Annotated in this window: 60 protein-coding genes and 1 pseudogene (2 of these 61 only partly in view); 47 read left to right on the forward strand and 14 right to left on the reverse strand. The window is 36.5% G+C overall.

All coding sequences use genetic code 11. The annotated features are described in order from the left end of the window. Positions 1-1,357, forward strand: partial view of a vWA domain-containing protein gene (locus CLNEO_RS05060; RefSeq protein ID WP_066085492.1) — the 3' portion only. The gene continues 590 nt to the left of window position 1, outside the view; the window shows 1,357 of its 1,947 coding nt (coding positions 591-1,947); its start codon lies beyond the left edge, outside the window; the stop codon is at positions 1,355-1,357. Between the two features lie 216 nt (positions 1,358-1,573). Here CLNEO_RS05060 and CLNEO_RS05065 read toward each other — a convergent pair whose 3' ends face one another. Next, entirely contained in the window at positions 1,574-2,095 is a 522-nt protein-coding gene (locus CLNEO_RS05065) for a TetR/AcrR family transcriptional regulator (RefSeq protein ID WP_066085494.1), read from the reverse strand. A gap of 219 nt (positions 2,096-2,314) precedes the next feature. Between CLNEO_RS05065 and CLNEO_RS05070 the strand changes: the two genes are divergently transcribed. The 23 genes from CLNEO_RS05070 to CLNEO_RS05170 all read left to right on the forward strand — a co-directional run bounded on the left by CLNEO_RS05070 (position 2,315) and on the right by CLNEO_RS05170 (position 24,943). Continuing rightward, a complete protein-coding gene (locus CLNEO_RS05070) occupies positions 2,315-3,202 on the forward strand; it encodes a DegV family protein (RefSeq protein WP_066085497.1) in 888 nt (295 codons plus the stop codon). A gap of 31 nt (positions 3,203-3,233) precedes the next feature. After that, positions 3,234-3,818 carry a hypothetical protein gene (locus CLNEO_RS05075; protein ID WP_066085499.1) on the forward strand — a complete coding sequence of 195 codons (585 nt, stop codon included), beginning with the start codon at positions 3,234-3,236 and terminating at the stop codon, positions 3,816-3,818. Positions 3,819-4,142: 324 nt separating this feature from the next. Beyond that, complete coding sequence (locus CLNEO_RS05080; RefSeq protein WP_330382566.1) at positions 4,143-5,555, forward strand: ABC transporter ATP-binding protein; 1,413 nt, start codon at positions 4,143-4,145, stop codon at positions 5,553-5,555. Between the two features lie 818 nt (positions 5,556-6,373). Beyond that, positions 6,374-7,423: a PIN domain-containing protein gene (locus CLNEO_RS05085; RefSeq protein WP_066085503.1), complete on the forward strand. Its 1,050-nt coding sequence runs from the start codon at positions 6,374-6,376 to the stop codon at positions 7,421-7,423. A 111-nt stretch (positions 7,424-7,534) separates the two neighbouring features. After that, complete coding sequence (locus tag CLNEO_RS05090) at positions 7,535-8,485, forward strand: hypothetical protein (RefSeq protein ID WP_066085506.1); 951 nt, start codon at positions 7,535-7,537, stop codon at positions 8,483-8,485. A 128-nt stretch (positions 8,486-8,613) separates the two neighbouring features. After that, complete coding sequence (locus CLNEO_RS15325) at positions 8,614-8,832, forward strand: hypothetical protein (protein WP_083531851.1); 219 nt, start codon at positions 8,614-8,616, stop codon at positions 8,830-8,832. Further along, the gene (locus tag CLNEO_RS15330; RefSeq protein WP_083531852.1) at positions 8,817-9,338 is read left to right on the forward strand and encodes a hypothetical protein; all 522 of its coding nucleotides are present in this window, start codon (positions 8,817-8,819) and stop codon (positions 9,336-9,338) included. The genes CLNEO_RS15325 and CLNEO_RS15330 overlap by 16 nt, the downstream gene beginning before the upstream one ends. Then, a complete protein-coding gene (locus CLNEO_RS15335; protein WP_083531853.1) occupies positions 9,332-9,757 on the forward strand; it encodes a hypothetical protein in 426 nt (141 codons plus the stop codon). The genes CLNEO_RS15330 and CLNEO_RS15335 overlap by 7 nt, the downstream gene beginning before the upstream one ends. 192 nt (positions 9,758-9,949) lie before the next feature. Next, the gene (locus tag CLNEO_RS05100; RefSeq protein WP_066085508.1) at positions 9,950-10,549 is read left to right on the forward strand and encodes a DUF1643 domain-containing protein; all 600 of its coding nucleotides are present in this window, start codon (positions 9,950-9,952) and stop codon (positions 10,547-10,549) included. Positions 10,550-10,663: 114 nt separating this feature from the next. Further along, positions 10,664-10,954 (forward strand): hypothetical protein, encoded by a 291-nt coding sequence (locus CLNEO_RS05105; RefSeq protein WP_066085511.1) that lies wholly within the window; start codon positions 10,664-10,666, stop codon positions 10,952-10,954. Positions 10,955-11,093: 139 nt separating this feature from the next. Next, positions 11,094-11,423 carry a hypothetical protein gene (locus CLNEO_RS05110; protein ID WP_066085512.1) on the forward strand — a complete coding sequence of 110 codons (330 nt, stop codon included), beginning with the start codon at positions 11,094-11,096 and terminating at the stop codon, positions 11,421-11,423. A gap of 202 nt (positions 11,424-11,625) precedes the next feature. Further along, positions 11,626-12,948, forward strand: coding sequence for a TIR domain-containing protein (locus CLNEO_RS05115; RefSeq protein WP_066085515.1), 1,323 nt, complete (start codon positions 11,626-11,628; stop codon positions 12,946-12,948). Between the two features lie 479 nt (positions 12,949-13,427). After that, on the forward strand, positions 13,428-16,622 hold the full coding sequence (locus CLNEO_RS16165) for a sacsin N-terminal ATP-binding-like domain-containing protein (protein ID WP_066085518.1): 3,195 nt from the start codon (positions 13,428-13,430) through the stop codon (positions 16,620-16,622). A 21-nt stretch (positions 16,623-16,643) separates the two neighbouring features. Further along, entirely contained in the window at positions 16,644-17,606 is a 963-nt protein-coding gene (locus CLNEO_RS05125; protein WP_066085520.1) for a TIR domain-containing protein, read from the forward strand. Positions 17,607-17,954: 348 nt separating this feature from the next. Then, positions 17,955-18,920, forward strand: a complete 966-nt coding sequence (locus tag CLNEO_RS05130) for a DUF4365 domain-containing protein (RefSeq protein ID WP_066085523.1) — start codon at positions 17,955-17,957, stop codon at positions 18,918-18,920. Positions 18,921-19,082: 162 nt separating this feature from the next. Beyond that, positions 19,083-19,526 carry a hypothetical protein gene (locus CLNEO_RS05135; protein ID WP_066085527.1) on the forward strand — a complete coding sequence of 148 codons (444 nt, stop codon included), beginning with the start codon at positions 19,083-19,085 and terminating at the stop codon, positions 19,524-19,526. Between the two features lie 154 nt (positions 19,527-19,680). Further along, positions 19,681-20,469, forward strand: a complete 789-nt coding sequence (locus tag CLNEO_RS05140; RefSeq protein WP_162266458.1) for an EFR1 family ferrodoxin — start codon at positions 19,681-19,683, stop codon at positions 20,467-20,469. A gap of 239 nt (positions 20,470-20,708) precedes the next feature. Continuing rightward, positions 20,709-20,963 (forward strand): hypothetical protein, encoded by a 255-nt coding sequence (locus CLNEO_RS05145; RefSeq protein WP_066085531.1) that lies wholly within the window; start codon positions 20,709-20,711, stop codon positions 20,961-20,963. A 114-nt stretch (positions 20,964-21,077) separates the two neighbouring features. Further along, positions 21,078-21,446: a 4Fe-4S binding protein gene (locus CLNEO_RS05150; protein WP_242864167.1), complete on the forward strand. Its 369-nt coding sequence runs from the start codon at positions 21,078-21,080 to the stop codon at positions 21,444-21,446. Positions 21,447-21,687: 241 nt separating this feature from the next. Continuing rightward, positions 21,688-22,341, forward strand: coding sequence for a pentapeptide repeat-containing protein (locus CLNEO_RS05155; RefSeq protein ID WP_066085534.1), 654 nt, complete (start codon positions 21,688-21,690; stop codon positions 22,339-22,341). Between the two features lie 200 nt (positions 22,342-22,541). Continuing rightward, positions 22,542-22,898 carry a hypothetical protein gene (locus CLNEO_RS05160; RefSeq protein ID WP_066085536.1) on the forward strand — a complete coding sequence of 119 codons (357 nt, stop codon included), beginning with the start codon at positions 22,542-22,544 and terminating at the stop codon, positions 22,896-22,898. A gap of 138 nt (positions 22,899-23,036) precedes the next feature. After that, positions 23,037-24,032 (forward strand): hypothetical protein, encoded by a 996-nt coding sequence (locus tag CLNEO_RS05165; RefSeq protein WP_066085538.1) that lies wholly within the window; start codon positions 23,037-23,039, stop codon positions 24,030-24,032. Between the two features lie 218 nt (positions 24,033-24,250). Continuing rightward, entirely contained in the window at positions 24,251-24,943 is a 693-nt protein-coding gene (locus CLNEO_RS05170; RefSeq protein WP_157723480.1) for a hypothetical protein, read from the forward strand. A gap of 35 nt (positions 24,944-24,978) precedes the next feature. Here CLNEO_RS05170 and CLNEO_RS05175 read toward each other — a convergent pair whose 3' ends face one another. Beyond that, the gene (locus CLNEO_RS05175) at positions 24,979-25,218 is read right to left on the reverse strand and encodes a helix-turn-helix domain-containing protein (protein WP_242864158.1); all 240 of its coding nucleotides are present in this window, start codon (positions 25,216-25,218) and stop codon (positions 24,979-24,981) included. A gap of 103 nt (positions 25,219-25,321) precedes the next feature. On the opposite strand from CLNEO_RS05175, the gene CLNEO_RS05180 reads away from it, so the two are divergent. Genes CLNEO_RS05180 through CLNEO_RS05190 form a run of 3 tightly spaced genes read left to right on the forward strand, consistent with a single transcriptional unit; the run spans position 25,322 to position 28,008 of the window. Next, positions 25,322-25,828, forward strand: a complete 507-nt coding sequence (locus tag CLNEO_RS05180) for an SLOG family protein (RefSeq protein ID WP_066085542.1) — start codon at positions 25,322-25,324, stop codon at positions 25,826-25,828. Between the two features lie 58 nt (positions 25,829-25,886). Then, positions 25,887-27,545, forward strand: a complete 1,659-nt coding sequence (locus tag CLNEO_RS05185) for an antirestriction protein ArdA (protein ID WP_066085544.1) — start codon at positions 25,887-25,889, stop codon at positions 27,543-27,545. A gap of 1 nt (position 27,546) precedes the next feature. After that, positions 27,547-28,008, forward strand: coding sequence for a hypothetical protein (locus CLNEO_RS05190; protein ID WP_066085546.1), 462 nt, complete (start codon positions 27,547-27,549; stop codon positions 28,006-28,008). A 174-nt stretch (positions 28,009-28,182) separates the two neighbouring features. On the opposite strand, the gene CLNEO_RS05195 is transcribed toward CLNEO_RS05190, so the two are convergent. Further along, entirely contained in the window at positions 28,183-29,397 is a 1,215-nt protein-coding gene (locus tag CLNEO_RS05195; RefSeq protein ID WP_066085550.1) for an ATP-binding protein, read from the reverse strand. A 294-nt stretch (positions 29,398-29,691) separates the two neighbouring features. Here CLNEO_RS05195 and CLNEO_RS05200 point away from each other — a divergent pair, with 294 nt between their 5' ends. The 20 genes from CLNEO_RS05200 to CLNEO_RS05295 all read left to right on the forward strand — a co-directional run bounded on the left by CLNEO_RS05200 (position 29,692) and on the right by CLNEO_RS05295 (position 48,546). Beyond that, a complete protein-coding gene (locus CLNEO_RS05200) occupies positions 29,692-30,432 on the forward strand; it encodes a BRO family protein (RefSeq protein ID WP_066085553.1) in 741 nt (246 codons plus the stop codon). Between the two features lie 73 nt (positions 30,433-30,505). Continuing rightward, complete coding sequence (locus CLNEO_RS05205; protein WP_066085556.1) at positions 30,506-31,468, forward strand: DNA adenine methylase; 963 nt, start codon at positions 30,506-30,508, stop codon at positions 31,466-31,468. Between the two features lie 13 nt (positions 31,469-31,481). Further along, positions 31,482-31,961, forward strand: a complete 480-nt coding sequence (locus tag CLNEO_RS05210; RefSeq protein ID WP_066085557.1) for a hypothetical protein — start codon at positions 31,482-31,484, stop codon at positions 31,959-31,961. Beyond that, on the forward strand, positions 31,954-32,691 hold the full coding sequence (locus tag CLNEO_RS05215) for a DUF3849 domain-containing protein (protein ID WP_066085558.1): 738 nt from the start codon (positions 31,954-31,956) through the stop codon (positions 32,689-32,691). The genes CLNEO_RS05210 and CLNEO_RS05215 overlap by 8 nt, the downstream gene beginning before the upstream one ends. A 12-nt stretch (positions 32,692-32,703) precedes the next feature. Then, positions 32,704-33,255, forward strand: coding sequence for a YodL domain-containing protein (locus tag CLNEO_RS05220; protein ID WP_066085559.1), 552 nt, complete (start codon positions 32,704-32,706; stop codon positions 33,253-33,255). Positions 33,256-33,265: 10 nt separating this feature from the next. Continuing rightward, positions 33,266-33,604 carry a SpoVG family protein gene (locus tag CLNEO_RS05225; RefSeq protein ID WP_066085560.1) on the forward strand — a complete coding sequence of 113 codons (339 nt, stop codon included), beginning with the start codon at positions 33,266-33,268 and terminating at the stop codon, positions 33,602-33,604. A gap of 17 nt (positions 33,605-33,621) precedes the next feature. Further along, positions 33,622-33,873, forward strand: coding sequence for a DUF6133 family protein (locus tag CLNEO_RS05230; RefSeq protein WP_066085561.1), 252 nt, complete (start codon positions 33,622-33,624; stop codon positions 33,871-33,873). A gap of 12 nt (positions 33,874-33,885) precedes the next feature. Further along, positions 33,886-38,040, forward strand: coding sequence for an S-layer homology domain-containing protein (locus tag CLNEO_RS05235; protein WP_066085563.1), 4,155 nt, complete (start codon positions 33,886-33,888; stop codon positions 38,038-38,040). Between the two features lie 843 nt (positions 38,041-38,883). Further along, positions 38,884-39,078, forward strand: a complete 195-nt coding sequence (locus tag CLNEO_RS05240; RefSeq protein WP_408605440.1) for a DUF6133 family protein — start codon at positions 38,884-38,886, stop codon at positions 39,076-39,078. Beyond that, positions 39,068-39,514, forward strand: coding sequence for a prepilin peptidase (locus tag CLNEO_RS05245; protein ID WP_066085565.1), 447 nt, complete (start codon positions 39,068-39,070; stop codon positions 39,512-39,514). Before CLNEO_RS05240 ends, CLNEO_RS05245 begins: the two co-directional genes overlap by 11 nt. Before the next feature lie 138 nt (positions 39,515-39,652). Then, on the forward strand, positions 39,653-40,483 hold the full coding sequence (gene cpaB / locus CLNEO_RS05250) for a Flp pilus assembly protein CpaB (RefSeq protein ID WP_066085566.1): 831 nt from the start codon (positions 39,653-39,655) through the stop codon (positions 40,481-40,483). Further along, a complete protein-coding gene (locus CLNEO_RS05255; RefSeq protein WP_066085568.1) occupies positions 40,480-41,289 on the forward strand; it encodes an AAA family ATPase in 810 nt (269 codons plus the stop codon). Before cpaB ends, CLNEO_RS05255 begins: the two co-directional genes overlap by 4 nt. Further along, complete coding sequence (locus CLNEO_RS05260; RefSeq protein WP_066085569.1) at positions 41,283-42,866, forward strand: CpaF/VirB11 family protein; 1,584 nt, start codon at positions 41,283-41,285, stop codon at positions 42,864-42,866. Before CLNEO_RS05255 ends, CLNEO_RS05260 begins: the two co-directional genes overlap by 7 nt. Further along, positions 42,863-43,792 (forward strand): type II secretion system F family protein, encoded by a 930-nt coding sequence (locus CLNEO_RS05265; RefSeq protein ID WP_096348793.1) that lies wholly within the window; start codon positions 42,863-42,865, stop codon positions 43,790-43,792. Before CLNEO_RS05260 ends, CLNEO_RS05265 begins: the two co-directional genes overlap by 4 nt. Before the next feature lie 39 nt (positions 43,793-43,831). After that, positions 43,832-44,704, forward strand: coding sequence for a secretion protein F (locus tag CLNEO_RS05270; protein ID WP_066085806.1), 873 nt, complete (start codon positions 43,832-43,834; stop codon positions 44,702-44,704). Positions 44,705-44,722: 18 nt separating this feature from the next. Next, positions 44,723-45,127: a DUF4320 family protein gene (locus CLNEO_RS05275; protein ID WP_330382554.1), complete on the forward strand. Its 405-nt coding sequence runs from the start codon at positions 44,723-44,725 to the stop codon at positions 45,125-45,127. A 90-nt stretch (positions 45,128-45,217) separates the two neighbouring features. Beyond that, positions 45,218-45,766, forward strand: a complete 549-nt coding sequence (locus CLNEO_RS05280; protein WP_201032870.1) for a hypothetical protein — start codon at positions 45,218-45,220, stop codon at positions 45,764-45,766. A gap of 99 nt (positions 45,767-45,865) precedes the next feature. Continuing rightward, complete coding sequence (locus CLNEO_RS05285) at positions 45,866-46,432, forward strand: DUF6550 family protein (RefSeq protein ID WP_083531856.1); 567 nt, start codon at positions 45,866-45,868, stop codon at positions 46,430-46,432. 64 nt (positions 46,433-46,496) lie between these two features. Further along, positions 46,497-48,188 carry a hypothetical protein gene (locus CLNEO_RS05290; protein ID WP_066085570.1) on the forward strand — a complete coding sequence of 564 codons (1,692 nt, stop codon included), beginning with the start codon at positions 46,497-46,499 and terminating at the stop codon, positions 48,186-48,188. Between the two features lie 16 nt (positions 48,189-48,204). Further along, complete coding sequence (locus tag CLNEO_RS05295) at positions 48,205-48,546, forward strand: DUF3852 domain-containing protein (RefSeq protein ID WP_066085571.1); 342 nt, start codon at positions 48,205-48,207, stop codon at positions 48,544-48,546. 178 nt (positions 48,547-48,724) lie between these two features. Here the strand turns inward: CLNEO_RS05295 and CLNEO_RS05300 are convergent, their stop codons facing one another. The 11 genes and pseudogenes from CLNEO_RS05300 to abc-f form a co-directional block, all read right to left on the reverse strand. Further along, positions 48,725-49,468 (reverse strand): ABC transporter permease, encoded by a 744-nt coding sequence (locus CLNEO_RS05300; protein ID WP_066085573.1) that lies wholly within the window; start codon positions 49,466-49,468, stop codon positions 48,725-48,727. After that, positions 49,455-50,189, reverse strand: coding sequence for an ABC transporter ATP-binding protein (locus CLNEO_RS05305; RefSeq protein ID WP_066085574.1), 735 nt, complete (start codon positions 50,187-50,189; stop codon positions 49,455-49,457). The genes CLNEO_RS05300 and CLNEO_RS05305 overlap by 14 nt, the downstream gene beginning before the upstream one ends. 56 nt (positions 50,190-50,245) lie before the next feature. Beyond that, complete coding sequence (locus tag CLNEO_RS05310) at positions 50,246-51,022, reverse strand: MerR family transcriptional regulator (RefSeq protein ID WP_242864159.1); 777 nt, start codon at positions 51,020-51,022, stop codon at positions 50,246-50,248. Positions 51,023-51,336: 314 nt separating this feature from the next. Then, positions 51,337-52,059, reverse strand: a complete 723-nt coding sequence (locus CLNEO_RS05315; RefSeq protein ID WP_066085576.1) for a DUF5131 family protein — start codon at positions 52,057-52,059, stop codon at positions 51,337-51,339. Positions 52,060-52,114: 55 nt separating this feature from the next. Then, the gene (locus CLNEO_RS05320) at positions 52,115-52,318 is read right to left on the reverse strand and encodes a hypothetical protein (RefSeq protein WP_066085577.1); all 204 of its coding nucleotides are present in this window, start codon (positions 52,316-52,318) and stop codon (positions 52,115-52,117) included. Between the two features lie 65 nt (positions 52,319-52,383). Next, entirely contained in the window at positions 52,384-52,854 is a 471-nt protein-coding gene (locus tag CLNEO_RS05325; protein ID WP_066085579.1) for a VOC family protein, read from the reverse strand. Positions 52,855-52,857: 3 nt separating this feature from the next. Beyond that, positions 52,858-53,679: a helix-turn-helix domain-containing protein gene (locus CLNEO_RS05330; RefSeq protein ID WP_066085580.1), complete on the reverse strand. Its 822-nt coding sequence runs from the start codon at positions 53,677-53,679 to the stop codon at positions 52,858-52,860. A gap of 338 nt (positions 53,680-54,017) precedes the next feature. Continuing rightward, positions 54,018-55,355, reverse strand: coding sequence for an MATE family efflux transporter (locus CLNEO_RS05335; RefSeq protein ID WP_066085582.1), 1,338 nt, complete (start codon positions 55,353-55,355; stop codon positions 54,018-54,020). Positions 55,356-55,430: 75 nt separating this feature from the next. Next, entirely contained in the window at positions 55,431-55,919 is a 489-nt protein-coding gene (locus tag CLNEO_RS16485) for an AraC family transcriptional regulator (RefSeq protein WP_330382556.1), read from the reverse strand. Between the two features lie 42 nt (positions 55,920-55,961). Continuing rightward, a pseudogene (locus CLNEO_RS16635) lies at positions 55,962-56,264 on the reverse strand (AraC family transcriptional regulator); the annotation flags it as partial. Positions 56,265-56,572: 308 nt separating this feature from the next. After that, on the reverse strand, positions 56,573-57,671 hold the 3' portion of the coding sequence (gene abc-f / locus CLNEO_RS05345; RefSeq protein WP_066085585.1) for a ribosomal protection-like ABC-F family protein. It continues 368 nt past the right edge of the window; the window shows 1,099 of its 1,467 coding nt (coding positions 369-1,467); the start codon falls outside the window, past its right edge — the gene reads right to left on this strand; its stop codon occupies positions 56,573-56,575.

The following is a 57,671-nucleotide window of genomic DNA, read 5'->3' on the forward strand; positions in this document are numbered from 1 at the left end:
AAACAGTTTATTAATAATTGAATTATATAAAAGAGTGCCTACGATCGAAGGATGTGATGAAAATCCCTTTAATAGAAAGGTTTTCAATCAGTCTTTTTTTAACTTTATTCATTATCAATTAGTTAGACAGATTAATAATGAGCAAGGAATAATAGAAAGAGATCCATTCATTCGTTCTTTTATCTTTCCAATCTTTGAGCAATTGTGGAAAGAAGAAATTGATGAAATGGTGTTTTATAAATCAGAAGGACAGAAAAAAGAGCAAGTAGGGGGAAGTGAAAATCCTTTTGAACAATCTAAAGCAGACGAGATATCAGATTCACTAGAATCTACGCAGGAAGAAGAGAAAAAGATTTTACAAGAAATGTTAGATAAACAGGAACAAATAAGCTGGAACGTACAAAATACAATACAAGGTAAGGTGGATTTAGTGCCTTATGGGATTAGCGAAACAGATCAACAATTGTTTCAATTTTATTCAAATAAAATGAAAATGGAAAGAGAACAAATGCGTCAATTTTGGAAAAAGTTGATAGGGGATGCAAAGAAGGAAGTAAGTGTAAAAAGAGGTGATCAAATAAAGGGAAAACTTAATGTCGGTAGCTTTATTAACTCTTATCCAGATTTTGTAGAAGCTGAAAAAAAGGGAAACTACAAAAATATCCCGATTTTTAATAGATGTTTACTAGAGCCTCAAACAGATAGATTGCCTGAAAGAATAGAGATTTCTTTTGTGATAGACAATTCAGGATCGATGAATGCGTCAAAAATTGAAGTGGCGAGAAAAGCTTTGGCTGTGACTTTGCTGTCAATAGATGATTTTAATCAATATTTAAAAAGCAATGCAGAACAATTGAATCAAAAAGTAGAAATTTTAAGTGAGACGTGGTTTTTCGGCAGTAAGTATTATAATGTTAAAGAATTTAACGATAAAAATGTGAAAGAAAAAGAAAAAAGCGACATAATTCGCTCAATCGTAAAGCTAGATGCAACAGATGGAGCAACTGACGATGCAAGTTGTCTTAGAGAAATATATGATAGAATTACATCCATACAGGATAGTGAACTCAAAAAAGGAAAACAAAAAAAGATAATCTTTGAGATTACAGACGGTGCATCAAGTTGTCCGGGATCAGCAAAAGAAGCGGTACAAGAATTATTATCTAAGAATGTCGAAATCTATGCATTTCAAATGGGAAAAAGCAACAATACAAATGAAAAGATCTTTAATTTCATATGGAATGAAGGCTACAAAGAGCCCCATGGAATAATGATCGGCGAACAGATAGAAAGACTGCCAAAAGAACTGCTAAAAGCAGTAGGGAAAAATATGCAGTCTGTTTTTGATAATTACTGAAAATCGAGTCCACATAAGAGCTACCCCCGGGAGAACTGGTAAAAAATCCGGCAAGTGCCAAGTGCGTGGTTTTGATTACATCTGTAACTTCTAAATTAGGGTCTTTAGATGCAGTCACAAGATTCATATAGCCGATTAAGGTGCAATAGGCACCTTGGCCGGCATCTTTTTCAGTCGTTTAATGAATAAGGTAAAATGTATGCCTGGAAAAAAACGTTAAAAATTAATTGACTCAAAGCACACTTGGGCTAATTTTTCAGAACTAATTGGCATATCGTTTTCAATCCATTCAACAAACATATTAAAGAACAAGCCAACCCAGCCGTAAATGCGATAACGGTCTGAGAGAGAAAGTGTTTTTATGCTGCTAATGTAAAAGTTATTTAAATAATCCAGGATGAATACCTTATAATTACAGTCAAATAATAGCCTGATACTTTCTACATGCTCAGCAAAAAAATCAAATAGAACTTTCCAATAATCATACCACTGTTTTGTTTGCATATAAGGGAGAGATATTTCAGTGAGCTTTGTCATAAAATTATCAAAAATATCCGTTAGTATATCATCTTTAGACTTGTAATTACGGTAATAAGCCATACGTGAGACGCCGGCTTTTTCTACAATATTATTGATTGTAATGTCATCCCATTTTTTTTCTTTTAGAAGTAGTATTAATGCGGTTTGAATACTTTCTTTTGTTATTTTTTTGGTTTCTAGGTTTGAAGCAAGTGACATAAGAACTCCTTTTGTAACATCCCTTTGGATTTGTATTGAAAAACAACATATACGGCGTTACAATTATAACACCCTTATTAGTATAGTAAATATTATACTAAAAATCAACTTCTTTAAATTATAAAAGTAAACTATTTTTGGCTTCATTTCTTTATGAAGGTGTAAGATGTTCAGCCCTTACACCTTAGATTCAAATTAATTGTACAAGGAGGATTCAATATGTTTAATTATGTTTTAACTTGTTGTTCTACAGCAGATATGCCCTATGACTACTTTAAAAAAAGGAATATTCCGTTTGTATGTTTTCATTGTATTTTGGATGGGGAAGACTATCTGGATGATTTAGGGCAAACCATCTCTTTTGAAGAATTTTATGGTAGAATCGCGGCGGGATCAATGCCTACAACCTCACAGGTGAATGTGGGGCAGTATATGGATTTCTTTGAACCATTTTTAAAAGCGGGAAAAGATATTCTTCACATTTCTTTTTCTTCTGGTTTATCAGGATCTTATAATTCTGCAACTATTGCAAAGGAGGAACTTTTATCAAGATACCCGGATAGGAAAATATTAATTGTAGATTCCCTGGGCGCATCCTCAGGCTATGGATTGTTAACGGACATGGCGGCGGATATGCGGGATAATGGAGTAGTATTTGAAGAAGTATATGACTGGCTTCAGGAAAACAAGCTTAATGTGCATCATTGGTTTTTCTCTACGGACCTTTCCCATTATAAACGAGGAGGCCGTATATCAGCTGCATCCGCAGCTGTAGGGACTTTGCTTGGCATTTGTCCGCTATTAAATATGAGTTATGATGGAAAACTTACTCCTTGCAAAAAGATTCGCAGTAAAAAGCATGTAATAAAGGAGATTGTGAATATTATGGAGATACATGCAAAGGATGGCATAGATTACACCGGGAAGTGCTTTATCTCTAATTCAGCGTGTTATGAAGATGCACGCAAGGTGGCTGATTTAGTTGAAGAAAGATTCCCTTTGCTCAATGGGCATGTGATGATAAATAGTGTTGGTACCGTAATTGGTTCTCATACCGGTCCTGGAACTGTGGCACTTTTCTTTCTAGGTGGAAGGAGAGAAGATTAATTGAATTTAAATTGTATTGCAGGTGAAATTAATGAATAAGGCAAGTAGGTTTGCAAAAATAATTCGGGTGGTTACGGTAGTGCCGGTTATGGCACTAACCACGCTGAGTATTCTTTATGGGTTACGCCCAAGTATTTTTCAGGGAACCTTCCAATATATTCTATCAATTATATTTCTTACAGTATTACCGATATCGGCTTATCCATTACAACTGATTTTACCAAAATACCGTAATAAAGGCAGAGAGGGGCAGCGCAACCTTGCTCTTATGATGGGAGTTTCGGGATACTTGTTTGGCATTGTTTTCACACTGTGTTCTCATGCTACTAAAGAATTACTAGTGATATATTTAATTTATTTTTTATCTGGCATTGGAATTCTGATTTTTAATAAAATATTTAAAATCCGTGCAAGCGGGCATGCTTGTGGAGTGGCAGGTCCAATTTCAATTTTAGTATATTTTATAGGTATAAAAGCCCTTGTCAGTGTAGTTGTCCTAATGATGGTGTATTGGGCATCAATAAAAACGAAACGTCATACTACATCACAATTGCTTTGGGGTACTATAATTCCATTGTTTGCGCTAATTATTTCAAAATTTTGGTTAAGCTTATAAAACATAGATTACAGAACAATTCAACTATGAGACTTATGATATACAATTATATAATGAATAAAAGCACTTTTGAGCTGGATAATGAAAATATGGGAAACCTCATGACAAGAGTTAGATTTTAAAATGTATAATTGGCCATAACCTTGTAACAAAAAGCTCCGACAGATTACTTGTTCTAGCAATTGCTTATTGGGGTGTTATTGTTAATTGGAGTATTTGATTTTGTCAAAGAAGCTGTTATTACAGTTTTAGGGCAAAAGATTACGAAGGAAATAAGAATTGAAATGATGGAAAAGCTTGAAAGGATAAATGTAATGTTTTTTCATCAATGGTTCAGGAACAGTAGTTTCAAGGTTTACAAATGATGTTGATGCAATCAATTCACTGTTTACAAATGGTATTATCGGAATGATGGTTGACTGCTTTAAGCTTATAGGTATCGTAATTTCAATTTGGATGTTTAGTAGCAAACTTGGATTTGTAACTTTATTACTGATGCCAGTTATTTATGTTATTACACAATTTTTTCAAAAAAGAATGCTTAAGGCGCAGATTGAAAATAGAATACTCATCAGCAGGGTAAATAATCATATTTCAGAAAGCTTAAAAAATATACAGATGATCAAATCTTTCAGTAAGGAAAGCTACATGGAGGAGAACTATAAAAAATATTTATTTGATAGCTACAAAACAGTAGAGAAGGTAAATTTCTATGATTCTATATATTCTCCATTTATTCAGCTTACTCGTGCAGCTTCAATAGCTTTCATTGTAGTATTATCTTCCAAACAGTTGAACTATTTGGGTATATCATTAGGAATGGTTGCAGCATCAATTGAATTGATATCTAATTTGTTTGCGCCAATTGAAAATTTGGGAATGGAGCTGCAAAATATTCAGCAGGCCATATCAGGTATCAAAAGAGTAAATGATTTTTACAGTGAAACTGAAGATGACCTTAAGAAGAATGAGCTAAGATTAGAAGACATCATTCCAAACTGTGAGGAAGTGAGATTATCATTTAATAATATTTCCTTTCAATATGAAGAAGGTGCAGATGTCCTTCAAAACATTAATCTTAATTTAAAACCAAATGAAAAGGTAACATTTGTGGGTAGAACAGGGGTTGGAAAAACTACATTATTTAAGCTTATTATGGGATTGCTTAAACCAACCAAGGGCAGTATCACAATAAATGGGATTGATGTCTATGATATACCGAACTCTGAAAAACGCAGAATATTTGGGTACGTTGATCAGAACTTTCATATGATAAAGGGAACAGTAGCTGATCAAATAAGTTTGCAAGATGAAAATATTACGAAGGAGCAAATAGAGAAGGCTATAGATTTTGTAGGACTAACAGAATATGTAGTAACCTTGGAAAACGGATTGGATACTAAAGTAACCAGCGATACTCTTTTTTCACAAGGGCAAAAACAACTTTTGGCCATAGCCAGAGCTATTGTAACAAAGCCTCCTGTACTTCTGCTGGATGAAATTACAGCTAACCTTGATTCTATAACGGAAGAGAAAATAGTTTCTGTACTTCAAAAGGCAAGTAAGGACCATACAATATTGTCCATATCTCACCGTTTATCATCTATGGTTTCCAGCAATACTGTGGTTATAATAGAAAATGGAAGGGTTAAAAATGCTGGTTCTCCTGAAATGCTTCTAGAAAATGATGATTGGTATCGCAATCATATTGCACTTGAAAAATTGACATGGAGTTAATTAATAAGTATCAATCAAAGATTTATTATTGTTAAGATAACACCTTTAAATTGTGATGAACAAAGCCTTCAAATTAAGAATCATTTGAGGGTTATGTTGCTTACAATTTTGATACGAAAAGTATTGAATATATTAGCAATAATCAAGTATCAAATTATCAAGATAATTATTGTCTAGATGCAGCAAGCAGTATAGTAAGAAAATTTGAAAAATCAATGGAAGAAGTGGTAGAAATTCAGAAACATACCTTTTCACCAAGGGGGTACTAGATACTTACGACATCATTATTGTACTCTCAAGGCACGTTGAAGCGATAATAATGATGACGTATTGTGGTTACAAGGCTGGAAATGAGGTTTAAACCACAACATGTTGTGGTTTTGGGGCGATTTTTAGGCTTAAAAATGGGCAAAAAAGTGCCGTTTTTGAGCCTTGAAAAATGATGAAAATATAGATGACATAGGGTGTTTTTACAAAATAGAGTGATATAAGGGGTTAAGTCGGGGTCATAAAGTGACACTTAGGCTTAACCTTTTTTAATATATATGGAAATATTATGCAGATGCATGTATAATAAAGGAAAAAAGTATAAGGAACAATGGACACAATTTTTTGCACTTTTAAAACCCATATTGCTGATATAAGTTTAACTTAAGCAGTCTGGATTTACAAACTGTTTTATGATTTTTTTATAATAAAGATTCCAGTTTTAGCAATACTGGGAAGCTCGTTCTGTTCAGGTGATAGCAATACTAAAGAATAAAATGTAAACAATATGGATTTTTATTTAGAAATGATAAATTAAATTGGAGGATAAAATGGCCAATAATAAAGCATTTATATTTGATACAAATTTTATAATACAAAATAAAAACTTGAATATTGTTGTTTCGAAACTTAAAGATGATTTCATAGTTTATGTTACACAGGTATCTATTGAAGAACGAATAGCACAGACATGCCGTGAATTAAAAGATAAGTATAATAAGCTTCCAGTATTGCAAAAAGATTATAATAAAATAGCAAAAATTGAAGTAATGAAAAGCTATGAGGAGCTTGCGGAAAAATATCGATTTGCTATTCAAGCTAAATATGATAAACTTTTTGACACTCATGTTATTCCTTTTCCTAAAACTGTAGAATTATTCTCAGAGGTATTAGAACGTGCTTATAAAAAATTGCCTCCATTTTCCAATGCAGATAATGCTAGTGATAAAGGCTTTAAGGACTCTCTAATTTGGCTTTCTATGCTTTCATATTTTAAAGACAACGGAGAGAATACAGTGCTTTTTGTTACTGGCGATAATGGATTCAAAGGCAATGCTGATGCGCTGTGTATTGAATTCAAAGAGGCTACGGGAAAAACACTAGAAATAAAAGATAATTCGTACTTTAAAAATGTAATAGACGCCGTTTCGGTTGAAAAGGAACAACCTAAGCAGGAAAAGATTCCGGATATTGGCCTGCTCAGAGAGCGAATAAGAACTACTATTGAAGAACTGTGTGTCAATCAAGACGTAGACATGTGGGGTAATCCCTACTGGGAAAAAACTTTTACAATAAGTGAAAAAGTTGATGCTGATTATATAAAAATGATTTTCAATGGTTTAAAAAGTGATATTTCAAATCACATTTTTGATGAAAGCATCCCTGCATATGAAATTTTGGCGTTGGATGATAGAATTATAAATGGAAGTGTAGACATACCAATTGTTGCACTTGAAAATGCCTTGAAATTATATGATGACATAAAGAAGAAATATCCAGATTTCATAAATCAATTCTTTTCTACATCGGCCAACATATTTAATCAAAATTATGCTGAACCATTAGTTTTTGTTAGTGAAGATGACGAACTTCCTTTCTAAATAATGAGTAATCTGGCTGTTTACAGTTGTACCATAATATGAATTTAAACGGTATAAGATTAGTACCAAAGTTAAATTTATATATTTTATGATATTAGGAGGAGACTTGGGATGGCAACAATAGAAGAGAGTGCTGTATTTGAATACTGCGAAGAAATGTTTAGAAAATTTCAAGAGCGTGATGGAGGTTATTATCCATCTAAACATGATAAACCAGCATTTGTGCAAACGGCTGAACACTTTTCAATAAGCATAGATGAAGTTAATCGCATATTTCACGAATATAGTAAGCTGGCAGCGGATGTGGAAATGGAAAAAATAAATAAACTTCCACCACCACTGAGAAAACGCTTTATGGAGCAAAGAGCAAAAGATCTTTTCTGTAATAATCGTGATTTGCCGTATTATAAAATTGAAGGATCTCCGAGTTCAGATTTGACAGAAGCTCTTGATGTTCTTAGTGAGGAATATAGATCATTAGTTGAGTATATTGCACAAGTGGGCTGGACAATTCCATTGAATATTGATATACAACGTTTTCAAAAGATTAAACAACTTATAGGAAATGATGTTGAATTAGAACAATATTTTATTAATTATTATTCTGGTGGGGAATTTAGATTGATGTGTCGTAAGATAGAGAAAACGATTGAAAATGATGCTCAAAGAGTATTATTTAACGAGTGTGTAGACGCATTCGAAAATGGTAAGTTTTCTATTTGCATTACAACACTTCTTACGGTTCTTGAGGGACAGATTTCATTTTTTGGAGATGATCCAACAGATGTACGTATGATGCGTATTTGTTGTTTTCGTGCAACTGATGAAATGAATAAAAAACATAACATAAAGAGCCTTTGTTGGCTTTCAATGAATAAATTTATAAAAAATCTTTATCAGAAAAGCGACTTTTCACAACCAGAACCCTGTATGATTAATAGACACTGGATTCAGCATGGACGTACAGGTAGACTAGTTGAAAAAGCTGACTGTATTCGTGTGTTTAACGCATTATCCACGATTGCAAGCATAAAACAATTTCAGCCAAAACAAAATTACTAGAATTTTAACAAAATCTTGCGAACTTCGTCTAATGTTAAGATAGACATGCCAATACATAGATGACTAGAGTAGCAATGTGAAGTTGTATAAATTATAAAATTATAAACACTTGCAAGTGGGGTGAACTTTTGAGACATAAAATTTTTTTATCTTGGCAATCTGATTTGCCAAATAGCAGCAATAGAAACTTCATAGAAAACTCCATAAATAAAGCATTAAAAGAAGTGAAAAAAGAGAAAAACTACATATTAGATTTAAGCATTGACAGAGATACATTAAATAATGGTGGAGCACCTGACATTACTGAAAGTATTTTCAGGAATATTGATATGTGCACTTTTTTGTAGCTGATATTAGCTTAATAAATGGTAATGTACATGGGTGTAAAAAAACGCCTAATCCCAATGTTTTATTGGAATTAGGGTACGCTGTAAATAAAATAGGATGGGAAAGAGTGATTTGTGTGTTTAATAAAATTTTTGGCACAATCAATGATCTCCCCTTTGATTTACGCAACAGACGGGTGCTAACATATGAAACTATCAATGATAAAGAAAACGAAAAAAAGAAGTTGATTTCGACGTTTAGATTAATTTTAGAGGAAAATTACAACAGAGCTCTGTTTTCTAATGAATTAATGGATTACTATAATGGAGATATTTATTTATCAATGTTTCGACTTATAATGGATAATTCTAAAGTTTTACAAGGTTATAACAAACATACATCAACGCTTTCCACTGTTAGTTTAATATTGAATTATTCATATGACAATATTAGAGAAAAACTATCCTCGAAAAAGGTTTTGGGATTCCAGATTTTTAAAATACTCAAGAATTATGTAAATTGTTAGAAAAAATTGTACCTATCAAAAACTTTAATGATGATTATTATGTTCCAATTGTTAGGTTAATAAATACTCTTCGATCATACAACCAAGCTTTAAACAGACAAAATGATTGGGATAAACTACAAAAAACAAGCAACAAATCTGATGAGTATATAATCCATGGTGATACATTGAAAACTGGTGAAAATAGATTAATTCTTATGAGAAAAATAGATTCTACAACTGGTGCTGTTGTAGATTTTGGAGATTTTCAACGTAAAGACCATATAGAAGCATTACTTGATGAATTTACATTCAAAAAAATTACATTAAATTTTTATAGTGGATTTTTTTTCAACTTAATAAAAGATATTAATTCATGGATTGATAACAATGGCGGTGAATTTATTATCGATCAGACACAAGTCGAAATATGGAATTAATGAAATAATAAATATAGTGTTTGATAAAATTCCCATTATGTTTATTTTAAAAATTAAGTACAAATTAATTCAATAGAACATCCAATTTAGATGCGCTGTATTGTTCAATCCAAAACTAAACGAAAAGCAAGTACTGCTATAGCAATATATTATAGAAGGAAAAATATGATTTAAATTTGAAAGGAATTTAGAATGGGTAGAAATGTTTCATATCCGCAATTTGTGGATGTTAATTCAATACAATCAAAAGACATGGGAAATTATAGATATTGGCTAAGGGTTCCCTTTAAAGATACATTGAGCACAAAGATGTTATGCGTCATTTTAAAAAATCCCAGTGTTGCAACTAAAATTATTTGTGATAATACTGTTAGCAAAGTTTGTAATGTTGCTAAGAACAATGGATATTCAGAGGTAATAATACTTAATTTATTTCCGTATAGATCAACTCAGGCAAAAGTAATTCTTAATTTTTATAATAAACCGGATTTTAAAAATATTATGAATCATAATCTTTGTATAGTACAGAAGCTATGTAAGGAAAATGATGTGGTTTTTGGATGGGGAACAAATACAATATCATCTTCAAAGCAATCTAAAGCTATATATGATAAAGCGATTAAGAATGTTCTTTTATCGATAAAAAGTAAAACATATTATGTTAGAAGTTGTAGTTGTGAGGGTAAAAGTTGTAGTTGTGAGAATAAAAGTTGTAACTGTCAACTTCCAAATGTTAGGTATCCTTTACACGGGTTGCGTTGGTGTAATAAATCATCATTAATACCATATTAGCAAAAATTTGAGCTTATCAAAGGACTAACAAATTCCAAATTTGTTAGGTAGTTCTAGTGTATATTAATGAGTTGTGGATTATTTATTATTTATATTTTCCGTAGGAGGATTTATATGAGAAAGTATGCATTATCCCATTTTAGCTTTGATAATTTTAAAGAAATGATTTTACAAGGTGACAATTCAAAAGATGCACAAATACGTGCAGATAAAGAAGGATATATTTATCTATCCCAAAAATTTGTTGGAAATCAAAGTCTTAATGATATAAAATTTAGACTACCAACTTTGAGTGGAGATTTGGTAGGATCACTGTGTGCAGATAGTAATCATATGAAGTCCATATATGATCTAATTATTAGAAATAAAGACAACACAGGGTACATCGATCCAGAAATAGATTAGGTGGGTTTTATATAGTGCCTTTTTTAGTTTGTACAAACCCTATTAGTATAGAATCAAAATGTAAAATTCCTATTATGTTTACACACTGAAAACACTTATTGTGCTAATACCATAAGAATTGCGATATTAAGGAGGTATTATGAGAAGGTATTTGTGGTTTGTTGGATTGATATTAGCCTTGACATTCTTAGGTGGATGCAGGGATGAAACTGCTAAAAGTGAAATGGTATTGAAATTGAATGATACTTTGTATTATGGAACGGATGAGGTAGGCCCGATGGGAGACTCAGGGTGTGTCGAAGGAAAAATCACTTCTTCGGTTGAGTTGAATTCTATTCCAACTGAAAATGGTTCTTCTAACTTTGGGTGCATTGGAAGTAGTTATACGTATGATTATGGCGATGGGTTTATAATGGTTCATTTAAATGATGAAGAGTGGCATTGCTTCTATGCAGAAAATAAAGAGTAACACAGTAAGTCGTAACCATTAAATGACCATAAATTGGAATAAGCTAAAAGAGCTAACATTATGGTTTTGTCGAAAAAAGATGGGTGCCCTCTGATATTCCCATTATGCTTACACAGCATAACCAGTCTGAAGGATACACAGTAGTACCATAACGGGAAGTTTATTTTATTATTAATTACAGGAAACTAATTTGGAGAATATTATGAAAATTTTTATAAGTCACTCATTAAAAGATAAGAATATGGTTGAAATGTTAACTCTAGCACTTCTGCAGACAGGACATTCGGTTTGGGTAGATTCAAATAATATATCTATGGGAGATAATATCGCTGAAGTAATAAGTAAAGCATTACACGAAGCGGATGTAATGATTGCATTAATCACAGATAATTACTTAAGTTCATCTTTGGCTCAGGCAGAGTTAAGTGCTGCTATTTTCGGAGTAAATAGAACAAGAACAATACCTATTATAATTGGCAACATTCAAATACCTCCATATTTATCAGGGATAGTTTATCTTCGATTAGATGATTTTACAGATGCTAGCATTAAAGTAATTATAGAGGCATTAGCTGAAAAAGAGCTTCAAAAAGATTATATTGATCCTACAAAGCATAAAAAAGTAGATAGAATTGAGAAAAATAATGAAGTGATTTATTTGCAGAATTTAAAAAAAGCTTTAAATGAAAATAGGTTAACACTTGTTTGCGGCGCAGGTATTTCTATTGATGCTGGAATACCTGATTGGAATGAGTTAATGATTAGAGCATTAGAATTTGGTCTTGATAAAAATAATAATCCTGATGTTTTGAGTGATTTTAAAAGAGTATTTCCGTTATCAAATCTTATTCTTGGTAAATACCTCAAAATTCTTCTAGGAAAAGATTTTGAAAAAATAGTAAGCAGATGCTTGTATGCTGATGAAGAAACTTTAGGTGAATATGCTTTTCAAGAAACTAGATTATTAAAAGCAATTATTGAGTTAATTCGTCCAAAAAGAAACAAAGGAAGCGTTGAATCAATTATTACATTTAACTTCGACTCTTTAATTGAGGATTTACTGACAAAAAATAAGATCCAATATAAGTCTGTTTTTGCTGAAGGTCTGTTTTATCATACAGATGAAATACCGATTTTTCATGTTCATGGCTACCTTCCTCGATATGGAAGGTTAGATAACCCTAATATTGTTTTTAGTGAAGATACATATCATACGCAATTTATTGATCCTTTTAGTTGGTCTAATTTAATTCAGCTATATAAACTTATGAATAATGCGTGCTTATTTGTTGGGTTGAGTTTGACCGACCCAAATTTAAGAAGGTTACTTGATATATCAAAAAGAAAAAGCATTGATGATATGCGTAAGCATTATATAATAAAAAAATTGCCAAGTAATAATTCTAAAATAAATGAAATTCAAATAATGCTTGAGGAACAAGACGCTAATATGTTGGGACTTAATATTATTTGGGTTAATGAATATAATGATATTTCAAAAATACTTGAGAAAATTAATTCCTAGTCAGCAATTAAAAGATATACACATTATCTTTAACGACGCCATGGGTATTCAAGTTTTACAAACAATATTTAAATGGTGATTGATTTGACACAATAGTTAGTTTTACTATCTTCCCCTTTAATGATTACACAGCGGAAATAGCTTGAGGGGTACACAGTAGTACCATCATGAGAAGCTAAGTTACAAAGCTAATTGCACCCACTATAGTCGTAATGTTCAAAATGGCGGGAAGTATTGTCTCAACTATTTTGACAATTAGGAGGGGATTATGGAATCCATTTTTAGTATAATTGCGGCGGTTTTATAAAATCCCTTATAAACACTATTGCTTTTTCACTTATTACAACAGTTTTTTCTAAAAAAATATGCAACTAATATACATCGATCGGAATTAAGAATAAATTACTATGAACGAGTAAGGCTTTTAATAGTTATTTGTAATAGTCCAAATAACAGATTATATAAAAGGGAGTTACTGTATGAGTTTTAAAGATAAAGTTGATGAATTGCGTAGTCAGGCACAAACAACACAAGCTGCAAACAAAATTATTGACCAACTAAAAAAGTTGGAAAATAGCAATAATGAAGATACTTCCTATCGTTGGATTTGGGAGCTAATTCAAAATGCAAAAGATGTAGTTAACTCCACAGGAAAAGTAGATATTCTTGTTAATTTTAATGAAAACAGAAGAATAATAGAATTTAAGCATAATGGAAAGCTGTTTTTAACCAAAAACATAGTTTTCCTTATTGAACAAGTTTCCACAAAAGAGCGAAATGAACTTGATAGAAAAGAAAAGAAGATAACCGGAAAGTTTGGAACTGGTTTTCTAACTACGCATTTACTTTCAAAAAAAGTAAATGTAACTGGGTATTTATGCGACGAAGATGAACCATTACACCAGTTTAATATTGATATTGACCGTTCGAGCGATAATCAGATAGAAATCATCAAGTCTATTGAAGAAAGTTGCGAGCAACTTAATAAAAGCGCAAAAGAAGTTACAACACCAATAGATGAAAATGATTTTAATACTTGTTTTACATATGAGTTAAACGCTTTAGGAATTCAAACCGCTAAGGATGGTTTGAATAATCTTGTTGCTTCTATTGCGTATGTTTTTGCTTTTGTTCCGGAGATAAGATCTATAACTATTCACGCAAACACAACGAAAGGCAACTATAATCAGGTGCTTTCTCGTGGAGATGATGTAGGCATTGCACTGAAAAATGCACAGATTATAACAGTGTGTGATTCAAAAAAAAAGAATCCAAGATATATTTTTGCTCTAAAAGACGAAGTATTAACACACTTATCAATTTCAGTCGAACTTTTAGATGTTGGTGAAAAAACAGCTATTCAACTAATGAATGGAAATTTACCCAAACTATTTTGTGATTTTCCATTACTTGGCACAAGTGATTTTGCTTTTCCGGTAGTTATCAATAACCCATATTTTGAACCTACAGAACCCCGTGATGGAATTGAATTGGAGAGCAGAGCTGAAGAAAAGCAATTTATTAAAGACAATAAAGCAGCATTAGAAGCCGCTGTTGAACTTTATAAAACTGCATTGAATTTCTTTGCAGAACATAATTATGCAGGTATATATAATATTGTAAAAATGACCGAGCAACCACATAAAACATGGCTGAATGCAAATTGGTTTGAGAATAAAATACTTGAACCTATAAAAGAAGAAATAAAATATTTAAACCTAATAACTACAAATGCTGGAGATAAAAAACCGTTGTTTGAATTTTGGGAAGAGCCGGTTGTTTTAATTCCTAAAAATCAAGAAAGTAGAGAAGAAATGCTTAAACTTTGTTCTTTGTCAAATGCTTTGTTTCCTGAGCGCATTCCCAAGCAAGATGAGTTAGAAGCTTGGTGCTGTTCACTTTGGGACGAATGTAAAAACTTGAGTATTAATAACATAGTAAAAGCAATTGAAAGTTCTGAAAACCTATCTTCTTTAGCTAATGAATTAAACGGGCAAGATGTATTTATATGGTTGAATGAGTTTTATAAATTACTTTTAACAAGTGAAGAAAAAGCATGTAGAGAAACTATGGAACACTCAGCAGTATTTCTCAATCAAAATGGCGAATTCTGTTGCTTAAATAAAGTTTTCTTTGATAAGGAAATTGATGATATATACAAAGAAATTTCATTACTGTTAGATATAGATATTAAAGCGAAATTACTTCATAAAAGGGTGGCAACAGAGATTTCAAAGCATATTGAAGTACCGCAATACGCATATTCGGAGTTGTTTTCAGAAATTACACGATGTTTGCAAACGGAACATCATAATCGTGAAGAATTCTTTCAGAGAATAATATGCATACAGATAAATGAAAAACAAAAACAAGATGATTTTTTGAAAATAGCTAAACAGTTTTACTGTGAAACTACATGGGAAATTGTACGTTCTAACAAGTCCTTAAAATCAATTTTTGAACAAGCGTTAGATTATTGGGTTGCAAAGTTGTGTGTTGATATACATCAAAGTAAAACATTAGGTGTTTTTTCTGAAAAGTATTTTTGGGGAAACGAAGATGATACTATTTTGTTTATAAACCAATTTGTTATTTTTTTAGATAATAACGATTACAACCAATTAGCAGATAAGTATTCCATTCTTCCGAATCAGAATGGAGTGTTTAAAAAAAGTTCTGAGCTACAACTTGATAATGGAGAAGTAGACGAAATAGTTAAGGATGCCTATTGCTTTACCGGTGACAATATACGTTCGAAATTGCTTTCAATCAGCGTGTATTTTAAATTACCAGAAAACACGACAATAAATCTTCATACGCTGTCAGAAAAAATAACTAATTATGTTGAAATTCGAAAGAATCGGCTTGGAGAAGACAATAATGATGAGAGGATTGTTTTTCAAAACTTCTATGCGTATTTAAATAAAAATGAACACTCTAAAGGGATCAAAAGTACTTTTAAAACACTTTGTGAAAATAAACATTGGTTTTATAACGATGCTATTATTTCAGATAACATGGAGAAAGCTGAAGAGCTAGACAAATTGTTATCAAGTTTTGGTGTTTCAAATACTCAAGAATTAGAAAAAATGTTGAAGCAAGCCGAAAGCAATGTGAAATTAACAGATACAATTAATGTTTCAAAAGAACAACTTTCACAGCTTGGGATTAATTGCGAAGATGATTTGTTGCAAATTTTAAGTGTATTAATGGGAAATGGAGAATTTACAGATTCTCAGTTAAGCGAATTACCAAGTGGCATATCAATAGAGGAAGTTTCTAAAAAGTTCTTGCATAGATCAACAAATAATAGATTTGCACGTGAATATTATGAAAAAATAATGAATAATGCTATAGAAAAAGTTTTTTACTATTTGAAAGACACTGGCAGATATGTAATATCTGAAAAATTAGAAGAGTGGAAAAAAACAAGCTATTCAAAAACCGTTTTTTGGGCAAAGAAAAATGATACTGATATTCGCATTGTTGTAAGGCCGAGCGATGACGATAAAATTATTTTCTTTTATGAGCAAGAAGTTGCTGCAATGGACGATACCAATTACGAACTTTGGACTTCCAATGATGATGGGAATACGCGTATGATTACATTAGGTGATATTATTAAAACAACGGGAATCTCAGTCATTCCATTAAAAAATCTCAATCCCAAATAACAGAAAGCGAGGGCTACCATCTTGACACCAAATGAAGTATTAAAATTAATAGCAAACAATAACCGTGAAAATATTTATTGCATTTATCCTGTTACGCCTGATGAAACTATTGGGAAATTAATCTCTGCACTTTCAAATTGTAGTGGAGGATTAATTGTTTTTGGTGTGCAAGATGATGGAAAAAAACTAAGGGTTAAAGGATACAAATTTAACGTAGATATTGATTCGATAAAAGCGAAACTTAGTGATAACGTTAATTTAACATTTTTTGATTTACCACACGAAACGGCGGCGCTTAAATGTATTAATGTCGAAAAATGTGAAAATGTGGTCGTTTTTAGTGACGCACCTTACATACTTGACCACAATAGAAACGTTGCAGAGCTTCATATAAAAAAAGTGTTTCTATCGTATTCGCACAATGATACTTGCATTGCTGATTTAGTCGATGAAAGGCTTAACTTTTTTGGAAAAGGTAGATTGGCTATTACAAGGGATAAAAGAACGTTAGAATATAAAAGCGATATTGAAAAATTCATGCAGACGGTTTCATCTCACGATTTCATGGTATCGATTATATCGGATAGCTATTTAAAGTCTCAAGGATGTATGTATGAAGTTTCAGAATTAATGCGGAATAGAGCATTTAATGATAAGCTATTGACAATTATTTTATCTGAAGCAGATGAAAATTTTTATCCTAAAGACAAGAAACCAAAACAGGTAAAAGCAGATGTATATTCACTAAATCGCTTCGAGTATTTAAAATATTGGGAAACCGAAAAAGGAAAAGTAAATAAACTGAATACAGAAATAAGCGATTTAGCTCTTAAACAGGGATTAGTTGATGAAATTAAACAGATAAACACTATTTCGACAAATATTTCAGAACTAATTGAAATTTTCAAGAAAAGTTTAGCAAAAGACTTTACTGAAATTAATCAAAATGAGTTTTCGGATTTATTATCTATTTTACTTTCATAGAATGAAGATAAATGGCGAAGTTAGTACGGTTATTGATAGCCAGATGGGTTAAAATATAGCAATTAAAACAAGAGCAATTTTAAACGATTTTATTCAAAGAAACGATGAAACTAAATCAGATGTTTATATAATTAATCGTGATGCTGTTAAATATACATCTATACCACTTCTGTATATTAGAGAAGACATTTCTGTTGTTTAGCCACTAAAATGCCATAATGATGATGTATATGAGGATTTTTAAATTAACCTCCTGACAAAATGTCAGCGGTTTAAGTTTCATATAATGTTTATGGGACGGACAAGCCTGTGATAGCAATTATGGGTATTTAAAACGAGGTGTAAATGATGGCAAATTTCAGTGAAGAAACTGGACGCATCGGAGTGCATGAGTGTGGTCTATTAATTGAGAGAATGGGTTTCATTTTCAGAGAACAGTTGACGAGCGATTATGGAATAGATGCTATAATAGAGACAAGAACAAATGATTATGCCTCTGGAAAAATGATTGCAGTACAGATTAAGTCTGGAGATTCATATTTTAAAGAAATAAAAGATGATTTCGTGATTTATCGCGGCGAAATCAAACATTTTAATTACTGGCTAAATCATTCGTTGCCAGTTATTATTGTCCTCTATTCGCCAACAAGTAGAAAATGCATATGGCAGACAATAAACAAGCAAACAGCCAAGACGACTGGGAATGGATGGAAAATAAGAATACCTTTTCAACAGGAATTAGAGGCGGCAAAGTATAATCTTCAGATTTTGGCAGATAACCAAAGTGAATACCAAAGACGTTGGTCTTCTTTAGTCGTGGCCAAGGAGTGGATGTTGGAAGCAAAAGAACGAGGCTCGCTTATATTAGAGGTTCAAGAATGGATTAATAAAAGCTCTGGCAGAGGAACATTTATTCTTAAGACTGAGGAAGATGATGGATGTTCAAAAACACTCTTTTCACGCGAAATGTTTGGATTTGGGTCAAAAAAATATGAGCTGGTGATAAAAGAGCTATTTCCTTGGGCTAATGTGGAAGTAGATGACGAATTTTATGAAAATAACATAGAGGAAGATTGTTATTCAAAACGAGATATTTTAGATAGAATGGTTGTATCCATTCTGGGTAAGAAGGATGACAAACTTTTGAAATATAGTGATGTTCCCCAAAAACTATACCCATACAGAAATGGAGCTGGGGAGGTCGACTTCTATAGACTAAAATTAACATTAAATCAAGTGGGCGAATCATTTTTGAATATGGAAAACTTTTTGGAAACAGGAAAAGGCTATTTTATTGATAATTTTATGGATTAATGTGGTTATTATTTTAGCTGCCTATCAGCAAGCTTTACATAGCTAAGCTTCGCAGTTTGTTTATACCGGACAAGCCAAAGGGTCTTGGACTTAAATATAGGCTATAGCAAAAATACGCAGTTACAAGAGGATATTTATAAATAAAATACTGAGGTATAAGAAATGGGTAAGAGAAAGTTTTATAAGAATGACAGGGCAATAAGATTAAGAGATTATAATTATTCGCAGCAACTACCTTTGCTAGATCTAAATGCTTTTCCGCTAATAGATGATTTCCAGATCACTTTAATAGAAAGTGGTAGTTTGGGCATGCATCTCTATTATTTTAGCAACAGCTTAAACAGGATGATAGCTTCATTTCCATGGTGGGATAAGGCTGAGAAAGATATTAGTATAATGTGTATATCAGATATTCCGTTAGGTACACTTAGGAACCCTTTTGACGATTGCGAACAGTCTTGGCAAATACTTATCTGGGAAAAAAGGGACTATGTTTATATCATGCAAGGGGATGACCCCTGTTGTACAGAATTTTCTATATGGTTTAGAGTCCAGAAAGAAAAGTATTTAGCCGAATGGGAAAAACTTTTGACTAAATTCCATTAAATAAGATTCACAATTGAAATATGGGAATGGAAAAGGAAAAAATTAAAAAAATGCATTAGCCTACAGCAAATGCGAGCTTCGCTTTATGTTTATACAATGAAACCGCAAGGAAAAAACCTTCAATCGAAGAAATATGAAAGAAAGTTGGCGAATTATGAAAACGGAGATAATTTACTTTTCCGCAACCGGTACAACGAAAGCACTTGTGACAGCAATCTCACAAGGATTAAAAGGCGATGTACATTTTAGGAATATTACTTTACCTGAGAGCAGGGAAAATGAAATTATACTGGATAGTGACTTAACTATTATAGCAACGCCGGTTTATGGAGAAAGAATTCCTCATTTTCTACACGACTTTTTCCAAGGAATTAAAGGAAATGGAAATCCACTTGTAGCAATTTCTGTTTATGGTAATATGGGGTTTGGAATCAGCCTTGAGCAATTTAAAGAGTTCTCAAAAAATAATAACTTTAGACTAATTGCGACCGGAGCATTTATAGGTCAGCATACATATGCAACAAAAACGGCTCCAGTAGGTTATAGAAGGCCGGATGAATATGATTTGCTTCAGATGCGCATTTTTGGTGAAAAAATTCAAAAGAAAATAGATACGAAAAATTTTACTCAGATTAGCGTTCCCAAAAGTGTATTGCCAAAGTTTATTACTGAGTTCCCGGATTCGGGTACTCGGTTTTTAATCCGACAACCTCAAGTTAAAAAATCTGTTTGCAATGCCTGTGGAGCCTGTGCTCGCAAATGTCCGGTTGGTGCAATTGACCTGAATACTCTGGAAATTAGTGAGCAGAAATGCCTTCGTTGTTATGCCTGTGTGAAAGTCTGCCCTAAATCAGCCAGAATAGCGGAGTTTCGTTTGCCTGTTTTAAGAGCAGTTTTCCGTCATATGGGTATTAAAAGAAAAGAAAATGAAACATTTTTATAGGTTCTTGTAGGCATTTATAGCGAAATTGGATGGGCAATTAAAGCTTGATTAAACTTACTATTAAGGAAGTAACTAAACAAGCTGTATGGGAGAGATAAAACTTATGTAGGATTGCGTATTATGTTTATACAATGAAAAAGCAAGGAAAAAACCTTCAATTGAAGAAATATGAAAGAAAGTTGGAGAATTATGAAAACGGAGATATTTTACTTTTCCGCAACCGGTAAACAAAAGCACTTGTGACAGCAATCTCACAGGGATTAAAGGGTGATGTACAGTTTAGGAATATTACTTTACCTGAGAGCAGGGAAAATGGAATTATACTGGATAGTGACTTAACTATTATAGCAACGCCGGTTTATGGAGAAAGAATTCCTCATTTTCTACACGACTTTTTCCAAGGAATTAAAGGAAATGGAAATCAACTTGTAGCAATTTCTGTTTATGGTAATATGGGGTTTGGAATCAGCCTTGAGCAATTTAAAGAGTTCTAAAAAAATAATAACTTTAGACTAATTGCGACTGGGGCATTTATAGGTCAGCATACATATGCAACAAAAACGGCTCCAGTAGGTTATGGAAGGCCGGATGAATATGATTTGCTTCAGATGCGCATTTTTGGTGAAAACATTCAAAAGAAAATAGATACGAAAAATTTTACGCAGATTAGCGTTCCCAAAAGTGTATTGCCAAAGTTTATTACCGAGTTCCCGGATTCGGGTACTCGGTTTTTAATCCGACAACCTCAAGTTAAAAAATCTGTTTGCAATGCCTGTGGAGCCTGTGCTCGCAAATGTCCGGTTGGTGCAATTGACCTGAATACTCTGGAAATTAGTGAGCAGAAATGCCTTCGTTGTTATGCCTGTGTGAAAGTCTGCCCTAAATCAGCCAGCATAGCGGAGTTCTGTTGGCCTGTTTTAAGAGCAGTTTTCCGTCATATGGGTATTAAAAGAAAAGAAAATGAAACATTTTTATAGGTTCTTGTAGGCATTTATAGCGAAATGGGATGGGCAATTAAAGCTTGATTAAACTTACTATTAAGGAAGTAACTAAACAAGCTGTATGGGTGAGATAAAACTATGTAGGATTGCGCATTATGTTTATGACATACCAAACGTACAGACTGGTAAATTACTGGTTATCCATACATGACAAATGTCCACAAAATGCAATATGAAGAGCATGCTTAAGGCTTGTTATCAGAGAGAGTATGAAACTATGAATGTAGCTAAACCCAAAATATCCAAAGAGGTTATGCAGATAGATGCGTTTTATTCTTATGTGAAGGATCGTTTATCAGATGATATCTCAATCATTGCAATAAAAAGTTATGCTGAAAGAATCGAAGGAATGGATTTTTCCAGAATGGAACTAAGATCAAGTATTCTTGAAAATTGTAAATTTTGCAGTTGCGACTTTAAAGGCGCGAGCTTTATTGATGTTATATTCCAATCTTGTGATTTTTCAAATAGTAAATTCGCAGACGTTTATTTTGAAAGATGCCAATTTGTTGACTGTAAATGTGTTGGATTGGATATGCACGGTACGGTTATAAAGCAAACTACTTTTGAACAGTCAAATTTTAAATATTCAAATTTTGATGAAACTAAAATGACTGAAGTTCTTTTTGATAACATCGATTTTACTGAATCATCTATTTCTGAAGCAAAACTGAAAAAGTTTGTAGCAAAAAATTCCAGATTCATAAAAAATAACTTTTTTAAGACAATGCTAGCAACAGTGGATTTTACTGAAAATGAATTCACAATGCCATTGGTATCTACTCCTCCTATTGAGTTGAAAGGAATGGTTATAAATATGTTTCAAGCAGCTGATTTGATTGGTCTTTTGGGTATCATTGTTAATCGGTAATTAAAATGCCTAATATTTTAAATTTAGAATGAAGAATACAGATTGCTCTTATCCATTATGGCACACAATGAGCTTGCAGCTTTTCTACATGAACTGCACATTGTGTTTACACAGCGGAACCAGTCAGATAGGTACACAGTTGTACCATAATGGAACATACAATACTAAATATTATTTATGAATGTGGGTGGCCTAATTTAATGAAAAGGTTGATGACGATAATTTTATTAATATTAATACTTTTATTTGTTTCAGCATGTGGAGCGAAAAAAGTTACACATATGGGATTAAATGCAGAAATTTTAGAAATTAATACTGAGCTAAAAGGCTTTGTAGTTAAAAGCTTAGATAAGGATAGTATTTTGTGCGAAAAATGCTACATTAGTTGTGAAAGTGATAATGTCTATTATATATATGCTGACAACGAAACTGGTGAAACTAAAGATTTATCATACAATGATTATAGGGTGGGAGACGAAATTACAGTAGATGTAAACTCTGTAGAAAATGGTTATAGTTTAACTTCTCGAGTTCAACTGATTACCCAAAGAAAATGAGCAAAATCTGTAGAGGATTCAGTTTCATAGTATGTTTATGATATACAGTCTGATCAGAAAGAGTCCAATGTTGTGCATTCGGAACAAAAATACTAATTATTTTATTGCGTGTATCTTTGTTATACAGGAGAGAAGAGAATGACTATGAAAAAAATAGCGATATTAGTTTTATCTGCATTTGTGATTTTTTCTACGGCTGCTTGCAATGCTACGTCTAAAGCAGAGGCGTTCAGTAAGGAAAAGTTTTTAGAGGATATTACGCCTAATGTGGTTTGCCTTAATTCCTGTGTGCAGGAGATGTTTGGTGCAGAGGTTGGATCTGATGAAGATAGCTATTTAGCTGCTTATGAAAGCGAGAGTGCCTATGCTGATGGCATGGGTGATATTGCTCTGCTTTTTAAACTGGGAGAAGAAAGCAAATATGCGAATTATTTTATTGACCCTACATGTTCCGATTATTATCCTGTAACAAACTTCAAAACAAATGCTGAGGTAAGGGACTATTTAAGAAAATATTTATCGGATGAAGTTATTGATCAATGGTTTTCAAACGACTTTTTGGAATATGAGGGACAGCTTTATTTAAGAAGGGGTCCAAGGGGCTACGGTGCTATGAAATGTGATTTAGAAAGTCTGAAGTATGTAGAAGAAAAGGATGAAAAACAATATGTCACTGTTGATTTTAAGCTCTTTGATAAGTTTGACCATACGGAAACATTGGAGTTTTCAAAGGTTCATGATGTATGGATTATGACAGATGAAGTAGTACCTACCGTTAACGAAACTATTGAAAACAGTGACAAGGAAGTATCGGAAGAAATGGCTATACCCCAAAAGAAGGATGATTATTCGGGTTCGTATGTTGACAGGGAAGGAACCGAAGACATATATAGTGATTTGGATTTAACATATTTGGAAGATAAGTCATATCAAGCCACGATTGGTATCTTCCGTTTGGCACAATTAGATGGAGTTGCTAAGATCCATGGAGAAACTCTTTCTTTTGAAGATGAAGTTTATAAGGTAAAAGGTATAATTACCGTACAAGACAATATGGCGGTGTTAACCATTACAGAATCTGGTTTTGAATATATTAATCCAGGAGACGTTTTTGAGTTTTCTGAAAAACTATAGCAACATGGAATCCTATGCTAAGATTTAATATCAGGAGGGGAAAGAACGTCCAAACAATATAATAACGAAATTTCTGAGAGCAATGACATCCACGTAAATGAATACGATGTTATGGCTCTTTTTTCATATAAGAAAATCAATAGGCTTTGGTTTGGCAGGGACTCCTGCTTGAACTAAAGCCTATTTTTATGCCCGAAAATGAAAGGAATGTGAGAAAAATGTCAAGATTATTTATGTATGGAACAAAATTACAGGAGGTGGAACAATTGATGATGCTTGTTCCTAGATTTGCGCCAAGGCAGAAAGGATTGATTGTAGTGGGAAAAACAATAGGAGTAAAAGGAGGAATTCAGAAGTGCCGTTCCTGTGAAAAATGCGGTAAAGAAAATTGTGGAGGAACCGCTTGCACAAATCTTACGAACAGCATGGGGATGGGTAGAGTAACCTACAGAGAAATGATTATAGAATGTTTTTCTGAGATCAGCCATTTCTATTTTAGAAAAAGGCTTTCAGATTTAATTGCAAGTTCTCCAGATGGCTGGTTTATCAGTGAAGCCCATGAGAAAAGATTTGAAAATGTTTGTGAGATGCTCAAAATTCATAAAATGGACAGAAATCCACGCTACCTTGCCACTCTGTTTCTGCTGACCGCAGATGGTAGGTTATGCAGTCTTGCAAAAGAGCATATATATTACAATCGTTTTGAATTTAAGCAAATACGTCTTAATGGTATGACCACAAACAGCTATGCCCTATACCAGGTGGCAAAAACCATCTATACCGGAAAAGAATACATAAAGCTAAACGAAATTGCAGATAGGCACTTGATTGATCATCAAACTTTTATGGCTATTATTCATGCAATTCTCATTGTAAAATATGGCGGTGAAATTTTGAGTCTTGAAATGTAATGAAAGCCTAATTTTACACTACGATGAACTTAACTTTATTTTGTATAGGTCATCAAATCGGAAATCTGGCAATCCAAAACAAAGCAAATACGTGTAAGAACATCTATATCCATTCTCTCAATGTTTCCGTGGTACCATTTATCGGCTACTTCAAAACGAATGTTGGCAAGTTTAGCAAGCTTGCTTCGGGTCAATTCTTTGCTGTCCATGATTTCTTTTACATGAAAACGGACTTTTCCGTAATCTTTTATTTCAAAAATTGAGTTATTGTTCATATTAGTCACCTCTTTACAGCTATTCTATATGTAGTATTACATATTGACTATATACATATAAATAGATACTATATATATAGTATTAAAAAGGAGGAATAAAACTATGCAAAAAAATGAAAACACTTTATGTTTTAGTGGTCACAGAAGTGAAAGGCTTCCAAAAAACAGTGAGAATCTAGAAAACTTAAAATTAAGAATAGGGGAGGAAGTTGACAAAGCAATTAAAGAAGGAACAGATACCTTTTACTTCGGAGCGTGCTATGGATTTGATTTACTGTGTGCAGAAATTGTGCTCATGCGAAAACGAGTAGTACATATATCAGAGCCGAAAGTAATAAAGCTCATTGCAGTCGTTCCCTATGAAGAACAGCCAAAAAACTGGAACGAGGAGAACCGAGAAATCTATTTTACAACTCTGGCTCAGTGCGATGAGGTCATTACCCTAAATGCAAAATATCATCAAGGTTGTTTTCACCAGAGAAACCGATATATGGTGGACAATAGCAGTAAAATGATATGCTACTATGACGGAAGTAAAGGAGGGACAGCATACACTGTAAAATATGCGGAGAAAAACAAAGTGCAAATAATAAATTTATACGAATCCTAATAAATTCGAGTCACAAAGGTGACTCTTTTTTAATGCGAAAAACAGAACGGAGGAAAAAATGAGAATAACAATCCAGAACCCTGTGAACGAAAGAAGGGAAAGCCTTTGGTTTCCTTGGAAAGCTGAGGATTTTGAAAAAGCTTGCCTTAGCTTAGAAATCCTCCCAAGTACAGAACCCAACTGTACCATTGTAGCTGTATCGGATGAAAGTCTATCAACTCTCCTAAAAGATAAGCCCTGCAATATTGATGAGCTGGACTACCTAATGAAACGGTTTGACAGTTTTGATAGGGATGAGCTGCAAACCTTCTATGCTATGGCATATGCAGAAAAGGCAGAAACTACCGCAGACCTTATCAATATCACTTTTAACACCCACTGTTACAGCCTTGTTGCCGATTTCAGCAACCTTGACGGAGTAGGCAAGAAAATGTACCTAACAGAGCAAGGTGCGGTCAGCGAGAAAGAATTGCAAGAGTTTGACGGCAGAGCGTATTTTGAGAAACTGCTTGCTGAAAATCCTAACACAAGAATTACTCCCTATGGAATCCTTTATCAAAACAAAAATCCCATACAGACAATTTATGATGGACTGCATTTTCCCCTGTATCATTGGCAAGATGAAATGGCAGAGTTGGAAGTGGGAAAAGACGGTTATAGCCAATTTCTCTATCTGCCTTGCACTCAAATGCAAATAGAATATGCCTTGCTGAGGTTGGATGCAGATTCACTGTCGGATTGCAATCTAGGTCTCACAAGTGATCATTTTCCAGAAACAATGCTTGAAATTATAACTTCCGATAAACCGCTCTACGAGAATGTAGACAATCTTAATTACTTTGCAAGTAAGTTTCGAGAGATTGGCACCCAAGAGGAAAGTTATTTTGAAAAGCTGATGGAATTTGTTCAGTCAGATAATCAAAAGGACTTAAAAACACTTCTGGACAGTATGTATGAGTTTGAACTTTTCCCCAATATCCATACTGCGGAAGAATACGGTAAATATATCATCTGTGAAAGCGGTCATTTTGACTATGACGAGAATCTTGAAGAATACATAGACTTTGAACGCTATGGCAAGCAGAAAATTGCCAGTGAAAATGGAGCATTTACTGAAAAGGGATATGTTCTCTATCACGGTTATAATGGGGAACTTGCACAGGTTTTATGGGAGCATTTTGGAATAGCAATCCCAAAGCAAGACTTTCAGGAACTAAAGCTGTATATGCCACTTTGTGGGACCACGTATTATGATGAGAATGACTATGGAGATCTTTATCAGGTGGATTATAAAATCGATGTTTGCCCAGATGAGCTGGCAGAATATAAAGATGAAATATTGCAGGCGATTGAGAGAAATGCCTTGCCCGAGGAAACGGAACGTGGGTTGATGAGATACTACTGCGATCAGGATAGCGTCAATGCAAAAGTAAAAAGATACGATTTCACAGCGGAAGAAGTGAATGGTCAGCTTATGGGAGTTGCAAATCTCATTTTAAATGCACCCCTTGATGATAGGGAACTTGCCAGAATAAAAGATGAAATTACAGGTCAAACCAGTGATGGCTGGGGCGAAGGTTTTGAGCAAAGAGAAATTAAATGCAACGGTAAAGAAGTAAACGTTAGTTTTTGGGGAGCAAAAAACTGGAGTTTGCAGACGTCTGAAGAATTGGAAATAAAACTACAAAATCATGATATGAAGTTTGGAGGAATGTGAGATGCCAAAGGAAGCAGAAGAAAATAGTCAGTTTGGTTTTACAAATGAAGGCTTGGCAGCTCTGAAAAGAGCATCCGATTCAACCGCCACCCACCCCTACCGATGGTTCGTGTTGGAAAACTTAGGACTGCCAAATGAGATGTTGGAATATGCATCTTCCTTGGAAGATGCCATCTATCAATACCAAGCCTCAGTCAGTGATAATAAGCGATTGGGTGTAACAAAGGATGAAATCGTTACGATAGATATTCTGATAAAAGAAAATGGTGATGAAAGAATTGATTCAAACTACAAAGCTTCAGACAGCTTCAATCACGACACTGTTATAATCCAGGCCGTTTCAAAATTGGAACAGCTTGTGAAACAAAATCAGCAAAAACAAGAACGAAAAGGGGATGGATTTTTGGAACCAAAGGAGGAGCAATCTATTGGCTCCCAAGGGATTGGGGGGATAAGCCAGTGAAAATTGCTGTAGGCAAAAAGTCTGAATGAAAGAGAAAAGACTGACAGTAACGATGTGAACTTCAATCTGTATACAGAGTATAAAATAATATAAAGAAATAGAATTAAAGAAATGCCCGTTATGGCATGGAAACCATGGTGGGCATTTTCTTATACAAAGGTAAATAGAAGAGATTCAATTCCATTGCTCAGACAACAGGAACTCACGGATATTCATATGCTTCAATCCGTCCCTGCTCATATCGAATTCATCATAGGACACAACATATTTTGGGAAGTTGTCCCTGATGGTATCATATGATCCAAATTCACGCTGAATGGTTTCCTCTGATGCCAGCAGATAAGCTACCTGAACGTAGAGTTTCTGTGTTTGTTTTTCAGCAATAAAATCAATCTCTTTTTCTCCTGCTTTTCCAACAGTGACCTTGTAGCCTCGACGCAGGAGTTCCATAAATACGATGTTCTCAAAAATGAGATTGATATCCTTCATATTACCGCCGAAAACAGCTTCTCTGATTCCGTGATCGGCAATATAGTATTTTTCGTTGACGGTGAGAATCTTCTTACCCTGCAAATCTTGCCTGCGGACACGGTAAAACAGAAAGGCATCTTCGCAAGCCTTAATGTAGTTTAAGATGGTTTCCGGCGCAACAGCACGTCCCTCGCTTTTTAGATATTTTGAAATTGCCGTAGCGGAGAAAGTCGTCCCAACGTTTGCCGTAATGTATGCGATGATACGTTCCAGCAAGTCAACATCACGAATTCCGTTGCGTTTTACGATGTCTTTCAGGACAACAGAGTTATAGAGGTCTTGCAGATACTGATGGCTGGGCTGTTCGGCATAGCGGAGGTTGCTCAGGTACGGCATCCCGCCGTCGGTAAGGTATTGGGTAAACATCTCCCTCGAATCGGAGTCAGGAAAAACGGTATGATACAACTCCGAGAACTCTCCAAAGGAAAAGGGATATATAACAAATTCAACATATCTCCCTGCAAGGTATGTGGCCAGCTCTCCTGAAAGCAGCTTGGCGTTTGAGCCGGTGATATAGATATCACAATTAAATTCAACTCGAAAGGAATTGATACACTTTTCCCAGCCAACGACTTCCTGAATTTCATCAAAAAAAAGATATGCCTTCCCATGGATGCAATTTACCCTCCGAGTGACCTCCTCGTGCAGAGCCTCGGCAAAACAAAGGTGTGCGTTGCTCATATTTTCAAAGTTAATAGAAATAAACTGCTCCTCGTTCACGCCGGAGTCTACCAGCTCTCGCTGAATCAAATCCAGCATGACGGACTTTCCGCTGCGGCGTATGCCGGTTAAAACTTTAATAAGCTCATTTCCGATAAAGGGACGGATGCGGCTCATATATAACTCTCGACGAATCATAAATGCAAGACCTCCTTTGTCATATTTGAGATATATGTTACCACAGATACGGATTGAATTCAAGTTATATATGGAGTTTTTATAAGTTATAACTTATAAAAACTATATTTCTGCAAAATTCAACATTTTAACCCGAAATCCAGTTGATGAGCGGATTCATAGTATGAATAAGACAGAAAAGAAGGAACTTCATAAGAGACCATCAAGAATTGAAAGAGAAAAGTATAAACCAACCGACAGGATGAGTGAAAAATATTAATCTGTCGGCCTTTTTGTTTGGAAAGGAAGAGTGAAATGTATGAACTTTTGATTTTTGAAAAAGAAGAATTTGGTAAAATAAGAACTTTACTAATTGACGGTGAACCTTGGTTTGTAGGAAAAGATGCCGCAAAAATATTGGGTTATTCCAATACCAGAGATAGCCTATCTAAACATGTGGAAAAGGAAGATAAGGCTGACGTCGCAATTCACGACGGCAGGCAAAACCGAGTGATGGTAGCAATCAACGAAAGTGGTCTTTATTCCCTTATTTTCTCAAGTAAGCTGCCAACTGCCAAAAAGTTTAAACGCTGGGTAAGCACGGAAGTTTTGCCATCCATTAGAAAACATGGGGCTTATATTACCATGCCAAAACTTGGCGAGATTATGGCAAATCCTGAAAGCTTAGAATTGTTTTTAAAACAGCTTCTTCTTGAGACACAGAAAAACAAGAATTTAAAAAATGAGATTGCAACCCTTGTACCCAAAGGAAAATATTTTGATAAGCTGATTGATTCTGAAAAGATCACTGATTTTCGCACTACTGCCAAGGAACTGGGGCTAAAGCCAATGGCGTTTACACAGTTTCTTATTGATAAAAAATATGTCTACCGAGATAAACATCAAAGGATTTTACCAATGCAGCCTTATGTGCATTACGGAATTTTTGCAATCAAAGACTTTTGTAACAATGGGTATCATGGTACGCAGACACTGATCACTGTTCTGGGAAAGCTTCATTTTTTAGAACGAATAGGAAAAGACGAACAAATTTAAGGTCGATTGTTTCTCTGCTTAGGCAGGAAAGCAGTCGGCTTTTTTTGTTTCTTCGAAGGAAGGTGGTTGTAGAGTGAATAGCTTTATTTCGTGGATCGGCGGGAAAAAAGCTTTAAGAAAGCTTTTATATAAGCTGTTTCCTAAAAATCATACACGATATATAGAAGTATTCGGAGGTGGTGGCTGGGTACTCTTTGGGAAAAGACAGAGAAAGAACTGCATGGAGGTTTACAACGATTTTAATTCAAATCTTGTAAACCTTTTTTTGTGTGTAAAAGAACGTCCTCTAGCTTTTCTAAAAGAGCTTGGGTTTTTGCCTTTGTGTTCAAGAGATGAATTTGGGGTTTTAAGAAAATTTATTGAACAGGAAGAATTCACAGATAACTATATGGCTGAGGAGCTGGAACTGGCAGAAAAATATATCCCTCCTCCGTCTACTGAGGAAATGATGCTTTTGTATGAAAAGAAAGCAGAGCTTTATGAAGTAAAAAGAGCCACAGCTTTTTTTAAGCTCATAAAGTACAGCTACGGTAGTAGTACAACCTCCTTTGGCGGTCAGCCATGTGACATTCGAAAGTGTTTCAAAATTATATGGGAAGCCTCGGAACGATTAAAGGACGTTGTTATAGAAAACAAAGATTTTGAGGATTTCATTAAACAGTATGACAGGGAGGGCGCGTTCATCTATTGTGATCCGCCTTATTATGGAACAGAAGGGCATTATGCTGTTGGCTTTCCAAAAGAAAACCATGTAAGACTTCGGGATACTCTTTCAGCTTGCAAGGGACTTTGGATGGTGTCCTACAACGATTGTGAGTATATCAGGGAGTTGTATAAGGATTTTCATATTCGCACAGTTGTCCGTATCAACAACTTAGCTCAGCGTTATGAAGGAGGTGCGGAGTACAGAGAAGTGATAATTACAAATTTTGATCCAAAGAAGATGGTTATAAAGGATTTTAGCTTTCAAATGAACCTTTTTTCTGATTTGGAGGACGAGGATGAACAGTTTGAATATTACCTAAAAGAGGATTAGGAGGAATATGTACATGAAAAAATTGAATGAACAGCAAGGCTTGACTGTTGAAAACGAAATGATTGAATTTGCAAATTTAGGAGATGAAGTTGTCGTTACTGCATTAGATCGTCTTGTGGTACTGACAAAGGCAAAAATGACGGCATTGGATATGGTGAAAACCATTGCGACCCTTGCGGAAGTCGCGCAAAATCTTCTTGCTACATTGGTGAAAAACTGTGGCACTTGTGAGGACTGTGGTCATTGTGAAGAAATGGATACAGAAAATATTAAACTTCCTGATTATATGCTGGAAACAGCAGGAATTCCAAAAGATGCAAAATTGATTGCCTATGCTGAAGAAGATAGTGGGATTGTCCGTGTGGAACAGGCGGAATATGACCATGATATTGCAGATATTCCTGAGGACATTCGTGAACTGCTTTCAAACTATGGGATTTGTATGGGCGAGCTTGATGCATTGCTTGTAAAGGGGGAATTTCTTCATGGATAAGAATTATGTATATCCTTACAGTTTTCAGTTTGCAAAGGGGAATCAGGAGCTTGATTTATATAAGGAATCCCATAAAGCAAATGTTGATTGTAAAAATGCCATTGAAAAAGCCATCAGTGAAAATTTTGATGGTCTAAGGCTTGAAAAAAACACGGCAGAGCAAGTGATTTCTCAGTTTGGCTATGACAGAGTCAATTTTGTTCTTGCCAATTCCATACAGCAAAAAAGTTATGACGGCAGGTTTTCTCGTGACAATAAGGAATGGGCAAATCACTTTTTTATTCTGCCCGATAAGATTCAAGGCTTTGATAAACGGCTGGAGTTTGCAGTGGATAGTCACCCTGCAGTGCTGGATGGCTTTATCAATCAGGCAAGGCGAGCCTACCAAGCCTTGAATTTATGGGAGGCAAAACATTGTAACGATGCCACAGGGCTTAACTTTGAGGGGAGGGTGATGGTGCTTCGTGCCACAAACCTCAAAGATGAGTATAAAAATCCTCGAGACCAGCTTGTTTTGTGTGAGAGTGGTTTTGGCTGTTCGCCCACAGCAAGTGGAAGAAAGGTATTCGGGCGATTTCTCTTTGATGGTGAGCGTTGTCAGTATGAACGCTCAGATTTTATTGGAGAATTAAAAGCAGAACACCTACCATATTGGGCAGTTGAAAAACGAAAGGAGATGGGAGCGAGCAATGAAGAAAGTCAAAGCATGGGAGGAATGGAAATGAAGTAAGGGGGTAGAAAAATGAGCAATATACAAATCAAAAAAGGCTGTATTTATTACTACGGCAACCCGGCCGGATATGTAAAGGAACAAAACACAGTGGTGGATATCATGTTTCAGAAGGAAGAACTGAAACAATGGCTTTCTGAGAAAAATCTCTCAGCTACTTGGACGGACGGTGTATTTGAACGGCTTTTCAGGGGTGAAAAGCTGGCAGAATTGAATGGTGAAATCAAGCCACTAAAAAAAGTCCGAATTTGGCAGTTAAAAGCCAATTCGGACTTTGCTTTGCGGTTTATTTCTTTGGAAGAGAGCCAAAAGAAATTTGGTGAACCGCGTATTGAAAATTATGAAACCGTTTATGATGGAGAGCTTGCTACCAACGATTTGGAGGGGATCTATACCAAATTCAATATTGACCACCCGTATGGTTATGAGGGGCATTCCCTATCTATGTCCGATGTGGTGGAACTTTATGATGACGAAGGGAGTGTTTTTCACTACGTAGACCAGTTCGGATTCAAGGGGATTGGCTTCAAACAGCTTAAGCAGGATATGCAAATAAAAATGTAGGAGGATAAATATGAAGAAAAACAATCAGCTTCACTATGATGTAAAGATTCAAAGCATACGACCAGAAGGAACTTTAAAGGCAACAGCAACTGTCAATATCAATGAAGCTTTTGCCATTCGTGGCGTCAAGGTGATGGAGGGCAGTAAAGACTTATTTGTTTCCATGCCTAGTTACAAAGCAGGAAACGGAGAATACAAGGATATTTGTTTTCCGTGCACAGCAGAAGCAAGAAAGGAATTTGACCAAGCAGTGATGGGTGCATATGAACAGGCGTTGACTCAAAAGCAGGAGCAAAAACAAGAACCAATGACACAGGAGCAAAGCAGTGCCCCAACGATGACCATGTAAAATTAGGAGGGAAAGAAATGAAAAATTCAATCGTTTTTGTAAAGGACAAAGCAAAACAGGCACAATCGTTTTTTATATTGCAGTCTGCTAAACTACGGTTTGCAGCAGCCAATAACCGTGGTGAAAATTACGTGGACAGTGCCGTAAAAATTCTTATTGCTGTGGTTTTGGGCGGATTGCTTCTTGCAGGACTTTATGCATTATTTGGCGATGTGGTGATGCCAACCTTGGTAACCAAGATTAAGGAAATGTTCAATTATGCAGGCTGATGGAGGGATAGTATGATACAGAACCTAAAAAAGACAACTTCTCTATTTTTAATTATTTGTCTTGTACTAGTAATGTTTAGTGAGAGTGCATATGCAGAAAAGCTGATATTTCAAGACAGTTTAGGGCATTGGGCCGAAGATGCCATCCTAAAGCTGACGGACGAGGGTGTGATATCGGGATTCCCCGATGGTCTTTGTCACCCCGATGAAATGATAACAAGAGCAGAATTTACTGCATTGGTTGACCGAAAAATAGAAAGAAATCAAGATGGTTCAGTCAATAGACCTTCCGATTTTACTGACGTCAAGGGGCATTGGGCGGAAAAAAATATTACGAAGTTGACCAGCCTTGAGATTATTTTGGAAGAAGAATATCCAGAAAATCAATTTTCCCCAGATGAGCCAATTACCAGATTGGAGATGGTGAAAATGCTGGTTCGTGCATTGGGAACTGAAAATCACAGTGAAAATTGTAGCTGTGAGCTTGATTTTACCGATGCACAGTTGATTAAAAGCGAAGATAAGATTTACGTTTGCATGGGGAAGAAATATCACATTATTAGTGGTTATCCTGATGGTACCATGCAACCCACGGGCAGTGCTACCCGTGCAGAAGCATTTAAAATGCTTGTAAATCAGGAAGAAGCCAGAGAACAGATTAGGAGAGAGAAAGAGCAAAGTTCTGTGATTAAAAATCCAGAGGTGAAAAACTCCAACGGAGGTAGTGGAGGTGCTTCTTATGTGCCAGAGCCGCAGTTTAGTTTCATTCTTCCCGAAACAGTGTATGTGGGAGAAGAAATTGAGGTGGCGGCCAAAAGTCAATATGTAAGCACAGTGACTTGGGCTGTCCTGAAAAATGATATTTCCGTGGAAATACCTGACGTTTTGGAGGGAGAGCTAAAGCCAGACGGCGGTATTGTGAAAATTAGAGAACAGGGCATATACACTTTTACGGCAACGGCCAAAAACAGCATTGGAAAAGAAATTACCACAGAGCAGACCGTTACCGTTTACACTGTGGTGACGGTAGACTTTGATATGCCACAAACAGCACATAATGATACCAGTACTGCGGTGGATTTAAAAACCGAAAATCTTGGTCACAACCTTGTAGTGTGGTCTCTGATAAAAGATGGTATGGAAGTAAAACTTGAAAATTCCGTTACAGGAGAACTTGGCAATACAGGGGGAACCGTGCAGTTCAACAGCAAAGGCAGTTATGAACTTACTGCAACCGTTACCGATGAACTTGGTAAGGTTTCTACGGTATCAAAGAATATTGATATTTATCCTGTGGCAGAAATCAATTTTACATTGCAGTCCGTTACCCATACAGACAAAACCATTGCTTTCAATGTTCAGACAAAAGAAGCTGAGGATATGACGGTAAAATGGTTACTTATGAAAGATGGAGAACCCGTAGCTATTGAAAATTTCATTGAGGGTGAGCTTGCTCATGGTGAAAACAATATCCGTTTCAAGGAAAAGGGTGTTTATCGACTTACAGCTACACTAACTGATAAAACAGGGCGGGTTTTTACAGATACGGCGGAAATAATCACATATCCTGTAGGCTCTGTTGGTTTTTATCTTCCATCTGTACTCCACACCGATGATACGGTAAAAGTGGAAGCAACACTAGACGAAATTGGTAACCATACGGCGATGTGGTCTCTCAAAAAAGACGGAAAAGATGTGCAGCTTTCTGAATTTATCAGTGGGAATTTGACCAATGATGGCGGGGAGGTGCGCTTCAAGGAAAAAGGCGTTTATATTTTAAAAGCCTCTTTTACCGATGACGGACAGAGAGACTATTCCTATGAACAACAAATCAAGGTGTATCCTGTGCCAACGGTCAGCTATACTCAGCCGCAATATGCCCATACGGATACAGAAATTGAAATCACGGTAAAAAGTACAGACTTGGATGACCTCAACCTTGAATGGCTTGTAGATAACAGCTTTGGCTATCAAGAGTGGAATACCTTTGTGGATGGTTCCCTTTCTAATGCAGGAGGAAAAATCAAGTTTAAGCGGGCAGGAATTTATGAGCTTGTTGCCAGAGTGACCGATGAAGCAGGCAGAGTATTCCTTTTTGAGCCAAAGAAAACAACTGAGGTTTTGCCTGTGCTTACAATTGATTTCAACCTGCCGAAAGTTGCTTATACAGATACTTCAATTGACCTAAGAACTAGTGGGCATAACAATACCCTCCCTGTGGAATGGTCATTGAGTAGAAATGGTCAGGCTGTTTCTTTAAGCAAAGTGCTGGATGGAGCATTAAATGCACTTGGTGGAAAGGTGATTTTCAAGGAACATGGTGAGTTTGTTTTAACGGCAACCATGACAGACTTTTTAGGAAGAAGCTATACCCACAGTCAAGAAATCAAAATTATGCCGGTAATGGATTTTACCTTCACAATGCCGTCAGATGTTCATTATGGAAAAAGCTTTCCAGTGACAATTTCAAATGCAAAGCATACTGAAAATGCAACAATTGTTTGGGCACTTACCCAAAATGGCGAAACAGAAAGCTATACAGGAACACTGACTGAAAAAGGCGGCAATATCTCAATTTCGAATACCGGAAAATTTGTCCTTACTTCTGTTGCAACTGATGTTCTTGGCAGAGAAAGCAGATGCACACAAGAAATCAATGTGACCAACACTGCACCAACTATTACAAATCTTACAGTAACCCCAACCAGAACAGTGAAAAATGGTAAATTCCTAGTAGAAGTTTCTGCTACAGCGGAAGATGCAGACGGAGATAAATTTGAGCTTGAGTGGGATGGCAGAGCGTCAGACGGTTATTATGCAGTGGGGACACATACGGTGAAGGTTCGTGCCAAAGATATTGCAGGGGTATATTCCAATTGGGAAGTAAAAACCTTTACGGTAGTGAACGCTGCACCGACCATCACAAACTTTACGGTAACCCCCACCAGAACAGTGAAAGATGGCAAATTTCTAGTGAATGTTTCTGCTACAGCAATGGATGCAGACGGAGATAAATTTGAGCTTGAGTGGGACGGCAAAGTGGAAGACGGTTATTATTCGGTAGGAACACATACCGTGAAGGTTCGTGCAAAAGATATTGCAGGTGCGTGCTCCCAGTGGGCGGTGAAAACCTTTACTGTGGTGAATGCTGCACCGACTATCACGAATTTTACAGTAGCCCCAACCAGAACTATGAAAGATGGTAAATTTCTGGTGAATATTTCTGCCACAGCGGCGGATGCAGATGGAGATAAATTTGAGCTTGAGTGGGAAGGCAAATCAGCAGATGGTTACTATGGGGTAGGAACACATACCGTGAAAGTTCGTGCTAAAGATATTGCTGGAGCATATTCACAGTGGGCAGTAAAAACTTTTACTGTTGCAAACAGTGCACCGACCATCACCAATTTTACAGTAACTCCCACTAGAACAGCGAAAGATGGTAAATTTCTTGTGAATATTTCTGCTTCAGCGGCAGATGCAGACGGAGATGCAACTGTGATTGAATGGCAGGGTAAAAATGCAGATGGCTACTATGCAGTAGGTACATACACCATAAAGGTTCGTGCCAAAGATTCTGTAGGTTCGTATTCTCCGTGGTCGGAAAAGAGCTTTACTGTTGCAAACTCTGCACCTGAACGGCCTGTGATTACCAGAACTCCCAACGGGAACAGTGTTACACCGGGAACTGCAGTAACCATAACAGCAAAAAGTAGTGATGCAGATGGAGATGCCATCACCTATGTATGGCAGAACAGACCAGCGGAATCGGCAGTGTACCCTCTAGGCAAAAATGTAGTGAGAGTAAAAGCGGTAGACAGTGCAGGGGCAGAATCCCCTTGGACTGCTATTATGTTCTTCGTTGCTGATTCAAATGGCTCGGGCGGTATGACTTTGTCGGGCCCTGACTCTACCATATTAGAAAATGGCATTGAAGGAGCTACCATTACGGGATATACCTTTACCGTTCCCCCTGTATCGGGTCACAGTGGTAACGATTACGGCAGAGTGAGAGGTTATAACATACGCACAAATCAGTGGGATCAACTTGACTATGAAACAACCAGTAACGGTATCACTTTTGAACGAAGCCTTAACAGCGGATCATATTCCAAGCTTGAATTTTACTACTACACAAACCATAACTGCAGTGCGACACGTTCCTAACTGAAAAGGTTAGGCATCGATTGAAAGGAGGATAGATAATCGATAGAACTAATGCTCTGAGAAGTGGAATGAGGGGGTAACGTCCCGAAACGCTTCCCTTAATACTCCGACTGGCAATTTGAAATGTAATTAGAGAATTGTCAGACGCTCGGTGAAGTCGAGAGAGAGTTGCCCAAACAGAATAAATATGTTGCTGTGGAAAGCTGTTCAGCGATGAATGGTGCAACCTATATTGCGGAGGTCTATAAAATACCTATGGTGAGAATGGGCAGTTGCCCTGACGAACTTGCGAATGTACGGGTCTATAAGTGGTGTATGCAGAAATGTATATGTGCCTTCGGGCAAGTGCGTGAGGTAAAGTAAGAATTGCACTTATGAAATACCTTATACTGTTACAGGCAGTATCCAGCGTACAGGCTTAAAGCAAGCACCTAAGGGTGTCATGAACAGATAGGAGCATTGGAACGTGGTAAGCCGTAAAACGTGGAGATGATTACACATCTATGATGCGGTGGTGACGAAGAATAATAAGCACCTTTAATTACGGTGAAAGCGATGGCATGACCTCATAGAACAGAGCCAATCTGTCAGAGGAATAGCCATTAGTCGGTAGCAATTTGAAAATTTGCTACCGATGGAACGCCGTGTGAAATGAAAGTTTCGTGCACGGTGTGGGACGGGGGAAAATCCAGAGATCACTCCAAAGGATTACCTATCGTCATTGTATAACAAATCAAACATAACATACACCGTCGATTATTATTTTGAATAAGGGAGGATTTTTAAATGAAGATAATGATGAAGGAAGCACAAAAAAAGGCAGTACAGGCAAAGACTTTTTTTATGATTCAATCTATGAAAATGAGAAGTGTAATCACAAATAACCGTGGTGAAAACTATGTTGACTCGGCAGTCAAAATTCTCATTGCTGTAGTTTTGGGCGGATTGCTACTAGCAGGACTTTATGCATTGTTTGGAGATGTGGTGATGCCTACTTTGGAAACCAAAATTAAGGAAATGTTCAATTATGCAGGCTAACGGCATCGCACAGTCGGTGCTTTTTTCTTTTCTGCTGATTTTGGTGTCTGTGGAGGACATGAAGAAAAGAGAGATTCCACCACTGTTTTGTGTAGGAATTGCCCTCTGTGCACTGCTGAATTTTAAGGCGGAAAATCTTTTGGGACTTGGCATTCCAATGGTTTTATTAATAACTGCCGCATGGATTTACCCAGACCAGCTTGGTGGTGGAGATATCAAGCTCACTGCCGCTGTTAGCCTTATTCTTGGCTTTACTGACACGGCATATGGCGTTATCCTTGCCTTTTCCCTTGAACTTGCAGTATTTGTTATTTTAAAGCATAGGCGAAAGCTTACAAAGCAGGAGGCAGAGGAGTTTCCAATGCCTCTTGCTCCTTTTTTAACCATTGGTTTTTTAGTAACATATTTTATGAATTTTGGAGGTCTGATGCGATGAGGAAAGGTGGAAATAAAAAAGGGTTTATTGCACTGTGCGTCATTGTTCCTATGGTCATAGCACTTGCGTTTATACCCAAAGTGATTAAAGAAAGAAAAAAGAGAAAATACAATTTATCATTTTAAGGAGGAAAAAATTATGAGTTTGTTGAAAAATAGAACGGTTGTGGGAGTGATTTGTATTGTGCTGTCCCTCATTATTTGTTTTGGAGTTACTCCTTTATTTAATAAAGGAATGAGCCAAAAAACGGAGATTGTGCGTGTGGCAAAGGAAATTAAGGCAGGAGATGAAGTTACAAGCGATATGGTACAGGTGGTGGAAGTAGGAGGTTACAACCTTCCTGAAAATATCATTAAGAATAAAGATACCGTCATTGGCACTTACGCAACCGCTGATTTGTACATTGGGGATTATATTTTAAATACCAAGGTGTCTCAAGTTCCTGCTGTAGAAAATGCCTATTTATACAACTTGGATGGCAGTAAGCAGGCTATTTCAATTACCATTAAAACATTTTCAAATGGTCTTTCTGGTAAACTTCAAAGTGGAGATATTGTTTCTGTTATTGCCCCAGATTATAAAAAACAAGGTGCAACTGTCATTCCCACAGAACTGAAATACGTAGAGGTTATTTCGGTAACTACGCCAAGTGGGTACGACGCTAACACAGGGGAACAAATTAATGGTGAAAATGATAGAGAGCTTCCTTCAACGGTTACCCTACTTGTAACTTCCGAACAAGGAAATGTGTTAGCGGAGCTTGAGGCTGACGGAACGGCACATCTTTCCCTTGTTTATCGTGGCATTCCCGAAACGGCACAGGAATTCATTCTTGCACAGGACGAAGTTATTGCAAAAATTTATCATCCTGATTTGACGGAAACTACAGATCAGGAAAATGCAGTTGATGCATCTGTTGAGAATTCGCAAACTGTTGGAAATACGTCAGGGGAGGACTTAGCACAATGAATTTCATGAAAAATTCCATATTTTCACGAGAGCAAAAAGCAGAACCCATAAAAGAAGAAGTATTGCATGGCGGAGTGTTTTCAGTTTGGGGAAGCCCTGGTTCTGGAAAATCAACGGTTGCAGTAAAGCTTGCAAAATACCTTGCAGACAAAAAGAAAAACGTAGTCTTGGTGTTATGTGATATGACAGCACCCATGCTTCCTTGTATCTGCCCTCCTTCGGATTTGGAGTGTGAAAAATCCCTTGGCAGTATTTTATCAGCAACCCATGTGACAGAGCCCCTTGTGAAATACAATATGATTACCCACAAGAAAATGTCTTATCTCACCATCATCGGAATGCTGAAAGGAGAAAATGAATATACCTATGCCACTTATTCCAAAGTACAGGCACAGGAGCTGATTGCGAGTCTGCGAAAGATTGCTCCATTTGTAATTATTGATTGCAGCAGTTACATAGCCAACGATATTTTATCTGCCGTTGCCTTGCTGGAAAGTGATAGCGTACTTCGTCTTGCAAACTGTGATTTAAAATCCATTAGCTACCTGTCAAGCCAACTACAGCTTTTGCAAAACAGCAATTGGGATATGGAGAAGCAATATAAGGTGGCATCAAATATCAAAGCCAGCCATGGCATCGAGCATATGGCTGGGGCAATGGGTAGTTTGACGTTTAAGATTCCTCATTCCAATGAAGTGGAACAGCAATATCTTGAGGGAAATCTATTTGCAGATTTATCCCTAAAAGATAGTAGAGAATTTCGCAGGGAGATTGAGAAAATAATAAAGGAGGTGTTTGGGTGCTAGGAAATAAACGAGGGAATTCTGTGTTTGCAACAGAAGACAATCAACAGATTGTTACTATGCCAACAGTAGTAGATAACAAAACACAGGTATTAGAGCCTATAGAAAAAGAAACCGTAAACGAGGAACATTCACCAGATGAAATGGTCTCGGTAGAAAACAGAACCAAAAATCATACCATTCCCCCACAGAAACAGAAAAATATAGCGGAGCTGGGTACAGAAAATCGAACCCACTCCTTATTTTTTGCCCCGGAATCCGAGGGAAGGGATTTCTCTTCTGTGCTAAAGGATGTGCAGGAGCACATATCCAGCAACTATTCACAACTGATTACCAATGGCGACCTACAAGATGCCAAAGAGCAGATGAAACGGTACATCAGCAAATATGTAATGGACCATAGAATTGCTGTCAAAGGCATGGATGGCAGTGAGTTGATAAATGCCCTGTATACAGAGATGGCAGAGTACGGGTTTTTAACCAAATATATTTTTGGAAAAGGTATTGAGGAAATTGACATTAATTCTTGGCAGGATATTGAGGTGCAGTATTCAGACGGCAGAAATGTGAAGCTGGAGGAGCATTTTGACTCCCCAGAACATGCCATCAATGTGGTTAGAAGGATGCTTCATGTATCTGGCATGGTTCTTGATAACGCCAGTCCTGCAATCCTTGGTCACCTATCCAAAAACATTCGTATTGCGGCGTTGAAAACACCTCTTGTAGATGAAGATGTGGGTATTGCCGCTTCCATTCGTATCGTAAATCCTCAAAGTATGAAAAAGGAGGATTTTGTGCGAAGTGGAACGGCAACGGACATAATGCTGGATTTTCTTTCGCAACTTATTCGCTATGGCATTTCCGTTTGCGTTGCCGGTGCGACATCAAGTGGAAAAACAACGGTGCTGGGGTGGCTTTTAACCACCATCCCAAACAATAAAAGAATTTACACCATTGAAAATGGTTCTCGTGAGCTTGACCTCACACGATATGAGGATGGAAAAGTAGTAAACTCGGTTATTCATACTCTCACTAGGGATAGTGAAAATGAAAAGCAAAAGGTGGATCAGATTACACTGCTGGATATGGCATTACGCTTTAACCCCGATATTGCCGTAGTTGGTGAAATGCGTGGAGCAGAAGCCAATGCAGCACAGGAGGCGGCACGAACAGGTATTGCAGTGCTCACAACCATTCACGCAAATTCCTGTGAAGCAACCTATCGCCGAATGGTTTCTCTTTGCAAACGTGCTGTGGATATGAGTGATGAAACCCTGTATGGCTATGTAACCGAAGCGTATCCCATTATTGTGTTCTGTAAACAGCTAGAAAACAAGGAAAGACGTATGATGGAGATTATGGAATGTGAAATCTTGCCTGACGGTACAAGAAATTACCTCACGTTATTCCAATATATCATTACAGAAAATCGCATGGAGGAAAACGGAGCATTTACCATTATTGGACACCATGAACAGAAAGAATGTATTTCCGAAAGCCTATCAAAACGGCTTTTGGAAAATGGCATGCCCATTGAAATGATTAAAAGTCTCAAGGAAAGGACGGTGAAAACTACTTGAATATCATACTCTTAGTTGCCTGTATCGGAATGATTACAGGCTTTTTTATTTTGCTTTCCCTTTCTCCCACAGAGTTTACCGATGGGATATTTAAAGGATTTTTGATCAAACCCCAAAGTATCAAGGATGAAATTAACGAGGTTACCAACCGAAAAAAGGTTAATTTCTTAAAAAGAGAAATGACTGAGGTACAGGAAATCTTGAAAATCACAGGTCGTGAGAAAAGGTTTCCTATGCTTTGTGTCATTTCTTTGGCACTGTTTGCTGTGGGAGGTTCCATAGCCATTATGGTGAGTAACTTTTTTCTGGTTCCTGTTCTTGCAGTAGGTTTTATGCTCCTGCCTTTTTGGTATATCAGATTAACCCAGACTCACTTCAAAAAAGATATTTCGGCAGAGCTTGAAACAGCACTCAGTATTATTACAACGGCATATCTGCGAAATGAAGATATATTAACAGCGGTTGAGGAAAACGTTGCTTACTTAAATCCTCCTGTTTTATCGGTTTTCAAAGGATTTATCTATAGAATCAAAATGATTAATCCTGATATAACGGCAGGATTGCAGGCTATGCGTGGTCAGATAGAGAATGCTGTTTTCCGTGAATGGTGTGATGCTGTGATAGCTTGCCAGTTTGACCGAGGGCTAAAAAGCACCCTAACACCTATTGTTTCAAAGCTTAGTGATATGCGGGTGGTAAATGGTGAGTTGGAGAATATGGTGTTTGAACCGAGAAAAGAGTTTATTACCATGCAGGTACTGGTACTTGCCAATATACCGCTCCTGTATTTCCTAAATAAGGACTGGTATCACACACTGATGCACACCATTGTGGGTCAGATTGTCCTTGCAATTTGCTTCACTGCAATGTTTATTTCTATGGCATTTGTAATTAAGCTTACCCAGCCCATAGAATATCGGAGGTAGATGAATGAAAAAGAAAATGAAGAAAAGGGAGGCGAAGGAATGCAACTGATGTTGATACTGTTTGGCAGTTTACTTGCCTCAGGTTTGTTTTTCATTATTGCAGATATTTTGAAACTGCCAAGCCTTGCCACAGGGAAAGCCATGCTCTCGGCAACAAAGCCTAGCAAAGAGAAAGCAAAAACCGTGGATGCTCTAATTGCTGGATGGGCGGTTAGGTTGGCAAAGTTCTTGCCTATGGACGAATACAAGAAAATTCGTTTGCAAAATACCTTAAGTGCCGCAGGCATGAAAGAAACGCCAGAAGAATTTACGGCAAATGCGTTTGTGAAATCGGGACTCATTTTACTTGCGGTGGTTCCGGCTCTTTGGATTTTACCGCTGATTGCTCCAGTTTTGCTGTTTCTAGCAATAATTGTTTATTTCAAGGAAATCCGCAAGGCAGATGAAAAGCTCTCGGCAAAGCGTGAGAAGATTGAGGTTGAACTGCCAAGGTTTGTAGCAACGGTAGCCCAGGAATTAAAGGCAAGCCGAGATGTCCTTTCCATCTTGGAGAATTTCAAGAAAAACGCAGGCGAAGACTTTGCTAAGGAACTGGATATTTTAACAGCCGATATGCGTTCCTCATCCTATGAGGCTGCCCTCACTAGGTTTGAAGCAAGGATTAACTCTTCCATGCTTTCGGATATTACAAGAGGGCTTATAGGGGTGCTTCGTGGAGATGACGGTGCCATGTATTTTCAAATGTTAAGCCACGATATGAAGCAGTTGGAGTTGCAACGCCTCAAGGCACAGGCAATGAAGATACCGCCGAAAATAAGGATATTTAGTTTTACCATGTTGTTGTGCTTTCTGATGACCTATATCGTAATTATTGTCTATGAAATCATTCGTTCCCTCGGCGGAATGCTGTAAAGGGGGCGGATAAATAAGATGAAAAAAATGATGAAGGCATTTAGAAATAATCGAGGTGAGGGCTATATGGATGTGGTGGTGCTTGTTCTTTGTGCCATGCTGGTGATTGCTGTAGCAGTTAAAGTATTTCCTGCCTATATCGTTAAACAGCAGGTAGATACCTTTGCTACAGAGCTGGTGAGAGAGGCAGAGATTGCAGGGCAGGTGGGGACGGAAACCTCAAGGAGAGAACAGCTTTTAGCTGAAAAAAATGGAATTAGTCCAACTGTCGTATGGTCAAAAACAGGTAAAATTCAGCTGAATGAGAAAATTTCTGTGGTTGTTACCTATGAAGTGAACATTGGTATGTTCACTGGTTTCGGCTCTTTTCCTATTACTTTAAGAGGAGAAGCAGTGGGAAAAAGCGAGGTGTATTGGAAATGATCACCGTGATGCTGGATCCAATTCGCACATTAAATTTAGCTAGTAGTTTAAGCTTTGTGCCTTGGGTTGGACTTAGCGGAAAGGAGAAAAATGATAAATAAACGATTAGAACCACTGAAAAACAACCGAGGCAACGGTTATCCCTTTGCCGTTGCCATTACCCTTTGCCTTGTTATGATTTTTACAGGCATTTCAGAATATTTTCGCTTGATGATTGTTGCACAAGGGGTGCGAGATGCTTTGCAGGATGCAGTCATTTCTACTGTGGTAGAAAATTATGATGATGTGTATCATGGAGTACGTGAGGGATATTCGGGAGGGTATCAGCCTACAGCCGAGGACTTTGAGGAATCCATTGATTATGGAAATATTTATGATAAAATGGATAATATACTTGGTCTGACTCAGAACGGTGGATATCACGAAAAAAATGCCTCTGGCAGTGAAACACAGTTTAAAATATGGAATTTAGATGTAGAGATTCGCAATGCACCCTTCGCAGATAGTGATAGGGCAGACAAAAGATTTGAGATTGACAGTACTGTCATGCTGGAAGTTCCTGTTTCTTTCGGAGGCAAATTACTAGCTCCCATGAAGATAAAGGTGAAAAACAGTGCCGGTTACACTCCTAAATTTTAACTTTCTAATAGTTATATAAATTATGTTAGACTTTCAGATTTTCTTGTGGTAGGGTGTGGCTTGTAAGGGTAGATACATAAACAAGGAGGCGAACAGCTTATGAAAAATATGAATGATAAAACAAAGAAATGGCTTATAGTGGCAGGAGGCCTTGCCATTTGTGCTGTGCTTGCAGTGATGATTGCAGGCCGCTTTAGCAAACCAACTGCAGAAGACGTATTGCTTCCAATACAGAGCGGTGATGGGAAAGATATAGTGGTAGAAGAATCAAATAATATAGAAAAAGAAAACCAGATTACAGTATCGCCAATTGAAGTTTCTGAACAACCAGATGCTGATAATGGTGCTGTGGATCAGGGAACGGAGCAGACTATCCAAGGGGATGCTAAAAAACCAACTTATACGCAAGAAGAGCTTACAAATCCTGACCAAAAGCCAAATGGAGATGAAGTAACAGAGCAGGATAAACCAGTTGACCATGATAAGGTGGAAACTCCATCAGAGACTCAGATACAGGATGAACAGCCACAAAGCGGAGATAAAAAAGATGGTCAGATTTATGTTCCAGGGTTCGGATGGATAAAGGATGAAGGCGGCGGGGGAGAAGCAACTGTCGGCAAAAGTGATGGTGATATTAATAAACAGGTGGGTATTATGGGTGAATAAATATAGCAAATAAAATGCACTGCTGATAAGCAGTGCATTTTATTTGCAGAAAGGAAAATTATTAATGAAGAAATATTCTAAAACATCCGTTGTGTTAACAATCATTTTATCTCTTCTATTTTCTACAACAGCATTGGCTGTCGGTGATGGAAATATTGATGCTGGGGGTGGTGGCATGGATAATGGGACAAGTACAAATATCTGGTCTCCAGGAAATGATGGTGTTCGAGTAACGGTTGTTCGTGCCAGTGATCATACCGTAGTTACTACCCCTATTGACTTAACAAATAAGTCACCAAATAATATTCAAATACACTTTAGTAAGGTAAGTAAAATTCAGTACAGTAAAGGAATAGGTTTAACGCCTATAACAAGTAAATATCGATATATTAATCCTCCACAATCGATGCCCACAATTATAAGTGACAAGGGCAACAGCAATATGGACGCAATCAAGAAATATTTTTGTTCGGAATACGTTGTTCAGATGATTGCCAACCACACGGGCATGAACTATGACATTCTTATTGGAGGAGAATATAAACTACTTCTTGAACCAATAGCCTATTATAAATTTGAGGGTATTATGATTGCAACTACAGCAACAGAGGCGGCAATGTATGATGAACAAATCAGCGGATTGCTCAGACGAAGAATGGTAGCACTTTCTCATCAAAATTTACCTCTTGCTATGTTTTTGGAGGTTTCAGATTTGGGCTATCCTGTTTGGAAAGGAAGTACATCAAAAGCAGCCTCAAATGCAGATATCAAATCATCTCTTGGGCTTGGGGTTGTGCGTTTTACAGAATTGCCGGAATCTCCTGAAATTGCAACCCAAGACTATGAGTATCGTGTAAATACTGAGGTTATTACGGCAGTTACTGTCAGCGGAGGGCAGAGTGACCCAGATAACCCAACTAAAGTCAGCTTTTCTATTGACGGAAAAACTTATAATGTTGGAAATGTCTATTATCCTCAAGGCGATAGTCAACTTGCCTGGGTAAAATGGACAACACCAGATGCAGAGCAGGACATGGTGATTTATGTATCGGTGAAGGGGCCAGGTGGAACAGATAAAACCACCATTAACTGTAAGATTGTTGATCTTGATAAAAATCCTCCTCCAAATCCTATTGCTGATGATAGAAACGAAAAATTTTCATCAGTATCTGTTCCCAACCGTAGTGAAAAAGTAAGGGCAGATTGGAGTGTTTGGGATCCTTGGTGGCATGAACATTGGGTATGGCATAGTACAGGTGAAGATAGTGGCTACTGGTGTGACCACGGATGGTGGGAGTTCGACCTGGACAAGTATTATGCAAGATTTTCAGCTAATATGAGTATCAGATGTGACAGCAAAAATCCAACTGCCAGTGGTGGAGTAATGAAGTCAGGATACGGCATCAATGAAACCGTAAGTGCATCGGTAAGTAGTAACCAAAGCTCTGCAATTACATATCTGCAGACTGCTGTCAGCTATTTTCCTGAGTTTGGATATGAAACCTATTGGAGACTTTTGGATAGGATGAAAGATGGATCATCAACTAGCTTTGAGTTTCAAAATAATAAGTATTCTACCTATAAAAATAGAACCCATTTCACACCGATTTGGATGCCAGACGGCGATTATACAGTAAACACTTGGGCAGCAGATAGCTGGACGCCAGTAGGAATGCTGTCAATGAATTTAACGGATAGCCTAACAATAAAGGGGAATTTATGGCAGGATTGGCATGTGGCACCTCTAAAACCATAAGGGAAGGAGAGAATTTATGAAAAAATATAAGCAATTATCAATCATACTTACAGTGGTATTGATTGTTTGCCTATTTTACGGAATATCAGCATTTGCAGCAGGTACGGGGGATGTAGCGGGGGCTATTGAAGGAACATGGACAACGGCATCGGGACAAATTAAGACTGTGGTTAATAAGGTAATCTTTCCGGCAATTGACCTAATTCTTGCGGTATTTTTCTTTGCCAAACTAGGGATGACGTACTTTGATTTTCGCAAACACGGTCAATTTGAGTGGAGTGGTCCAGCAATTTTGTTTGCTTGTTTGGTATTTACATTAACAGCTCCGCTATATATTTGGACTATACTTGGATTATGATGTAAAGAAGAAAGAGGATAACCTCGTCGTAAAAAATCATATGTTCCCTTTATGAGATAAAGTGAAATAAAACGCTGAATCTTATGAAGGGAGCATATTAGAAAATTAAGAAGTTGTTGTCATCTTTTAAATGATTAAAATCAGCTTTAGCCGTTACTAAAGTGGATTACATTCCTTATCACTCCCATTTAAAAAACTTAATTGCGATTATTGAGCAAATAATTGTGATAACAATCATGATGATTATTGGTAGTATAGCATTAGCAACAGGCAATCCAAGTGTAGCGGATTTTAATATCTTTATGCCTTGTGTAAGCGGTAGAATATCAACAATTTTTTGCATCGCAGATGGCATTACTTCGTAGGGTAAAGTTGCACCGGAAAAAATCAGCATAGGAAAATACAGTAAACTTGCAATAATTCCCGCTACTTTAGAGTTCTTTGAAATGCCACCCACCATCATACCGATAGAAAATATTGAAATCATAACTAAAAGCCAACCGAGAATAAACTGATAAATACTTCCTTGCATACGAAAATTGAAAAATGCAGTTGCGACAGTAAACAGTGTGATTAATGATACTAACGAATAAAGCGCATAGATTGTAACCTGAACAAGTAAGATAATCGTAGGCTTCACAGGTGTTACCTTAAATCTTTTCAAAATATGCTTGCTTCGATAGTCTGAAATAACTAATGGCAGTCCCATAACTCCACCGGCACAGATAGCAATAGTAGCTATTGCTCCAAATGATTGCTCTAAAAATGTATAATCAGCATCAATAAAAGCTGGATTAGTTCCATAAATAATTCCAAGCACAACAAGTACAACAATTGGCATACAAATAGCAAAAATAAACATATCTATTCCACGAAGGGATAGTTTGATTTCTGTTTTAAGCATTGTACTAAATGTTTTCATTTTCTGATACCTCCTCATCTGTGTACCAAAGATAAGCTTCCTCAAATTTATCATACGGACTTACAGCGATGGCATCTTCAACTGTGCCATAAAACACTGAATTACCTTTTTTTAGGATACATATTTCGTCACAAAGTTTCTCAACCTCATCCATAAAATGAGAGGTTAAAAGAATAGTGAGTCCTTGACCCTTTAATTCTTTTAAAATTTGCCAAACATCTCTTCTTGCTCTTGCATCAAGTCCTGTTGTGAGCTCGTCAAGAAAAACCACCTCTGGATTTGGAATGAGTGCAAGAATGATAAATAACCGTTGCTTTTGACCACCTGATAGTTCTTTTACTAAGGTTTTGGATTTGTCGGCAATACCGAATTTTTTAAGTAGAGTACGATAATCGGTGGCATTCTTATAAAGAGATGATGTCACCTCACAAAGTTCTCCAACACGAATATTTTCTTGATAATTTGCCTCTTGAAACTGAACCCCGACCTTTTGAAACAATTCCTTCCGATTTGCTTTTGGATTTGATCCTAAAATTGAAACTGTTCCACTTTCCATAGGCTTTGTTCCAAGTATACATTCAATTGTCGTGCTTTTACCTGCTCCATTTGCTCCAAGTAATCCAAAAACAGTACCTTTTTTAACATTAAAGCTTAAGTTAGTTACTGCTTTTAGCTGTCCGTATGATTTTGATAGATTTTCCACCTTTATAATATCATGCATTTTCATATCCTCCTTTTCGTAATATAAAAAGAATAACACCAAACAAAAGTCTGGTGTTAAAGTGGAGGGTTTGAATATTTATTTTTCATTTCGTAAAGCATTGATTTTATAGCAATTGCATTTTCTTTTGCACTGCCTAAAGATACAATTAGCCTATCGCAGGCGGATACAATCTCTTCGTTATAATCTGGCGTATTCAATACGGCGATAATATCTGCTTTTGAATTTCTTTCAAGTGCATTTATCATACGAAGAATTGCAGAAAGGGAATAGTTGGCACATTTTAGTGAACGGATAATTTTAAGTTTTCTAATATCATAATCAGTATAAACACGATACCCGTTTTCCTTTCGTTTTACTTTAAGCAGTCCATTCATTTCCCAATTTCGGAGAGTATCCATTGATATTCCAAGTATCTCAGATATTTCTTTTCGCTTTAAGGCATATCGGTTTTCTAGGTTAGCTCCTCTAAGCAGTTCTTTTACTATTTTTACCGCTTCATTGGCATTACAAATTTCAATCCCAACAGAATATATATATTGTTCTGTTAGTTTAATTGCTTTATCAAATTCACATAATGCTGACAGCTTAACAATAGAAACTGCTTTTTTTCGTAGGCCGTTTTGAAGTACCTCAATCTGAAAAGCTGTACGTGCCAGTTTGAATTGTTCAAGATGCAATTCTGTAAATACACGATAGCCATTTTTTTTACGGATAGGTTTCGAGATAAAACCTATATCCTCGTACATTCTTACGGTATTCGGATGTATACCAATTATCTTTGCAACTTGATTTGTTGTATATGTGTTTTCTATAATATCACCAACTTTCAACAGGAAGAGGTATTTTTTATAATTTTATCATAGTAAAAAGCTTGCTTCAACCTTCTGAATATGAATAGATGATAGAACAAACGTGAAGTAAAATCCGTCACCGTCCTTTTTCAAGGATACTCTGGACGATTTTGGGCATATAACGAACAAGGACCCGTTGCATCAGAGTAGAGGTGCAACAGCTTAATTTCATATTTAGTGAGCTTTTCTCTGGTGGACGAATTAAATCAGTTTCGGAGGGTATCCGCGTTTGAATCGTTCAGAACATTTATGAAACAAAACAGGCACTAATGTTTTATGCTATTCTTTTCCTGTCAAAACAACCTTTTTCCATCTGAAATATTGATACCAAGCTCTTTTGCCATACCTGTTTGCTTAAATGGATTTATTTTTTCTACCACACCATCACGTTTGAAAAGGGAACCTGTATTTTTTAGCCAAAATGTTACATCTGCTTTTACGCATTGCTCCCGAATATTAAGTACCCAATCATAATCACATATACGGGATTCTCGCCCTGTTTCGCCACCAACAGTCACATGGTCTACTCCACGAAGATACGGTGTCAAGTCTATCTTTTCTAAGAGTGGTGCACAAGCGATAAACCGCCGCTTTATCGGATAAGATAAAAAGAGTGGCAGTCTGTAATCAGCTAATGCTTGATTTTCGACAGTACAACCAATATTCACATTGTCATAGCCTGCACCCCAATCGGGTGGAAGTGATACGAGAAAACGGTCAATTCGCTTTGTTAAAATCAAGAAATCAATATCAGTTCTTTCCTTGATGATAGCCCAAATGTCTTTACGCCACTCGTCTGTTTCTGGCAGGAAAAAGTCAGTCGCAAAACAGGTTGGAAGAATTTTGTTGCCTTTGATATTGTATTCGTCCTTTGCATTTTTCCTTGTGGGCCAATCAAATTTATCTGTTTTTTGTATTGTGTTTTGACCATAGCGTTTTGCATACGGCCCATAAAAATAGCAATTTGTACAGCCATCACTTATTTTGTAACAGCCTGTCCATGGTTCCCAGTTCATAGTGTTCCTCCTCTCGGATGGGTGAAGCCGATGATAGCAGAAACGCAGCTGCTTTTCAGCAGCGTTTGAACGTCACCGTCCGTGCCTTCATGGAGATCTTACCCACCTCGTAGCCGTAGGCGGGCAGCTCTTTCTTGAAGGTTAAAAAGGCGTGGTCGATGGGAAAGCCCAGAATCTGTTCAATCTCGGCATAGGTCAGTGCGAAGCTGTTCTCTGTGCGTTGACCTATCGCCTTCCAAAGTGGCTCATATTTACTCATTGTCCGTCTCCTCCGATCTTGTTTGGAATAAAATAGCGACTTTGATTTACCAAAGCCGCCGTGTATCACATACCAAAGCCTAACGCATACTGTTTTACAACCTCAAGAGGGAACATTGTGCGTGTAGCAACTTCTTCTGCCGACATGCCTTGATTAAAAAAGCGTTTGAAAACCGTGGTCATATCCTCTGCAATTTCTACAATGTGCTTGTCGGGGTCATATACCCGAATATCACGCTGCCCCCACGGGTATTCTTTGATTTCGTGTACCCATTGCAAACTGAATATGCTTTTCATTTCGGCATACACCTTGTTCAAATCGTCTACTTCAAAATAGACTTGAAAGTTATGTGACTGCTTTTTTATGCTATCGTCTGTCAAACCAACAAGTTCAGCATATCCTTGTTGCAGCGTAAAGCCCTCAAACATTACATGTGCACCAATATCCATGACCACATTTTGGTGAAGTACCTTTTCATAAAAGTGTTTCGATGCGGCTATATCCTTAACCGCTAAAAGACAACCTTGATATTTCATTTTTCAATCCTCCTTTGAGGATAGTGTATCGTATATCTCTGTGCCGTCATAGTAAAAATCCGACATTGTTTTTAAGTAATTTTGGGGTGACACACCACTGATAGCCTTGAAATCTTTATCAAAATGAGCTTGGTCGAAATAGCCAGCTTGTTGTGACAATGCCGCAAAAAAGCAAGGCGATTTTTGAATGTGCTTTAATACATAATTAAAGCGGGTTAAACGTGCAAAGTCCTTAATGTTCATTCCAATTTGTGTGCGGAACAAGCGGTTTAGCTGCCGTTCACTATAACAAGATAGTCTGGCAATCTCTTTCACTTGTAGCTGTCCATGATTATCAGAAATCGCTTTGGTTGCAAATAGCAAAGCATCTGAAACAACATGCTTTTCTATACGTTCGTATAATATTTCTTCGCAAGCGTTCACTAAGTCGGTTGCAGTTTTTGATACTGCAAAAGCATGATGCAATAAACGGAACAACTCGTTGTCGATGTACACAAGCGAAAGGCGTTTGTCTGCAAATTCCGCTTGGTTTTGGCGTGTGATTTGATACAACCCGTAGGGCGAAAGCTGGATAAGCATTAAAATATTATAACTATTTGGCTCCGTGCCTAACAATATGGGGGAGAGGGACGCTCCCCATAGTTCAGCAATGACTGTATTTCCATCGAAAGCAAGCGACAAAGTTCCGCAAGCGTTAGGCATAAGCATATAATTCTCTGTAAACATATCCTTAGATGGAAATACGATGTTGTAATATAGAATATATTTTCTCAGCCCCACATGTGAGGGAAACATATTGAATTGCTTGTTATCTTTTATAATCAAAATGTTCCCCCTTGCTTTTCAAAGAAAGATTTGCATTATGCGTATCTGCCTAATGCGAATTAATCAAATACGAATTCGTTTCCAGAGCAGAGAGTTAAATTTCCCAACTACCGTTTCATAAAAGTTATACTCAGTAAATATATAAAATAAGGTTACCATAGTAAAGTGGAAGTTTCAATTAATAAATATAAACAATAGAAAGAGTCCAGTATTATGAAAACTAAAAATTGTTCACAGTCTTTATGCAAGGATTGACTGGGCTATACTTGGCTTATAGGTAAAGAGATAGACACTACACAAGATTAAAGTGTAGTGGCTATCGTCTCATAAGATGCCAGCTATTCTGTGGCAAATCCATGCGATTTCTTAGTAGTTTCTTTTCTGATAAAGAACAATGTCAAAAATAGTGTTACTATTTCTGTAGTTGGTGCAACCAGCCATACACCCATCATCCCCAGAAATAATGGAAGTGTGAAAATGCAAATGAGTAGAACAACTAATCCTCGTGCTGAGGAAATAATAGCAGACTCCTTTGCCCTCCCTATAGAGGTAAAGTAAAAAGAAGTGATTGTATTAATTCCTGAAAAGAGAAACGAAATAGCAAAAATCGCTACACCGGAATGTATCATCTGTTGCACCAAATCATTCTTTATGAATAAACCACTGTACCAATCAGCCCCAACCACTATCAGTAAAAGTACCACCGCTCCTGCAAGCAATACCATTGTGTTGGTGATTTTACGCAGGCTCTTTGACAGAGAATATTCCGTGGCACCATAAGTGAAGCTAATCAGCGGACTGGCTCCTTGCCCAAAACCAATCAGCACCATGCTAAAGATATATGCCACATAGCCTACGATCGTAAATGCAGTAACACCGTCAACGCCGATATGCTTTAGTATCACAAAGTTGTAGGCAAACATCGAAATACTAAGGGACATCTCGCCGATAAACTCTGAACTGCCATTAAGGAGAGTGTTTTTAAGCACATCCTTTGAAAAAGTAAATTTATGGAGTTTGTACACACTTGACTTTTTGATAAAGAAGTAGAGTATGCACAGAAATGTAACAATCGCTGAAAGAAGTGATGCTGCTGCAATGCCTTTTACACCAAACCCCATCCAGCGAACAAATAAGTAGTCTAACAAGATGTTGAGTAGCACGTTCAAAATATTAACCTGCATAAAATATTGCGGTTTTCCTTCTCCACGGATAAACATACCAAATGATGCGTTTATCACCATAACGGGAAGCTCTAACAGCAGAATGACATAATAGTCTTTGAAAAATCCTGCCACCTGTACATCGGCATTTAAAAGATAGAGCATTGGGTCAAGGCAGAGCCAGACAATCACACTTAGCAAAATTGTTGCAAGTGTTGAAGTGACCATCGTTTGATTAAAGACGCTGTTGCATTTTTGGGTGTCTTTTCTGCCCAGTGCAATTCCTGCCATTGCCACACCACCGACGGAAACCATTAATCCTACGGCAAGGTACAAATAAATAATCGGTAAACCTAAGTTTACCGCAGCAAGTCCCTCTGAACCCACATAGTTTCCGATAAAAAAGCCATCTACTACAGTAATCAGAGAGGTTAGTACCATAGCAATAATCGATGGAATCGAGAATTGCAGAATGGTTTTTACTTTGTTATTTTTGATATTTTCTAAATTCATATTCATTTCCTCCAATCCTTTGTTCACATCCTAAGGATAGCAGAGGAAGCAAAAATAAACTTCTGTATTTGTGCTCTATTGAATAGGAATACAAAAATCGATTTCCATATACATGGTATTGCAATCGATTTTTCTGTAAATATCAAAGCCGTATCGGTCGTCAATTTCAAAACCGCTTTTCGGTAGCCATACATTAAAGATGCTTTGATAAGCGGTATAGATCTGATCCACCGTTCCCTTAAAGTGATAGGCAGCAAACTTGCCACCTATTAGTGTATAGATGTTTTCGAGGGCACAGTCTTGTGGTGCAGTTATGCACAGATCATACAAGCACTCATCAATATGGGTAATAGAAGGATCATCATAGGTGCGCTCAATCAGCAATGTTTCATTGGTGATGTATTGCTGATACTTTTCTTGGAAGTCGCACCAATTGGTCGATAAATCCCGATAACTTCCCTTATATCGCTCATAGATTACCCTGTAATCCGCAAGAGTATTGATAGAGATTTTTTTGTTGCACTCTTCAAATGACTCTAAACTGATATTAGCAACGCAAAACATGGGGTTTGATAAGGATTTCTGTGCAATGCTTCGACGAAATTCAATGGGGGATAGGGCATAATACTGCTTGAAAGCGGAGCTGTAATTTGATGAGCTGTAACCATATTTCCAGCCGATATCAGTGATGTTTTTATTTTTTTCAACCTTTAGTCGAAACGCACTTTGCTCCAGCTTTACACGTTTAATAAACTCATAGATACTTTCATCGGTTTCTGCCTTAAATAATCTGGAAAAATAATATTTAGAAAAGTTGCAATGAGACGCAACCTCATCAACCGATAGGTCTTCGCTTATGTTATTTAAGATATAGTCTATTGCACGATTGATAGATTCGTTGGTTATTATAACTTCTCACTCCTGTCTTTATCTCAATAGATAGTAATAAACCTTAATAGGGCTTGGTTAATAGATATTTGCAGTATGATTTTATCACAGTAAAGTAACATCTTCAAGTAACCAAATATGAACAACAGAAAGGGAACAACCACCGTCCTTTTGAAAGGATACTCTGGACGATACTTGGATTGTGATGGTGAAATAAAAAGTAGGCAACCAAACTGTAAAAACAGAGTGGTTGCCTATACTTTAGATGAAATCAAGATTAGCTTAGTAGCTCTGCTTTAGACTCACTAAGATATTTGCTCATAACAATACTACAATAGCACAGTCTTTGTAGCAATTTTGTTACAGAACATCGCATCATGTTCTACGAAAATTATTGTAGGTTTAAACTCAAGTAACAGATTTTCTATCTGCATTCTTGAAATTACATCAATATAGTTAAGGGGTTCATCCCAAACAAGCAAATGAGCTTTTTCGCACAAGCTTTTCGCGATAAGAATTTTTTTCTTCTGTCCAGAACTAAAAAATTGAATTTCTTTTTCAAATTGAGAACGAGAAAAATCAAGTTTGATTAACATTGATCTAAATAGATTTTCATCCATACTGTTATCATAGATGAAGTCAGATAAGTGTCCTTGCAAGTAATCGGTGTCTTGGGAAACATAGGATATTTTGACCTGATTATTAATTTCCAATGTCCCGTTAAAAGTAATTGATTCTCCACATATCAGTTTGAGAATGCTGGATTTACCGCTTCCGTTTTTACCACACAAAGCTACGCGATCTCCAATTTCAATATTAAATCCAATTTTTTCGCAAACAGATACACCATTATAAAAAATCGAAATGTCCGATAATTTAATTAGTGTATCATTATGAAAGTTCAACTGATGAATTTGAAGTGATTCAGATGGTTCAATGTTCTTCAAGAGTTTGGATTTTGCTTCAATCGCATCGTTTTGGTGTTTCTCAATCGTTTTTGACCGTTTCATCATTTTTGCAGCTTTATGACCTATATATCCTCTATCCGCTGATCCGCTTCCAAATTTTGATGCTTCAATACGATGAGACCAAGTTGCTTTTTCTTTTGCACTGGTTTTTAATCGACCAATTTCTTTTTTTAGTTTTTCATTTGTAGTAATTTCAAAATTATCTATACGCTTTTTATTTTCAAACCAAGAAGAAAAATTTCCTTGTTGGATTTCTATAGAAGTGCGATTGATAGATAGAATATGATCCACAGAACTATCAAGAAAAGCACGGTCATGTGAAACAAGGATAAAACCTTTCTTTTTATTCAGATAGTTGCTTACAATTTCTCTACCTTTTTGATCGAGATGATTGGTTGGCTCATCAATTAACAAAAAAGAATTATCTTTTAAGAACAATGTAGCCAGTAGTAGTTTGGTC

It is taken from the genome of Anaerotignum neopropionicum, assembly GCF_001571775.1.
Classification (GTDB): domain Bacteria; phylum Bacillota; class Clostridia; order Lachnospirales; family Anaerotignaceae; genus Chakrabartyella; species Chakrabartyella neopropionicum.

Excerpts from the sequence above, each read along its gene's own strand:
- CLNEO_RS05215 (WP_066085558.1), top strand. The coding sequence starts at position 31,954 with ATGGATAAGAATTATGTATATCCTTACAGTTTTCAGTTTGCAAAGGGG.
- CLNEO_RS05100 (WP_066085508.1), top strand. The coding sequence starts at position 9,950 with ATGGGTAGAAATGTTTCATATCCGCAATTTGTGGATGTTAATTCAATA.
- CLNEO_RS05335 (WP_066085582.1), bottom strand. The coding sequence starts at position 55,355 with ATGAATTTAGAAAATATCAAAAATAACAAAGTAAAAACCATTCTGCAA.
- CLNEO_RS05315 (WP_066085576.1), bottom strand. The coding sequence starts at position 52,059 with ATGAACTGGGAACCATGGACAGGCTGTTACAAAATAAGTGATGGCTGT.
- CLNEO_RS05240 (WP_408605440.1), top strand. The coding sequence starts at position 38,884 with ATGATTCAATCTATGAAAATGAGAAGTGTAATCACAAATAACCGTGGT.
- CLNEO_RS05320 (WP_066085577.1), bottom strand. The coding sequence starts at position 52,318 with ATGAGTAAATATGAGCCACTTTGGAAGGCGATAGGTCAACGCACAGAG.
- CLNEO_RS05065 (WP_066085494.1), bottom strand. The coding sequence starts at position 2,095 with ATGTCACTTGCTTCAAACCTAGAAACCAAAAAAATAACAAAAGAAAGT.
- CLNEO_RS05300 (WP_066085573.1), bottom strand. The coding sequence starts at position 49,468 with ATGAAAACATTTAGTACAATGCTTAAAACAGAAATCAAACTATCCCTT.
- CLNEO_RS05285 (WP_083531856.1), top strand. The coding sequence starts at position 45,866 with ATGAAAAATATGAATGATAAAACAAAGAAATGGCTTATAGTGGCAGGA.
- CLNEO_RS05235 (WP_066085563.1), top strand. The coding sequence starts at position 33,886 with ATGATACAGAACCTAAAAAAGACAACTTCTCTATTTTTAATTATTTGT.
- CLNEO_RS05075 (WP_066085499.1), top strand. The coding sequence starts at position 3,234 with ATGAATAAGGCAAGTAGGTTTGCAAAAATAATTCGGGTGGTTACGGTA.
- CLNEO_RS05105 (WP_066085511.1), top strand. The coding sequence starts at position 10,664 with ATGAGAAAGTATGCATTATCCCATTTTAGCTTTGATAATTTTAAAGAA.
- CLNEO_RS05140 (WP_162266458.1), top strand. The coding sequence starts at position 19,681 with ATGAAAACGGAGATAATTTACTTTTCCGCAACCGGTACAACGAAAGCA.
- cpaB (WP_066085566.1), top strand. The coding sequence starts at position 39,653 with ATGAGTTTGTTGAAAAATAGAACGGTTGTGGGAGTGATTTGTATTGTG.
- CLNEO_RS05220 (WP_066085559.1), top strand. The coding sequence starts at position 32,704 with ATGAGCAATATACAAATCAAAAAAGGCTGTATTTATTACTACGGCAAC.
- CLNEO_RS05160 (WP_066085536.1), top strand. The coding sequence starts at position 22,542 with ATGAAAAGGTTGATGACGATAATTTTATTAATATTAATACTTTTATTT.
- CLNEO_RS05135 (WP_066085527.1), top strand. The coding sequence starts at position 19,083 with ATGGGTAAGAGAAAGTTTTATAAGAATGACAGGGCAATAAGATTAAGA.
- CLNEO_RS05245 (WP_066085565.1), top strand. The coding sequence starts at position 39,068 with ATGCAGGCTAACGGCATCGCACAGTCGGTGCTTTTTTCTTTTCTGCTG.
- CLNEO_RS05255 (WP_066085568.1), top strand. The coding sequence starts at position 40,480 with ATGAATTTCATGAAAAATTCCATATTTTCACGAGAGCAAAAAGCAGAA.
- CLNEO_RS05130 (WP_066085523.1), top strand. The coding sequence starts at position 17,955 with ATGGCAAATTTCAGTGAAGAAACTGGACGCATCGGAGTGCATGAGTGT.
- CLNEO_RS05085 (WP_066085503.1), top strand. The coding sequence starts at position 6,374 with ATGGCCAATAATAAAGCATTTATATTTGATACAAATTTTATAATACAA.
- CLNEO_RS05190 (WP_066085546.1), top strand. The coding sequence starts at position 27,547 with ATGCCAAAGGAAGCAGAAGAAAATAGTCAGTTTGGTTTTACAAATGAA.
- CLNEO_RS16485 (WP_330382556.1), bottom strand. The coding sequence starts at position 55,919 with ATGTTTTGCGTTGCTAATATCAGTTTAGAGTCATTTGAAGAGTGCAAC.
- CLNEO_RS05180 (WP_066085542.1), top strand. The coding sequence starts at position 25,322 with ATGCAAAAAAATGAAAACACTTTATGTTTTAGTGGTCACAGAAGTGAA.
- CLNEO_RS05090 (WP_066085506.1), top strand. The coding sequence starts at position 7,535 with ATGGCAACAATAGAAGAGAGTGCTGTATTTGAATACTGCGAAGAAATG.
- CLNEO_RS05295 (WP_066085571.1), top strand. The coding sequence starts at position 48,205 with ATGAAAAAATATAAGCAATTATCAATCATACTTACAGTGGTATTGATT.
- CLNEO_RS05305 (WP_066085574.1), bottom strand. The coding sequence starts at position 50,189 with ATGCATGATATTATAAAGGTGGAAAATCTATCAAAATCATACGGACAG.
- CLNEO_RS05070 (WP_066085497.1), top strand. The coding sequence starts at position 2,315 with ATGTTTAATTATGTTTTAACTTGTTGTTCTACAGCAGATATGCCCTAT.
- CLNEO_RS05155 (WP_066085534.1), top strand. The coding sequence starts at position 21,688 with ATGAATGTAGCTAAACCCAAAATATCCAAAGAGGTTATGCAGATAGAT.
- CLNEO_RS16165 (WP_066085518.1), top strand. The coding sequence starts at position 13,428 with ATGAGTTTTAAAGATAAAGTTGATGAATTGCGTAGTCAGGCACAAACA.
- CLNEO_RS05210 (WP_066085557.1), top strand. The coding sequence starts at position 31,482 with ATGAAAAAATTGAATGAACAGCAAGGCTTGACTGTTGAAAACGAAATG.
- CLNEO_RS05195 (WP_066085550.1), bottom strand. The coding sequence starts at position 29,397 with ATGATTCGTCGAGAGTTATATATGAGCCGCATCCGTCCCTTTATCGGA.
- CLNEO_RS05230 (WP_066085561.1), top strand. The coding sequence starts at position 33,622 with ATGAAAAATTCAATCGTTTTTGTAAAGGACAAAGCAAAACAGGCACAA.
- CLNEO_RS05110 (WP_066085512.1), top strand. The coding sequence starts at position 11,094 with ATGAGAAGGTATTTGTGGTTTGTTGGATTGATATTAGCCTTGACATTC.
- CLNEO_RS05115 (WP_066085515.1), top strand. The coding sequence starts at position 11,626 with ATGAAAATTTTTATAAGTCACTCATTAAAAGATAAGAATATGGTTGAA.
- CLNEO_RS05175 (WP_242864158.1), bottom strand. The coding sequence starts at position 25,218 with ATGAACAATAACTCAATTTTTGAAATAAAAGATTACGGAAAAGTCCGT.
- CLNEO_RS05290 (WP_066085570.1), top strand. The coding sequence starts at position 46,497 with ATGAAGAAATATTCTAAAACATCCGTTGTGTTAACAATCATTTTATCT.
- CLNEO_RS05150 (WP_242864167.1), top strand. The coding sequence starts at position 21,078 with ATGCGCATTTTTGGTGAAAACATTCAAAAGAAAATAGATACGAAAAAT.
- CLNEO_RS05270 (WP_066085806.1), top strand. The coding sequence starts at position 43,832 with ATGCAACTGATGTTGATACTGTTTGGCAGTTTACTTGCCTCAGGTTTG.
- CLNEO_RS05170 (WP_157723480.1), top strand. The coding sequence starts at position 24,251 with ATGTCAAGATTATTTATGTATGGAACAAAATTACAGGAGGTGGAACAA.
- CLNEO_RS05165 (WP_066085538.1), top strand. The coding sequence starts at position 23,037 with ATGACTATGAAAAAAATAGCGATATTAGTTTTATCTGCATTTGTGATT.
- CLNEO_RS05325 (WP_066085579.1), bottom strand. The coding sequence starts at position 52,854 with ATGAAATATCAAGGTTGTCTTTTAGCGGTTAAGGATATAGCCGCATCG.
- CLNEO_RS05185 (WP_066085544.1), top strand. The coding sequence starts at position 25,887 with ATGAGAATAACAATCCAGAACCCTGTGAACGAAAGAAGGGAAAGCCTT.
- CLNEO_RS05200 (WP_066085553.1), top strand. The coding sequence starts at position 29,692 with ATGTATGAACTTTTGATTTTTGAAAAAGAAGAATTTGGTAAAATAAGA.
- CLNEO_RS05275 (WP_330382554.1), top strand. The coding sequence starts at position 44,723 with ATGAAAAAAATGATGAAGGCATTTAGAAATAATCGAGGTGAGGGCTAT.
- CLNEO_RS05225 (WP_066085560.1), top strand. The coding sequence starts at position 33,266 with ATGAAGAAAAACAATCAGCTTCACTATGATGTAAAGATTCAAAGCATA.
- CLNEO_RS05280 (WP_201032870.1), top strand. The coding sequence starts at position 45,218 with ATGATAAATAAACGATTAGAACCACTGAAAAACAACCGAGGCAACGGT.